50 protein-coding genes are annotated in these 49,929 nt (G+C 68.3%); 23 read left to right on the top strand and 27 right to left on the bottom strand.

Annotated features, from left to right (window positions below; genetic code table 11):
- Positions 1-129 precede the first annotated feature (129 nt).
- Both IAE41_RS09190 and IAE41_RS09185 read right to left on the bottom strand, forming a co-directional pair.
- A complete protein-coding gene (locus IAE41_RS09190; RefSeq protein WP_200732902.1) occupies positions 130-3,714 on the bottom strand; it encodes an ABC transporter permease subunit in 3,585 nt (1,194 codons plus the stop codon).
- A gap of 12 nt (positions 3,715-3,726) precedes the next feature.
- Positions 3,727-4,629 (bottom strand): ABC transporter ATP-binding protein, encoded by a 903-nt coding sequence (locus IAE41_RS09185; RefSeq protein WP_200732901.1) that lies wholly within the window; start codon positions 4,627-4,629, stop codon positions 3,727-3,729.
- 194 nt (positions 4,630-4,823) lie between these two features.
- Between IAE41_RS09185 and IAE41_RS09180 the strand changes: the two genes are divergently transcribed.
- From IAE41_RS09180 to IAE41_RS09170, 3 genes are all read left to right on the top strand, one after another.
- Positions 4,824-6,320, top strand: a complete 1,497-nt coding sequence (locus IAE41_RS09180; protein WP_200732904.1) for an ATPase domain-containing protein — start codon at positions 4,824-4,826, stop codon at positions 6,318-6,320.
- Complete coding sequence (locus IAE41_RS09175) at positions 6,310-8,367, top strand: PAS domain-containing sensor histidine kinase (protein WP_200732900.1); 2,058 nt, start codon at positions 6,310-6,312, stop codon at positions 8,365-8,367. The genes IAE41_RS09180 and IAE41_RS09175 overlap by 11 nt, the downstream gene beginning before the upstream one ends.
- A 91-nt stretch (positions 8,368-8,458) precedes the next feature.
- Positions 8,459-8,836, top strand: a complete 378-nt coding sequence (locus IAE41_RS09170; RefSeq protein ID WP_200732899.1) for a hypothetical protein — start codon at positions 8,459-8,461, stop codon at positions 8,834-8,836.
- A 98-nt stretch (positions 8,837-8,934) separates the two neighbouring features.
- Here IAE41_RS09170 and IAE41_RS09165 read toward each other — a convergent pair whose 3' ends face one another.
- Positions 8,935-9,966, bottom strand: coding sequence for a LacI family DNA-binding transcriptional regulator (locus tag IAE41_RS09165; protein WP_200732898.1), 1,032 nt, complete (start codon positions 9,964-9,966; stop codon positions 8,935-8,937).
- Positions 9,967-10,341: 375 nt separating this feature from the next.
- On the opposite strand from IAE41_RS09165, the gene IAE41_RS09160 reads away from it, so the two are divergent.
- On the top strand, positions 10,342-10,923 hold the full coding sequence (locus IAE41_RS09160) for a single-stranded DNA-binding protein (RefSeq protein ID WP_200732897.1): 582 nt from the start codon (positions 10,342-10,344) through the stop codon (positions 10,921-10,923).
- Between the two features lie 80 nt (positions 10,924-11,003).
- On the opposite strand, the gene IAE41_RS09155 is transcribed toward IAE41_RS09160, so the two are convergent.
- Positions 11,004-11,753: an SDR family oxidoreductase gene (locus IAE41_RS09155; protein WP_200732896.1), complete on the bottom strand. Its 750-nt coding sequence runs from the start codon at positions 11,751-11,753 to the stop codon at positions 11,004-11,006.
- Between the two features lie 61 nt (positions 11,754-11,814).
- Here IAE41_RS09155 and IAE41_RS09150 point away from each other — a divergent pair, with 61 nt between their 5' ends.
- The 5 genes from IAE41_RS09150 to IAE41_RS09130 all read left to right on the top strand — a co-directional run bounded on the left by IAE41_RS09150 (position 11,815) and on the right by IAE41_RS09130 (position 16,829).
- A complete protein-coding gene (locus IAE41_RS09150) occupies positions 11,815-12,747 on the top strand; it encodes an AraC family transcriptional regulator (RefSeq protein ID WP_200732895.1) in 933 nt (310 codons plus the stop codon).
- Between the two features lie 148 nt (positions 12,748-12,895).
- Positions 12,896-13,792, top strand: a complete 897-nt coding sequence (locus IAE41_RS09145; protein ID WP_200732894.1) for a TIM barrel protein — start codon at positions 12,896-12,898, stop codon at positions 13,790-13,792.
- A gap of 27 nt (positions 13,793-13,819) precedes the next feature.
- A complete protein-coding gene (locus IAE41_RS09140; protein ID WP_200732893.1) occupies positions 13,820-15,505 on the top strand; it encodes a GMC family oxidoreductase in 1,686 nt (561 codons plus the stop codon).
- Positions 15,505-16,080, top strand: coding sequence for a gluconate 2-dehydrogenase subunit 3 family protein (locus IAE41_RS09135; protein WP_200732892.1), 576 nt, complete (start codon positions 15,505-15,507; stop codon positions 16,078-16,080). The genes IAE41_RS09140 and IAE41_RS09135 overlap by 1 nt, the downstream gene beginning before the upstream one ends.
- Entirely contained in the window at positions 16,080-16,829 is a 750-nt protein-coding gene (locus tag IAE41_RS09130; protein WP_200732891.1) for a DUF1080 domain-containing protein, read from the top strand. The genes IAE41_RS09135 and IAE41_RS09130 overlap by 1 nt, the downstream gene beginning before the upstream one ends.
- Before the next feature lie 9 nt (positions 16,830-16,838).
- Here IAE41_RS09130 and IAE41_RS09125 read toward each other — a convergent pair whose 3' ends face one another.
- The 5 genes from IAE41_RS09125 to IAE41_RS09105 are packed head-to-tail and all read right to left on the bottom strand — an operon-like array spanning position 16,839 to position 21,471.
- The gene (locus tag IAE41_RS09125; RefSeq protein WP_174214105.1) at positions 16,839-17,135 is read right to left on the bottom strand and encodes a cytochrome c; all 297 of its coding nucleotides are present in this window, start codon (positions 17,133-17,135) and stop codon (positions 16,839-16,841) included.
- A gap of 18 nt (positions 17,136-17,153) precedes the next feature.
- On the bottom strand, positions 17,154-18,017 hold the full coding sequence (locus tag IAE41_RS09120) for a sugar phosphate isomerase/epimerase (protein ID WP_200732890.1): 864 nt from the start codon (positions 18,015-18,017) through the stop codon (positions 17,154-17,156).
- A 19-nt stretch (positions 18,018-18,036) separates the two neighbouring features.
- Complete coding sequence (locus IAE41_RS09115) at positions 18,037-19,161, bottom strand: Gfo/Idh/MocA family oxidoreductase (protein ID WP_200732889.1); 1,125 nt, start codon at positions 19,159-19,161, stop codon at positions 18,037-18,039.
- 12 nt (positions 19,162-19,173) lie between these two features.
- Positions 19,174-20,391, bottom strand: coding sequence for a nucleoside permease (locus IAE41_RS09110; RefSeq protein WP_200732888.1), 1,218 nt, complete (start codon positions 20,389-20,391; stop codon positions 19,174-19,176).
- A gap of 27 nt (positions 20,392-20,418) precedes the next feature.
- Entirely contained in the window at positions 20,419-21,471 is a 1,053-nt protein-coding gene (locus tag IAE41_RS09105; protein WP_200732887.1) for a sugar phosphate isomerase/epimerase family protein, read from the bottom strand.
- 95 nt (positions 21,472-21,566) lie between these two features.
- Between IAE41_RS09105 and IAE41_RS09100 the strand changes: the two genes are divergently transcribed.
- Complete coding sequence (locus IAE41_RS09100; protein WP_200732886.1) at positions 21,567-22,574, top strand: LacI family DNA-binding transcriptional regulator; 1,008 nt, start codon at positions 21,567-21,569, stop codon at positions 22,572-22,574.
- A gap of 27 nt (positions 22,575-22,601) precedes the next feature.
- Here the strand turns inward: IAE41_RS09100 and IAE41_RS09095 are convergent, their stop codons facing one another.
- Positions 22,602-23,015 (bottom strand): hypothetical protein, encoded by a 414-nt coding sequence (locus IAE41_RS09095; protein WP_200732885.1) that lies wholly within the window; start codon positions 23,013-23,015, stop codon positions 22,602-22,604.
- Between the two features lie 139 nt (positions 23,016-23,154).
- On the opposite strand from IAE41_RS09095, the gene IAE41_RS09090 reads away from it, so the two are divergent.
- The gene (locus IAE41_RS09090; protein WP_200732884.1) at positions 23,155-24,180 is read left to right on the top strand and encodes an AI-2E family transporter; all 1,026 of its coding nucleotides are present in this window, start codon (positions 23,155-23,157) and stop codon (positions 24,178-24,180) included.
- A 138-nt stretch (positions 24,181-24,318) separates the two neighbouring features.
- Positions 24,319-24,750: a pyridoxamine 5'-phosphate oxidase family protein gene (locus IAE41_RS09085; protein WP_079221002.1), complete on the top strand. Its 432-nt coding sequence runs from the start codon at positions 24,319-24,321 to the stop codon at positions 24,748-24,750.
- Positions 24,751-24,784: 34 nt separating this feature from the next.
- Here the strand turns inward: IAE41_RS09085 and IAE41_RS09080 are convergent, their stop codons facing one another.
- Both IAE41_RS09080 and IAE41_RS09075 read right to left on the bottom strand, forming a co-directional pair.
- Positions 24,785-26,176, bottom strand: coding sequence for a DUF2867 domain-containing protein (locus IAE41_RS09080; protein ID WP_200732883.1), 1,392 nt, complete (start codon positions 26,174-26,176; stop codon positions 24,785-24,787).
- A 14-nt stretch (positions 26,177-26,190) separates the two neighbouring features.
- Positions 26,191-26,502 (bottom strand): metalloregulator ArsR/SmtB family transcription factor, encoded by a 312-nt coding sequence (locus IAE41_RS09075; RefSeq protein ID WP_079221004.1) that lies wholly within the window; start codon positions 26,500-26,502, stop codon positions 26,191-26,193.
- Between the two features lie 246 nt (positions 26,503-26,748).
- On the opposite strand from IAE41_RS09075, the gene IAE41_RS09070 reads away from it, so the two are divergent.
- The 4 genes from IAE41_RS09070 (at position 26,749) to IAE41_RS09055 (ending at position 30,308) form a co-directional block, all read left to right on the top strand.
- Positions 26,749-27,216, top strand: coding sequence for a DUF2975 domain-containing protein (locus tag IAE41_RS09070; RefSeq protein ID WP_200732903.1), 468 nt, complete (start codon positions 26,749-26,751; stop codon positions 27,214-27,216).
- Positions 27,217-27,229: 13 nt separating this feature from the next.
- The gene (locus tag IAE41_RS09065) at positions 27,230-27,454 is read left to right on the top strand and encodes a helix-turn-helix transcriptional regulator (protein WP_079221005.1); all 225 of its coding nucleotides are present in this window, start codon (positions 27,230-27,232) and stop codon (positions 27,452-27,454) included.
- Positions 27,455-27,496: 42 nt separating this feature from the next.
- A complete protein-coding gene (locus tag IAE41_RS09060) occupies positions 27,497-29,035 on the top strand; it encodes a TerC family protein (protein ID WP_079221006.1) in 1,539 nt (512 codons plus the stop codon).
- 115 nt (positions 29,036-29,150) lie between these two features.
- Entirely contained in the window at positions 29,151-30,308 is a 1,158-nt protein-coding gene (locus IAE41_RS09055) for a metallophosphoesterase (protein ID WP_200732882.1), read from the top strand.
- A 120-nt stretch (positions 30,309-30,428) separates the two neighbouring features.
- Here the strand turns inward: IAE41_RS09055 and IAE41_RS09050 are convergent, their stop codons facing one another.
- The 5 genes from IAE41_RS09050 to IAE41_RS09030 form a co-directional block, all read right to left on the bottom strand.
- Entirely contained in the window at positions 30,429-31,064 is a 636-nt protein-coding gene (locus IAE41_RS09050) for a ferric reductase-like transmembrane domain-containing protein (protein ID WP_200732881.1), read from the bottom strand.
- Between the two features lie 2 nt (positions 31,065-31,066).
- Positions 31,067-31,849, bottom strand: coding sequence for a putative DNA-binding domain-containing protein (locus tag IAE41_RS09045; protein WP_200732880.1), 783 nt, complete (start codon positions 31,847-31,849; stop codon positions 31,067-31,069).
- Positions 31,842-32,687 carry a DUF692 domain-containing protein gene (locus IAE41_RS09040; RefSeq protein ID WP_200732879.1) on the bottom strand — a complete coding sequence of 282 codons (846 nt, stop codon included), beginning with the start codon at positions 32,685-32,687 and terminating at the stop codon, positions 31,842-31,844. Before IAE41_RS09040 ends, IAE41_RS09045 begins: the two co-directional genes overlap by 8 nt.
- A 57-nt stretch (positions 32,688-32,744) precedes the next feature.
- The gene (locus tag IAE41_RS09035; protein ID WP_200732878.1) at positions 32,745-33,221 is read right to left on the bottom strand and encodes an EF-hand domain-containing protein; all 477 of its coding nucleotides are present in this window, start codon (positions 33,219-33,221) and stop codon (positions 32,745-32,747) included.
- Between the two features lie 90 nt (positions 33,222-33,311).
- Positions 33,312-33,956: a DoxX family protein gene (locus tag IAE41_RS09030; RefSeq protein ID WP_200732877.1), complete on the bottom strand. Its 645-nt coding sequence runs from the start codon at positions 33,954-33,956 to the stop codon at positions 33,312-33,314.
- A gap of 451 nt (positions 33,957-34,407) precedes the next feature.
- Between IAE41_RS09030 and IAE41_RS09025 the strand changes: the two genes are divergently transcribed.
- The 5 genes from IAE41_RS09025 to IAE41_RS09005 all read left to right on the top strand — a co-directional run bounded on the left by IAE41_RS09025 (position 34,408) and on the right by IAE41_RS09005 (position 39,287).
- Positions 34,408-35,202 carry an alpha/beta hydrolase gene (locus IAE41_RS09025; protein ID WP_108760185.1) on the top strand — a complete coding sequence of 265 codons (795 nt, stop codon included), beginning with the start codon at positions 34,408-34,410 and terminating at the stop codon, positions 35,200-35,202.
- Positions 35,203-35,205: 3 nt separating this feature from the next.
- The gene (locus tag IAE41_RS09020; protein WP_200732876.1) at positions 35,206-35,751 is read left to right on the top strand and encodes a redoxin family protein; all 546 of its coding nucleotides are present in this window, start codon (positions 35,206-35,208) and stop codon (positions 35,749-35,751) included.
- 60 nt (positions 35,752-35,811) lie between these two features.
- On the top strand, positions 35,812-36,552 hold the full coding sequence (locus IAE41_RS09015) for a response regulator transcription factor (RefSeq protein WP_079225131.1): 741 nt from the start codon (positions 35,812-35,814) through the stop codon (positions 36,550-36,552).
- Entirely contained in the window at positions 36,549-37,862 is a 1,314-nt protein-coding gene (locus tag IAE41_RS09010) for a HAMP domain-containing sensor histidine kinase (protein ID WP_200732875.1), read from the top strand. Before IAE41_RS09015 ends, IAE41_RS09010 begins: the two co-directional genes overlap by 4 nt.
- Before the next feature lie 165 nt (positions 37,863-38,027).
- A complete protein-coding gene (locus IAE41_RS09005) occupies positions 38,028-39,287 on the top strand; it encodes an MFS transporter (protein ID WP_079221016.1) in 1,260 nt (419 codons plus the stop codon).
- A gap of 4 nt (positions 39,288-39,291) precedes the next feature.
- On the opposite strand, the gene IAE41_RS09000 is transcribed toward IAE41_RS09005, so the two are convergent.
- A complete protein-coding gene (locus IAE41_RS09000) occupies positions 39,292-40,239 on the bottom strand; it encodes a nucleoside hydrolase (protein ID WP_200732874.1) in 948 nt (315 codons plus the stop codon).
- 154 nt (positions 40,240-40,393) lie between these two features.
- Between IAE41_RS09000 and IAE41_RS08995 the strand changes: the two genes are divergently transcribed.
- Positions 40,394-40,852, top strand: a complete 459-nt coding sequence (locus IAE41_RS08995; RefSeq protein ID WP_200732873.1) for a hypothetical protein — start codon at positions 40,394-40,396, stop codon at positions 40,850-40,852.
- 31 nt (positions 40,853-40,883) lie between these two features.
- A complete protein-coding gene (locus IAE41_RS08990) occupies positions 40,884-41,207 on the top strand; it encodes a hypothetical protein (RefSeq protein WP_200732872.1) in 324 nt (107 codons plus the stop codon).
- 107 nt (positions 41,208-41,314) lie between these two features.
- Here the strand turns inward: IAE41_RS08990 and IAE41_RS08985 are convergent, their stop codons facing one another.
- The 9 genes from IAE41_RS08985 to mdcA form a co-directional block, all read right to left on the bottom strand.
- Complete coding sequence (locus IAE41_RS08985; RefSeq protein ID WP_079221020.1) at positions 41,315-42,034, bottom strand: GntR family transcriptional regulator; 720 nt, start codon at positions 42,032-42,034, stop codon at positions 41,315-41,317.
- 193 nt (positions 42,035-42,227) lie between these two features.
- Positions 42,228-43,595 (bottom strand): SLC13 family permease, encoded by a 1,368-nt coding sequence (locus IAE41_RS08980; protein ID WP_200732871.1) that lies wholly within the window; start codon positions 43,593-43,595, stop codon positions 42,228-42,230.
- A gap of 104 nt (positions 43,596-43,699) precedes the next feature.
- Positions 43,700-44,620, bottom strand: a complete 921-nt coding sequence (gene mdcH, locus IAE41_RS08975; protein ID WP_200732870.1) for a malonate decarboxylase subunit epsilon — start codon at positions 44,618-44,620, stop codon at positions 43,700-43,702.
- Positions 44,617-45,474 carry a triphosphoribosyl-dephospho-CoA synthase MdcB gene (gene mdcB / locus IAE41_RS08970; protein WP_200732869.1) on the bottom strand — a complete coding sequence of 286 codons (858 nt, stop codon included), beginning with the start codon at positions 45,472-45,474 and terminating at the stop codon, positions 44,617-44,619. The genes mdcH and mdcB overlap by 4 nt, the downstream gene beginning before the upstream one ends.
- A complete protein-coding gene (gene mdcG, locus IAE41_RS08965; protein WP_200732868.1) occupies positions 45,471-46,112 on the bottom strand; it encodes a malonate decarboxylase holo-[acyl-carrier-protein] synthase in 642 nt (213 codons plus the stop codon). The genes mdcB and mdcG overlap by 4 nt, the downstream gene beginning before the upstream one ends.
- Complete coding sequence (gene mdcE, locus IAE41_RS08960) at positions 46,105-46,815, bottom strand: biotin-independent malonate decarboxylase subunit gamma (RefSeq protein ID WP_200732867.1); 711 nt, start codon at positions 46,813-46,815, stop codon at positions 46,105-46,107. Before mdcE ends, mdcG begins: the two co-directional genes overlap by 8 nt.
- Positions 46,812-47,720, bottom strand: coding sequence for a biotin-independent malonate decarboxylase subunit beta (locus IAE41_RS08955; RefSeq protein WP_200732866.1), 909 nt, complete (start codon positions 47,718-47,720; stop codon positions 46,812-46,814). The genes mdcE and IAE41_RS08955 overlap by 4 nt, the downstream gene beginning before the upstream one ends.
- On the bottom strand, positions 47,717-48,037 hold the full coding sequence (mdcC, locus tag IAE41_RS08950; protein WP_200732865.1) for a malonate decarboxylase acyl carrier protein: 321 nt from the start codon (positions 48,035-48,037) through the stop codon (positions 47,717-47,719). The genes IAE41_RS08955 and mdcC overlap by 4 nt, the downstream gene beginning before the upstream one ends.
- Positions 48,038-48,047: 10 nt before the next feature.
- Positions 48,048-49,691, bottom strand: a complete 1,644-nt coding sequence (mdcA, locus tag IAE41_RS08945; protein ID WP_200732864.1) for a malonate decarboxylase subunit alpha — start codon at positions 49,689-49,691, stop codon at positions 48,048-48,050.
- Positions 49,692-49,929 lie beyond the last annotated feature (238 nt).

Genomic DNA, 49,929 nt, shown 5'->3' with positions numbered 1-49,929 from the left:
GTCCCTGATCCGGTAGCGGCGGGGCCAGCCCCCCGCGCGCCGCGGGGGGGGGCGCCCCCCCCCCCCCCCCCCCCCCTGGGGGGGGGGGGGGGGGGGCCCCCCCCCCCCCCCCCCCCCCCACCGCCAGCATCACATCGAAACCTTCTTGCGGTTGTCGTCGCTGACGCGGTCGATCAGCTTGTTGTATGGATCAAACCCGGCCTCGTCCGGCTTGCTGTCCACCGTCACCGTAATGGTGGGCTCGGCCGTGGTCACGTGGTGGCGTTGCAGGTACAGCACCTTCTGGTCGCGTTCCTTGCCCGACGGCCCGTTGGCGAACACGCCGATCTCGATCCAGTCATCCATGCTGCCGTCGCTCTCCTGGCCCTTGCCGTCGGCGTACTGCTTGGCCGCGTGCAGGACCAGTGTCACGTCGTAGCGACCATCCTCGCGCTTGCGCGCGCTCGCGGACATCACCCGGTTGTCGTAGAAGCTGATCTTCTCGAACAGGTCGGTGACCAGCGCCTGGCGATCTGCCGGCGTTTCGGCGCGGATGTAGTCGAGCAGTTCGCGCGAGGTCGTGTACGGCGGCTGCTGGTAACCCTTGTCCTGCAGGAAGCGCTTCAATGCACGGTTCAGGGCCTGCTCGCCGATCTCCTCGCGCAGCCGGTAGAACACCAGCGATCCCTTCTGGTAGTGGATGTACTGCTGGTTCTCCACGCGCACCAGCGGCTGTTCCTCGATGGCCTCGCCGCCGCGCCCGGACAGGTAGCCATCCAGCTCGCGCTTGAGGAACTGGCGCATGTGCTGGCGGCCGTATTCCTGCTCCATCACCATCAATGCCGAGTACTGCGACAGCGACTCGGACAGCACCGTGGCGCCCTGCACGTTGGCACCGATCACCTGGTGCGCCCACCACTGGTGGGCAACCTCATGGGCGGTCACGTAGAACACGTAGTCCACCTTGTCCGGATCACGCAGGTCGGCGATGAAGCCGATGGCCTCGGAATAGGGAATGGTGTTGGCGAAGGACTGCGCGAAGCGGGCATAGCCGGGGAATTCGATGATGCGCACCTGGCGATGCTGGTACGGCGTGAAGTTCGCTTCGTAGTAGGCCAGCGACTTCTGCACGGCTTCAATCATCCGGTCCACGTTGTAGCCGTGCGCCGGGTCGAAGTAGACCTCGATCGGGATGTCCCTGTACTTCGCCCTGCGCACTTCCCAGCGTGCCGACAGGTAGGCATAGAAGTTCAGCATCGGCCGGTCCATGGCATAGCTGAAGCAGCGGCGGCCATTGACCGTGGTTTCGTGCTGCAGGTAGCCCGGGGCCAGCGCCACCTGGTCCGGCGCGGTGCAGACCGTGGTGCGGAAGTCCAGCCAGTCGGCATCGTTGGACACATAGTTGTTGGCGCGCGCGGCCTCGTCTTCCAGCTTGGGCATGCGCCGTGGTTCACCCAGACCGCGCTTGCGCCGCTCATTGCGGTCGCTGATCTCGGCACCTTCGTTGTAGCCGAAGGAAGGCAGCACGCGGCTGTTGAAGAACGTGCCGTTGTCCACGATGTTGCTCGGCGCCTGGCCGGCGGTGATGCCGTCGGGCTTCTGCATCACCCGGAAGTGCACGTCGCGGGTTTCACCCGGTTGCAGCGGCGCCTGCAGGCGGTAGATGCGGTAGCCAAGATCGGCGTCGTGCATCGCCAGGGTCTGCCCACCCAGATCGACGGCGAGCAGTTGCTTGTCATCCCCCATCGTGACGTGCACGTCCTGGATCGGGACGGCATGGGTGTTGCGCACCTTCCAGTGGGCCTCGATCACCATGGACTGCGATTCGGGGAACAGGTCCACGCGGTTGTCCACCGCCACGATGCGCGGCTGCGGCAGCGTGCGGTACCTGGACAGCTCGCGCTCGTAGCGGGCCTGAAGATCCAGCTGCTGGTCGGGGGAAATGAACTCGTTGCGGATGTTGGTGCTCCAGTACAACCCGCCACCCACGACGACGAACGCCAGCGCGGCCACCGCGGCGAAGGCACCGGTCGGACCGCGCAGGCGACGGCCGGCCAGGGCCAGACGCTGGCGCAGGCCCTGGCTGACACCGCGCACCCAGAAGGCCGAGGCCAGGCACATCAACGCAAGCAGGAACAGCGCCCAGTAGCCCTGGAACGCCAGCTGCCCGGCCAGGAAGTGGCCATAGCCGTTCATGTCCGAATAGGGGGCATTGGGCCAGCTGCCGAAGTTGTAGATGTTCTGCGTGTAGTCCAGCATGCCCAGCACGCCCTGGCCGATCATCACGATGATCAGCAGTGCATAGCCGACGAACTTGTTGTTGGTGAGAACCTGCAGCACCAGCGCCAGGCCACCCATCAGGATGTAGACCACCGAATCCAGTGCCAGGCTGCGCAGGTACAGCAGTGGCTCCAGGTGGGTGTAGCCCTTGGCCAGCTGCACGCCCATCGCCGCCAGCGCGCCAGCAGCCTGGAAACAGGCGATCACTGCCAGCAGCGCGGTGAACTTGGCCAGCAGCGGTACCCAGTTCGGCACGGGCATGGCGTCAGTCACTTCATTGATGCGTGCGCCGCGTTCCTTCCAGACCAGCTCGCCGGCGAAGAACAGCACGATGATCACCAGCAGCCAGCTGAAGGCGCCCTGCAGGGCCATGACCATCTGCGAGGTGACCGGCCAGATCGAAGTGCCGTACAGCGTCTGCCGGAACAAGGCGCTGGGCAGGAAGTTGGCCAGGCCCAGCACCAGCAGCACGATGAACGGCACGCTGCGCAGCACGCCGCGCGTGTCGAAGCGGACCTGGCGCAGGAACTGCTGCCACGCCGTGCCCGCGGTGAACACCGGTACCACCCGCGGCAGGGGCGCGCGGGTGGGGCGGACGGCACCCGCATCGGCGGCCGGCAGCGCCTGCCTGCGGCCCCAGCGGCGGCCGCCGCTGCCACTGCGTTCGGTACGGAACAGGGCAAACGTGGCGGCGAACAGTGCTGCCGCCACGCCCAGCCACAGGGCGCGGTTGGCCAGCAGGTAGCCGGCCAGTTCGGGGATGCCGCTGTTGCGCTCGGCGGTGGACCAGTAGCGGATGGTACGGCCCAGCGCACGCATGCCCAGCGGCTCGCTCAGCACCGCGATCCAGGTGTTGTCGATGTCACGCAGCAGGGCGGCGCTGGCACCGTACAGCACCAGGTAGGCCACCAGGCCGATGTACACCCAGAGGATCGAGCGGGTCAGCGCCGCCAGCAGCGACAGCAGTGCGGTGGTGAACAGCAGGTTCGGAATGACGATGACCGCGAACGCCCAGGCATAGCCCTGCCAGCTGATCGGGCCCATGCGCTCGGGATCGACCCATGGCATGAACGGTGCCAGCCACACGCCGAACGCAATGATGATGTAGACCAGCAGCCCGGCCGCGAGGGCCGCGGCGATGCGGCCGGCCAGGTAGTCGCGACGCTTCACCGGGCTGGCGAAGATCAGTTCGGCAGTGCCCAGTTCGAAGTCACGCAGCAACGCGTTGCTGACGAATAGCGCGTTCACCAGCATCCCCAGCAGGGTGAAGATGCCGAGCATCTGCGCGATCACCGTCGGCGCATTGCTGTGCACGTTGCCGCTGCCACCACCGATCTGCACCGCATCGCTGGAGGCGGCGGCGAAGGCGAGCAGGGCGAACAGCCCGGCCAGCAGCCACAGCAGGGGAGAACGCAGCTGCTCGCGCAGCTCGAAGCGGAAGAAATTGAGGATCATGGCGTGCTCCGCTCAGGCTGCCGCGCGGCCACGCGCCTGCAGGCGCAGGCGCTGGAAGTAGACGTCCTCGAGATCGGGGGCCACGGCGCGGAAGCCATCGCCGGGATCGCTGGCACTGTGGATATGGATGACCGGGCGGCCACCGACCAGGCGCGTGGACAGCACCACGTAGCGCGCCTCATGGTCGGCCAGTTCGGACGGGTCCACCTGCTTGCGCCAGACCTGCTGCTGCAGGGCCTCGATGGCATCGGTGGGGCGGCCGGTCAGCAGCACCTGGCCCTTGTTCATGATGGCCATGCTCGGGCACAGGTCGGTCACGTCCTCCACGATGTGGGTGGACAGGATCACCGCGACGTTCTCGCCGATGGCTGCCAGCAGGTTGAGGAAGCGGTTGCGTTCCTCCGGGTCGAGGCCGGCGGTGGGCTCATCGACGATGACCAGGCGCGGATCGCCCAGCAGGGCCTGGGCGATGCCGAAGCGCTGGCGCATGCCGCCGGAATACGTGCCCAGCTTGCGCTTGCGCGCGTCCCACAGGTTCACCTGCTGCAGCAGGCCGTCCACCACTTCACGGCGCTGCGCGCGCTGTGTGAGGCCCTTGAGCACGGCGAAGTGCTCCAGCAGGTCGAGCGCGCTGACCTTGGGGTAGACCCCGAAATCCTGCGGCAGGTAGCCCAGGCGGCGGCGCACGGCATCCTTGTCGCGCAGCACGTCGATCGGCGATTCGCCGGGAATGGTCAGCACGGCCGTGCCGCTGTCGGCTTCCTGCAGCGTGGCCAGGGTGCGCATCAGCGACGATTTGCCGGCGCCGTTGGGGCCGAGCAGGCCGAACATGCCGCGCGGGATGTCCAGGGTGACCCCGTTCAACGCGTGGACGCCGTTGGCGTAGGTCTTGGACAGCGAGTCGATCTGCAGCATCCGCGTACACCCCTTCCCTGTATGAATGGCCGTTTATCGCGCTGAATACGGCGGCGGTCAATGCCAATGGTCATGCTTTCCGACGGAAGTGCCGCTGGAGGGAGTGAAATCCACCTTGATGGGGAACCGGACCGGCCCTGGATCACACAATGCCTCTACAGCGGCCTCGCTAGGCTTTGACCATATTCAAAGCCATGCAGGCGCACATGCAGATCGCAACCGGGGTACAGGGGCTGGACACGATTCTGGGCGGTGGCCTGCCGCAGGCCCGCCTGTATCTGCTGGAAGGCCCGCCGGGCTCGGGCAAGACCACCCTGTCGCTGCAGTTCCTGCTGGAGGGCCTCAGCAAGGGCGAGCAATGCCTCTACATCACCCTGTCCGAGACGGCCGAGGAACTGTGCGAGGTCGCCAGCGCGCACGGCTGGTCGCTGGAGGGCCTGCACCTGTTCGAACTCGGCTCGGCCGAAAGCGCGATGGGCAACGGCCGCCTGCAGTCGGTGCTGCACTCCTGGGAAATGGAGCTGGACGAAACGGTCAACATGATCATGTCCAAGGTGGACAGCATCGGGCCGACCCGGGTGGTGTTCGATTCGCTGTCCGAGCTGCGCCTGCTGGCCCAGGATTCGCTGCGCTACCGCCGGCAGATCCTCGCGCTCAAGCAGTTCTTCGGCCCCAAGAGCGCCACCGTCATCCTGGTCGACGACCTGACCTCCACCGGCGAGGAGCGCGACGGCCAGCTGCACAGCCTGTGCCACGGCGTGATCTCGCTGGAGCGGCTGACCCTGGATTTCGGCCCCGCGCGCCGCCGCATGCAGGTGCAGAAGCTTCGTGGCGTCGAGTTCATCGCCGGCTACCACGACATGGTCATCCGCCACGGTGGCCTGGACATCTTCCCGCGCCTGATCGCCTCCGATCACCATGGGCATTTCGTTGGCACGCCGGTCAGCAGTGGCGTGGAGGAGATCGACCGGCTGCTCGGCGGTGGACCGCTGCGTGGCACGTCCACCCTGCTGACCGGCCCGGCCGGCAGCGGCAAGACCAACGTGGCCCTGCAGTACGTGTGGGCGGCCTGCGAGCGCGGTGAGCGCAGCTGCGTCTTCGAGTTCGACGAGCGTGTGGGCACCCTGCTGGCCCGCTCGGCCGAGCTGGGCATCGACCTGCGCAAGCACCTGGACTCGGGCCTGCTGGAGATCATGCAGATGGACCCGGCCGAGATATCGCCCGGCGAATTTGCCTGGAACCTGCGCAAGGCCGTGGAGGAGCGCGACTGCAGCGTGCTGGTGATCGACAGTCTCAACGGCTACGTGGCCGCCATGCCGCAGGAGAAGCAGCTGATGCTGCAGCTCCACGAAATGCTGTCCTACCTCAACCAGGTTGGCGTGGTGACCTTCCTCATCAACCCGCAGCATGGCCTGGTCGGCACCATGTCCGCCGGCAACCTGGATGTGTCCTACATTGCCGATGCCGTGGTGCTGTTCCGGTTCTTCGAAGCCAAGGGCCGCATCCGCAAGGCCATCTCGGTCATCAAGAACCGCGGTGGCGCGCACGAGGACACCATCCGTGAACTGAAGATCGACCGACGCGGCGTCACCGTCAGCGCACCGCTGGCCGACTTCCAGGGCATCCTCACCGGGACCCCGGAATTCGTTGGCGATGATGGGGCGCTGCTCGGCCAGACTGATGGCCGATAAGGGCGAAGGCCGGCAGGTGGTACGCATCGTCGCGCCGTTCGGGCGCGACGCCGAAAGCATCGCGGGCGTGCTGGCTGCTGCAGGCCTGGTCACGCTGATCTGCCCGCACCTGGACGCGCTGGCCGAGGCGCTGGACGATGACACCGGCCTGGTGGTGGTGACCCAGGAAGCGGTGGCGCGCGGTGGCGACGTGCTGCTGCCTGCCCTGCAGCGCCAGCCGGCATGGTCGGACCTTCCCTTCATCCTGCTGCGCTCGGCGCGCTCCTACCGCCACTCCACCCGAGAGCCGCTGCTGCCGGCATCGATCAACGTGGTGGAAATGGATCGGCCGCTGGGCAGTGTCTCCTTGCTCAGCGCGGTGCAGGGCGCACTGCGCGCACGCGGCAAGCAGTTCCTGGTGCGCGACCAGCTGCAGGCGCTGGCGGATGGCCGGGCTGCACTGGCACGCAGCGAATCGGAGCTGCGCGTGATCGCCGACACGATGCCGGTGCTGATCGCTTTCGTCGATACGACGATGTGCTTCCGTTTCGCCAACACCGCCTATGAAGACTGGTTCGGCCTGGCCACCGGCGAAGTGATCGGCCGCCACGTGCGCGAGGTCATCAGTGAACCGGTCTGGCAGCAGCGCCGTCCGGTGATGGAGGCGGCCCTGCAGGGGCAGGGCGCGGTGTTCGAGATCGAATGGCCACACCGCCTGCGCGGTCGCCGCGACTGCGAAGTGCGTTATGCGCCTCGCCGCGATGCGCAGGGCCACGTCGATGGCTTCCATGTGTTCGTCACCGATATCACCACCGCCAAGCTGGCCCTGGCCAGCAGCCAGCAGCACGCCCAGGCTCTGGAAGCGAAGGTGGCCGAGCGTACCCGCGAGCTGGAAATGCAGATGGCCGCGCGCGAGGCCAGCGAGGCGGCTCTGCGCCAGGCGCAGAAGATGGAGGCGATCGGCCAGCTGACCGGTGGCATCGCCCACGACTTCAACAACATGCTGACCGGCATCCTGTCGGCACTGGATATCGTGCGGATGCGTCTGGAAATGGGCCGGGTGGATGACCTGGATCGCTTCCTCGACACGGCGACCGCATCGGGCCAGCGCGCGGCAGCACTGACCCAGCGGCTGCTGGCGTTCTCCCGCCGGCAATCGCTGGACGCACGACCGGTGGAGATCAACGCACTGCTGGAATCGGTGCAGCATCTGCTGCGCAGCACCCTGGGCGAATCGGTGCGGATCGTCGCCGAACCCAGTGCCGGTGAACTGCACGCCACCCTGGACGCCAACCAGTTCGAGAGTGCGATCCTCAACCTGGCCATCAACGCCCGTGACGCGATGCCCCATGGCGGCCAGCTGACCCTGCGCACCGCCTCCGCCAGCGTGCGCGAGGGGCAGTACCCGGCCGTGCCGGCCGGGCGCTACGTGCAGGTGGTGGTGGCCGACACCGGGGCGGGCATGGCGCCGGCGGTGGTCGAACGCGTATTCGAGCCCTTCTTCACCACCAAGCCCATCGGCAAGGGCACCGGCCTGGGCATGTCGATGGTCTACGGCTTCATGCAGCAGTCCGGTGGCCATATCGCCATCGAATCGCAGGTGGGCGAGGGCACGGTGGTGTCGCTGTTCATTCCGATGGACGAGGCGCCCGGGGCCAGCGCGCCGGCAGCGGCCACGCAGGCGATCCGCCGCGGTGCTGGCCAGTCGATCCTGGTGGTGGAGGACGATGCCCAGGTACGCATGCTGGTGACCGTGGTGCTGGAAGACCTTGGCTACCACACCCAGGTGGTGGGCGATGCCGATGCCGCGATTCCGATCCTGGCCTCGGCGCAGGCCATCGACCTGCTGGTGACCGACGTCGGCCTGCCCGGCATGAACGGCCGGCAGCTGGCCGAGATCGCCCGGCAGTCACGCCCGTCGCTGCCGGTGCTGTTCATGACCGGCTACGCGGAAAAAGCCCAGGAGCGCGCATCGTTCCTCGACGAAGGCATGGCGATGATCGCCAAGCCGTTCCTGCTGGATGAATTCAGCGCCGCAGTGCGCACCGCCATGCCGGGAGCGCGGTAGACTCGAGCTTGCTCGACTGCCTCGCCTGTCGATTCCCGGCGGTGCACTGATCGGTCATCATCGAGCGCTATCCACGGAAGGTGAGCAGGGCATGGGCGGGTATCTGTTGCTGAAGGACGATTTCGAAGCGCGCATCCGCCTGCTGGCACCTGAAGAAGGCGGCCGCCGCCAACCCGCATACAACGGCATCCGCTGGGACTTCGCCTATGCCGATGCGTCGGGCGAGCTCGAGCTGTTCATGATCTTCCCGGAGTTCCTTGGCGAGGACGGCCAACCGCTGGCCGATGACATCGCGCTGCCGGTCGGCCCCTGGCTGAGGGCGAGGATGCGGATCGTGAACCGGGAACTGCGGCAGACCCTGCACCGTGACCGGATTGCCGAGGGTGTCCGGTTCCACTGCCATGAGGGTCCGCACGTGTCCGCGGTAGGGGAAGTCACGCGGATTACCGGCCTGCACCTGGCCCTGTAACGCCGACCGATGCTCGGTTGATTTGCTGGTTTCTGTAGAGCCGAGCCCATGCTCGGCTGTTTTGCTGGGAACAAAGGCAGCCGAGCATGGGCTCGGCTCTACATCCGCAGCGACGACTCGCGCACCACCAGCTTCACGGGAATGCTCAGGCTCTCCACCGGCTGCCGGCCGATCAGCGCCAGCAGCTTCTCCACCAGCAACTGGCCCGCCTGCTTGGTGTCCTGCTGCACCGTGGTCAGCGCCGGCGACACCGAGGCCGCCAGCGGAATATCGTCGAAGCCGGTGACCGCCACGTCCTGCGGCACGCGCAGGCCGGCCTCGCGCAATGCGCGCATCGCACCGATGGCGATCAGGTCGCTGGCCGCGCAGATCGCATCGATGCGCTCGCCGCGCGCGAGCAGCGCCATGCACGCTTCCTGCCCGGAGGCCTCGGTGGTGATCGCATCGTGCTGCAGTGCCGGGTCGGCGGCCAGGCCGTGCGTGCGCAGCGCTTCGACATGGCCACGGTAGCGTTCCTCGAACTCCGGGTAATGGCTGGACGCATGGCCGAGGAAGGCGATGCGGCGGCAACCCTGCTGCAGCAGGTGGGTGGTGATGTCATGCCCGCCCTGGAAGTTGTCGCTGCCGATCGACACGCCCGGCTGGCCGGGCAGGGCTGCACCCCAGCGCACGAAATGCGTGCCCTGTTCGACCAGCCGCTGCAGGCGGTCGCGTGACTGGTGGTAGTCGCCGTAGCCGAGCAGGATGATGCCGTCGGCCTTGTTGCTGTCCTCGTAATCGGCCTGCCAGTCGGTGGAGAGCTGCTGGAAGGACACCAGCAGGTCCTGCCCGTGCAGCGCGCAGGCGCGGGTGATCGAGCCCAGCATCGAGTGGAAGAACGGGTTGATCAGCGAATCGTCGTTGGTCGGGTCTTCGAAGAACAGCAGCGCCAGCGTGCCGGCATTGCGCAGGCGCAGGCTGGAGGCGTTCTTGTCGACCTTGTAGTTCAGCTCGCGGGCGATGCGCAGGATGCGCTCGCGGGTCTCGGCATTGACCATGGGGCTGCCGCGCAGGGCACGCGACACCGTGGGCTGGGAGACCCCGGCCAGGTGGGCGATGTCCAGGGACGTGGCTTTGCCTTTGATGGTCATGGGCGGTGCAGGCGGGGGGATTCACGGATGATGCCACGGGTGGCTGCTGCTGGCCCTGCCGATGTCCCGCCGGGGAGACGGATCGGACAGCGCTTGGCTGTGACGCGACCGGACCCGCACGGTGCGGACCGGGCCAGGTCATCCCCGCTGCCGGCTGCATTGAAAGGCCTCCAGAGCCTGACGGGGCAAGGGCTCGGGGCGCATTCCGGCCGCCGCCGGGGGCTTCCCTGACCGGGCGCACGGCGGCGGCGATGATAAGATGGGACATTCTTGAATTCCCCCAAATGCATCGGGGGCGGCCCCGGGCCACTGCCTCCTGCCAGGAGGACGTGCTATCACTGGTGGTCTGCCCCTGTACAACGGACGAACACACCTATGGCGCGTGGCATCAACAAAGTCATCCTGGTCGGCAACCTCGGCAACGACCCGGACGTGAAGTACACCCAGGGCGGCATGGCGATCACCCGTATCAGCCTGGCCACCACCAGCGTCCGCAAGGACAGGGACGGCAACCAGCAGGAGCGCACCGAGTGGCACCGCGTGGTGTTCTTCGGCAAGCTCGGAGAAATCGCCGGCGAATACCTGCGCAAGGGCAGCTCGGTCTACGTCGAAGGCAGCCTGCGCTACGACAAGTACACCGGCCAGGATGGCGTGGAGAAGTACTCCACCGACATCATCGCCGACGAAATGCAGATGCTGGGCGGCCGCGGTGAAGGCGGTGGCGGCGGCGGCGGCGGTGGCAACTTCGGCGGCGACCGTCCGCAGCGCCAGCAGGCCCCGCGCCAGGAGTACGGCGGCGGTGGCGGCGGCCAGCGTGGCGGCCAGGGCGGTGGTTACGGCAACCAGGGCGGCGGCAACCAGGGGGGCGGTTATGGCAACCAGGGTGGCAACCAGCGCCCGCAGCCGCAGCAGGCCCCGCCGATGGACGACTTCGCTGACGACGATATTCCGTTCTGACGCGCGCCTGGCATCAGCCAGCAGAAAACCCCGGCAAGGCCCTGCGCCTGCCGGGGTTTTTCATGAGCATTGTTCTTGGATTAACCCGCAGCGCTCATCCACTCCACCGCGTCATCGCCCCCGGGAATACGCATCGGCGCGTTCTCGTCGGTCACCGCGCGCCACACCGCTTCTGCCACAGCCTGCGGCGTGGTCACCGGGCCGCTGCTGTCGCGGAAACCGGCCAGCACGCCCTGCACCAGCGGCCCATAGGCCGGGTGCTCCATGCCGCCCAGATGCGGGAACGCGTTCTCGCCGAACCGCGTGGTCGGCGAGCGCCCGGGCAACACCAGGCGAACGCGCACGCCCAGCGGCGCGACTTCAATGGCCAGCGATTCGGTGAAGGCATTCACCGCCGCTTTGCTGGCGCTGTAGACGCCCACCAGCGGCAGCGCCTTCACCGTCACCGTGGAGGTCACGTTGATGATCACGCCGTTGCCGCGTTCGCGCATCTGCGGCAGCACGGCCTGGGTCATCGCCAGCGTGCCCAGCGTGTTGGTGTCGAACAGGGCGCGGGCGGTTTCCATCGGGGTCAGTTCCACCGGCACCGGTGCGCCGAACCCCGCATTGTTGACCAGCACGTCGATCGGGCCGGCCTCGGCGATGGCCCGCGCGATGCTGGCCGGGTCGGTGATGTCCAGGGCGAGCACGCGCAGGTGCGCGGAGGCGGGCAGCAGATCGGTGCGCGGGGTGCGCATGGTGGCGATGACCTTCCAGCCACGGTCGAGGAACAGGCGGGCGGTTTCCAGCCCGAAACCGGAGGAACAGCCGGTGATCAGTACGGTTTGCATCGTGTACGCCTTCAGCAGGAACGAGTGACCATGGTCGGCCCCGCCGGATGGACGCGCTACAATGAAACGTCCATATTTCCTCGTCGAGCGTCCAGTGTCGTCCGATCCGCTGTCCGACGTCGTGGACCTGCTGCAGCCCACGGCACGCTTCTCCAAGCGCGTCGAGGCCGCTGGCGAGTGGTGTGTGCGCCGCGAAGGCGAAGGCGAGCCGTTCTACATGGCGGTGCTGCACGGGCAATGCTGGCTGTCGGTGGAGGGTGGCGCGCCGATCACCCTGCAGGCCGGCGATTTCGTGCTGGTGCCGGCCCTGCGCGAGCTGGTCAATACCAGCATGCAGGCGCCGGCGGACATCACGCCGAGCCTGCCAGTGCGTATCGCCGAGGGCCACTTCCGGGTAGGCAGCCTCGATGGCCCCGTGACGCTGTGCGCGCAGATCGGCCACTGCGGGTTCGCCTCGCCCGATGCGGCCCTGCTGGTTTCGCTGCTGCCGCGGCTGCTGCATGTACGCGGTGAGCCGCGCCTGGCCACGTTGGTGCAGATGGTGGGCGAGGAAGCGCGTGCGCAGCGACCGGCGCGCGATGTCGTGTTGGAACGCCTGCTGGAACTGCTGCTGATCGAGGCGCTGCGCAGCGGCATGGACAGCGTGGGGGGCAGTGGGCTGGTCCGCGGGCTGGGCGATGAGCGGCTCGCTGCCGCATTGCGTGCCCTGCATGCGCGGCCACAGCACGCGTGGACGGTGGAGGCGCTGGCCGGGCAGGCGACGATGTCGCGCTCGGGTTTCGCCGCGCGTTTCATGCAGGTGGTGGGTGTGGCTCCCATGGAATACCTGCTGCACTGGCGCATGGCACTGGCCAAGCGCCTGCTCAACGATCGCTCGCTGAGCCTGGAACAGGTCGCCGAGCGGGTCGGCTATGCCAGCGCAGTCACCTTCGGCGCGGCGTTCGCGCGGTTGGTGGGCATGCCACCGGCGCGTTTCGCGCGCATGCGTGGTTGATCACCTGCGGCTTCACTGTCGTTGTGCCCCGCAGCATCAATTTTCGTGCACCGCGTCTTGCAAAAAAAATAATTCCTCCCTTATGGTGCAATCGATTGCATCGCGGTGAATCATCAATGTTTGCACCGGTTGGGAGGCCGGGAAGTGGATGTCGATCCATTCCATCGAACCGGCACCGGTGCCGGGGCTCACGCGGCGCGAGGCGCTGCGCATGGCGCTCACCGGCAGCCTGGGCCTGGCGGCCGCAGGCATCCTGCCCGCCATCGCCGCTGCTGCGCCCCTGAAGGGCAGGCTGAAGCATTCCGTCGCCCGCTGGACCTTCCCGCAGTTGTCGGTCGCCCAGCTCTGCCAGACCGTGAAGGGCCTCGGCTTTGCCGCCATCGACCTGGTCGGCCCGGAGGACTGGCCGACGCTGAAGGCCCATGGCGTAGACAGCTCGATGTGCAACGGCGCGGAACTGAGCCTGACCAAGGGCTTCGCCGGCAGCGAGTTCCACGATGAACTGGTAACCCGCTACACGCGGCACATCGATCGGGTGGCCGATGCCGGCTATCGAAACCTCATCTGCTTCTCCGGCAACCGCAACGGCATGGACCCGCAGCAGGGCATGGCCAATGCCGAAGCCGGGCTCAAGCGCATCCTCGGCCATGCCGAGAAGCGCGGCGTGGTCCTGGTGATGGAGCTGCTGAACTCGCGCGTCGACCATCTTGACTATCTGTGCGACCACTCCGCGTGGGGCGTGGAGCTGTGCCAGCGGCTCGGCTCGGACAACTTCGGCCTGCTCTACGACATCTACCACATGCAGATCATGGAGGGCGACATCATCGCCACCATCGGTCGGCACCACGCGTGCTTCAAGCACTACCACACCGCAGGCGTGCCTGGCCGGCACGAGATCGGGGACCAGCAGGAACTGAACTATCCGGCCATCTGTCGCGCGATCCGCGACACCGGTTTTGATGGGTATCTGGCGCAGGAATTCATGCCTGCAGCGCCCGATCCCGTTGGCTCATTGCGCGAGGCGATCCGTCTCTGCGACGTCTGAAACGATATCCACCCAGGTGATAGACCCATGGCAGATAATCATTACGACGCCATCGTTGTTGGCTCGGGAATCAGTGGCGGTTGGGCGGCGAAGGAACTGACCGAAAAAGGTCTAAAGGTCCTGATGCTGGAACGCGGGCGCAACATCGAACACGTGAAGGACTACGTCAATGCGATGAAGGAACCGTGGGACTTCCCGCATCGCAACCGGCCGACCCAGGCGATGAAGGCGGCGTTCCCGGTGCTGATGCGCGACTACGCGCTGGCCGAGAATCTTGAAGGCATGTGGGCCGACGAACAGGACTCGCCCTATATCGAGACCAAACGGTTCGACTGGTTCCGCGGCTACCACGTCGGTGGGCGTTCGCTGATGTGGGGCCGGCAGAGCTACCGCTTCTCCGACCTGGATTTCGAAGCGAACCTCAAGGACGGCATCGCCACCGACTGGCCGATCCGCTATGCCGACATCGCGCCGTGGTACGACCACGTGGAGAAATTCGCCGGCATCGCCGGCACGCGCGAAGGGCTGGACGTGCTGCCTGATGGCGAGTTCCTGCCGCCGATCCCGCTGAACATCGTCGAGAAGGACGTCGCTGCGCGGATCCAGAAGGCCTTTGGTGGCACGCGCCATATGATCCACTCGCGCACGGCCAACATCACCAAGCCGATGCCGGAGCAGGGCCGGGTCAACTGCCAGTACCGCAACAAGTGCATCCTCGGCTGCCCGTTCGGTGCGTATTTCTCGACCCAGGCAGCAACCCTGCCGGCGGCGATGAAGACCGGCAACCTGACGCTGCGGCCGTTCTCGATCGTCAAGGAAGTGCTCTACGACAAGGACCGCAAGCGCGCGCGCGGGGTGGAAGTCCTCGACGCCGAGACCGGCCAGACCTACGAGTACACGGCCAATGTCATCTTCCTCAATGCGTCGTCCTTCAACTCGACCTGGCTGCTGATGAACTCGGCCACCGATGTCTGGGACGGCGGGCTGGGCTCGTCGTCCGGCGAGCTGGGGCACAACGTGATGGACCATCACTTCGGCGCGGGTGCGTCCGGCCGGGTGGAAGGCTACGACGACAAGTACTACTTCGGCCGTCGTCCCTGCGGTTTCTATATCCCGCGCTTCCGCAACGTGGCGGCCGACAAGCGCGGCTATCTGCGCGGCTTCGGCTACCAGGGCGGTGCCAGCCGCAACGGCTGGTCACGCGAGATCGCCGAACTGAACATCGGTGCGGACCTGAAGGACGCGCTGAGCCTGCCCGGTGACTGGCGCATCGGCATGACCGGCTTCGGCGAAATGCTGCCCCACCACGACAACACCATCCGCCTGGACCACGCGCGCAAGGACAAGTGGGGGCTGCCGGTGCTGGCCATGGACGTTGCCATGCGCGAGAACGAGAAAGCGATGCGCAAGGACATGGCGGCCGACGCGGCGGAGATGCTGGAAGCGGCCGGCGTCAAGGATGTGGAGATGCACGACAACGACTATGCGCCGGGCAAGGGCATCCACGAAATGGGCACCGCGCGCATGGGGCGTGATCGGAAGACCTCGGTGCTGAACCAGCACAACCAGGTCTGGGACGCGCCCAACGTCTATGTCACCGACGGTGCGTGCATGACCTCCAGCGCCTGCGTGAATCCGTCGCTGACCTACATGGCGCTGACTGCGCGGGCCGCCGACCATGCCGTGCGCGAACTGAAAGCGGGGAATCTCTGATGGACCGCCGTGAACTGCTGAAGATGATCTTCGCCGCCACCGGCGCGGCGATGATCGGCCTGCCGACGCTGGCCGGCGCCAAGCTGCCGGCACCGGCGGCGAGCGCTGGCTTTTCCGAGGCCGAGATCGCCACGCTTGATGAAATCGCCGAGACCGTCCTGCCGCGCACCCGTACCCCCGGCGCGAAGGACGCGGCCACCGGCGCCTTCATGGCGCGGTTCGTGACCGACTGCTACACCGCCCGGCAGCAGGCGACGTTCCGTGCCGGCCTGGCCGACATCGACACGCGCGCCGGCGGAAGCTTCGTGGCTCTTGCGCCCGAGGCGCGCACCACGCTGCTGCGCACGCTGGATGCCGAGGCCCGCAAGCGTGCGGTGGAGGTGAGCGAGACCGGCACCGGGGAAACCGCGAAGGCGATGCCGCATCCGTTCACCATGATCAAGCAGTTGGCCATCTTCGGCTTCTTCACCTCGAAACAGGGCGCGACCGAAGTGCTGAAGTACGTCGCCGTGCCCGGACGCTACGATGGCGACATGGCCTATGCGCCAGGTACGCCGGCCTGGGCCACCAGCTGATGGAGTACGACAGGATGATCAGACCTTTCTTGATGGCCGCGGGCGTGCTGGCGGCAGTGCCGGCGTTCGCGCAGGCCGGTGCGGAGCGTGATCCGGCAAAGACCGAGGTATGGGCGCCGGTGGCGGAAGTCGCCACGCCGACCGGCGCGGCACCGTCCGATGCCATCGTGCTGTTCGATGGCAAGGACGTATCCGCGTGGGAGGCCGAGCAGGGCGGGCGCGTGCCGTGGACGGTGGCCGACGGGGCGATGACCGTGGTGCCGGGCAGCAAGGGCATCCGCACCCGCCAGCGTTTCTGCGACATGCAGCTGCATGTCGAGTGGCGCACGCCCACCGATACCAAGGGCTTCGACGGCCAGAACCGTGGCAACAGTGGCATCTTCCTGCAGGAGCTCTACGAACTGCAGGTACTGGACAGCCACGGCAACCCGACCTACGCCAACGGCCAGGCCGGTTCGATCTACAAGCAGGCCATGCCGCTGGTGAATGCCTCGCGTGCGCCCGGCCAATGGCAGGCCTACGACATCATCTGGAAGGCACCGCGTTTCTCGGCCGGCGGCGGGCTCACCTCGCCGGCGCGCATCACCGTGCTGCACAACGGTGTGCTGGTGCAGGACGACACGGTACTGGCCGGCCGGACCGAGTACATCGGCGCACCGTCGTACTCGCCGCATGGCTGCGCGCCGCTGTATCTGCAGGAGCACGCATCCAAGGTCAGCTACCGCAACATCTGGGTGCGCGAGCTGTAAGGCTCGCGTCTACTTCGCCAGGAAACTGGCGAGGTCATCGATCTCCTGCTGGGACAGCTGGGAGAAGGGCGGCATCAGCCCGCCGCCCTTGCTGATCTTTTCCTTGATCTGCGCAGGCTGCAGACGCTTGCTGATGTCGGTGAGCGCAGGGAACGCGCCTGGCATGCCCGCACGGTCCGCGCCGTGGCAGGCCACGCAGTTCGTCGCGTACAGCTTGGCGCCGGCAGCAGGATCTTCCTTGCACCACGCCGGCAGCGCATGCGTCGCCGCGCAGAGGGTCAGGGCCAGGGTCAGGACGGTTTTCAAGCAAGGCTCCTTTGCGGGCTAGCGCGATGCGCGGGCGGGCAGGCTGACGGTGAGGTGTTTGCGCAGGTAGTCGGCGCCGGTCTGGATCACCTTGGCCGGATCGCGCGGCTGGTCGTGCTCGACGATGTACCACTTCACGCCTGCACTGGCGGCAGCCGGCAGGATCGCGTTCCAGTCGAGCACGCCCTGGCCGACGGCGGCGAATCCGCCTTCGTCCTCGGCCTCGCCCTTGGGCGCGTTGTCCTTGGCATGCACCGCGAACAGGCGGCCGCGGAACTTGCCCAGCATCACCACCGGGTCGTGCCCGGAGCGGGCCACCCAGGCCAGGTCCAGCTCGGTCTGCAGGTCGGGGCCGGCGGCTTCGAACAGCAGCTCCAGTGCGGTGCGGCCATCGAAATCGACCAGCTCGAAGTCATGGTTGTGGTAGGCCAGGCGCATGCCCTTGGCGCGCACGCGTTCGGAGATGCGGCCCAGTTCCTTGCCCAGCGCGGCCCAGCCGGCGGCATCGGTCGGCCGGTCCTTGCTGTCCAGGTAGGGCACCACCAGCGTGGTGTTGCCGATGGCGCGGTTGAAGGCCACCACCTTGTCGAGGTCATTGCGCAGGTCGGCCAGCGCGGTGTGCGAGGAAATCGCCTTGATCCCGTACTTGTCGAGCAGTTGCTTGAGTTCGGCCGCACTGACGTTCTGCGTGCCGACTGTTTCCACCGCGTGCACACCCGCGTTGTGGACGATCTTCAACTGCTGGTCGAGCGTGCCGGCGTTGCGCAGCGTGTACATCTGCACCGCGATGGGCTTTTCTGCACCGCCGGTTTCCGCAGCGAAGGCGGGCAGGGCGGCGAGCAGCAGTGCAAGGGTGGCGATCCTGCGTGTTGGAGCCTTCATCCGTACATCCTCCAGGGATTCATTCGATGGTGGTCCAGGCGCGCGACCTGGCCGATGCGATGACGCGGTCGACGATCCGCGCCGAACGCACGCCGTCCTCGAAGGTAGGCAGGCCCTGCGGCCGCTCGCCGTCGATGGCGTGATAGGTGTCGGCGACGAAGGCCTCGAAGCATTGCGCGTAACCCTGCGCATGCCCGGGGGGCAGGGCCGACAGCCGGCGCTGTTCAGCACTGCCGGCGCCCGGCCCGCGCACGAAGGTTTCCTCGCGCTGGTCGGGCCGGCCGATCCACAGCCGCTCGGGGTCTTCCTGGTTGAAGGCGACGCTGGCCTTGGCACCGTCGATCTCGAACCAGAGCCGGTTGTGGCGCCCTGCCGAGACCTGACTGACTGTCAGCGACGCCAGCGTCCCTGCGCCGGTGCGGAACATCGCTGTGGCCACGTCCTCACTGGAAACCGCCTGCGTCGCGCCGCCTGCGGCGGGTGTGCTGAAACTCTGCGCGCCTTCGGCGCTGCGCTCGGCGATCACCGTGGCGAAGGCGGCGCTGACCTCGGTGAAGCGCTCGCCGCTGACCCATTCCACCAGGTCGCACCAGTGCGAACCGATGTCGGCGAACACACGCGAGGTGCCGCCCAGCACCGGATCGACGCGCCAGTTGTTGCTGGCCGGGTCCAGCAACCAGTCCTGCAGGTAGCTGCCGTGGATGAGGTGCAGCGGGCCGATGTCGCCTGCGGCGATGCGCGCACGTGCTTCGCGCACCACCGGGTGGTAGCGGTAGACGAAGGGCACCGTGGCGACCAGGCCGCTGGACGCGGCCCGCGTGGCCAGGTCCTGCGCGTCGCCCAGCGTGGTGGCCAGCGGCTTTTCGCAGATCACGTGCTTGCCGGCGGCCAGTGCGGCCTGCGCCATGGGCCGGTGCAGGTGGTTGGGCGTGCACACATGCACGACCTGCACCTGCGGGTCGGCGACCACGTCTTCGATATCGCGGTAGGCGCGCGGAACATTCCATGCCTGCGCCACCTCCTGCGCGCGCTGCGGCGTGGACGCGGCCACGCCGCGCACCTCGGCACCGGCCAGCAGGGCGGCGCGGCGATGTACCGCACCGATCATGCCAGTACCGACGATGGCGATTCCAAGCTTGGGCATCGATTGCGGTCCTCAGTGCGTGGTGGAAGCGGCCGCAACGGCGGGGCGGTCGCGGAACAGCAGCAGGAAGGCAATCAGCACGACCAGCGCGACGCCGGCGGGGAACAGCCAGATCTGCTGCCAGTCCGGCCCTGCGGCCGTGGTGTAGTGCTCCACCACCGCGCCGGACAGGAACGTGCCGATCAGCATGCCGACGCCGTAGGTGGCCAGGGTGATGAAGCCCTGCGCACTGCTGCGCGCGTCCGGGCCAGCATGTGCATCGGTGTAGATCTGCCCGGTGACGAAGAAGAAGTCGTAGCAGATGCCGTGCAGCACGATGCCGATGACCAGAAGCGAGAAGCCGCCGCCGGCATCGCCGAAGGCGAACATGGCATAGCGCACCACCCACGCGGCCATGCCCACCGCCAGCATGGTCTTCACCCCCAGCCGCACGAACAGGAACGGCATGGCCAGCATCAGCAGCACTTCGGAGACCTGCCCCAGCGACTGCAGGCCGGCGGCACCGCGCACGCCCAGGTCGTTGAGATAGGGGTTGGTGAAGTTGTAGTAGAACGACAGCGGGATGCAGATGGCGATGGAGGCGAGGAAGAACACCAGGTAGGCGCGCGACTTCAGCAGGCGCAGCGAATCCAGGCCGAGGATCTGCCCGAGGCCGGCGTCGCGCTGCTTGGCCAGCGGCGGCGTGTGCGGCAGGGTGAACGCGTACAGGCCCAGCAACAGGGAGGCCACCGCGGCCATCCGGAAGGTCAGTTCCAGCCGGTGTGCCTGTTCCCAGCCCAGCCAGCCGATCAGCACGCCGGCGATGATCCAGCCGATGCTGCCGGCCACGCGCACCAGCGGGAACTGCTTCTCGGGCGACTGCATGTGGCGCATCGCCACGCTGTTGGCCAGTGCCAGGGTCGGCATGAACAGCAGCATGTAGCCCATCACGCAGGCGGAGAACACGCTGAAGCTGCTGGCCGTGGAAGCCAGCCACATGAGGACCGCGCCGGCCAAGTGCAGCACGGCCAGGATGCGCTGCGCCGCGAAGTAGCGATCGGCGATCAGGCCGACCAGGAAGGGGGCGACGATCGCACCGATGGACTGGCTGAGGAAGGCCGTGGCCACCTGGCTTGCGCTGGCCTGCAACGGGCCCTGCACCAGGTAGGTGCCAAGGGTCACGAACCACGCGCCCCAGATGAAGAACTGCAGAAACATCATCGCGCCCAAGCGCGACATGGCGTGCGTCATGGCTTGCCCTCCCGGGGCGTTGTCAGCTCAGATTCCCAGCATGCGGTGCAGTGATGCGGCATCCGTTCCGCTGTCGGCAAAGTCGTCGAAGGCGCGCTCGGTCACGCGGATGATGTGGTCGCGGATGAAGGCGGCGCCCTCCCGTGCGCCGTCCTCGGGGTGCTTCAGGCAGCACTCCCATTCCAGTACCGCCCAGCCGGGGAAGTCGTACTGGGCGAACTTCGAGAAGATCGCCTTGAAGTCGACCTGGCCGTCGCCGAGCGAGCGGAAGCGGCCCGGGCGGTCGATCCAGTCCTGGTAGCCGCCGTACACGCCGCTGCGGGCACTGGCGTGGTATTCGGCATCCTTGACGTGGAAGATGCCGATGCGCGGATGGTAGCGGTCGATGAAGCCGAGGTAGTCCATCTGCTGCAGCAGCAGATGGCTGGGGTCGTACAGGATCTTGGCACGGGGATGCTGGTCGACCACGTCGAGGAAGCGCTCGAAGGTCGCGCCATCGTGCAGGTCTTCACCGGGGTGGATCTCGAAGCACAGGTCCACGCCGCACGCGTCGAACGCATCCAGGATCGGGCGCCAGCGGCGGCCCAGTTCGGCGAATGCTTCGTCCACCAGGCCGGGTGGACGCTGCGGCCAGGGATACATGTACGGCCACGCCAGCGCGCCGGAGAAGGTGGCATGCGCGGTCAGGCCCAGGCGCTGGCTGGCCTTTGCCGCCAGCATCAGCTGATCCACGGCCCAGGCCTGGCGGGCGGCAGGATCGCCGCGCTTGTCTGCCGGGGCGAAACCGTCAAACAGGCTGTCATAGGCCGGGTGCACCGCGACCAGCTGTCCCTGCAGGTGCGTCGACAGTTCGGTGATCTGCACGCCGTGCCCGGCCAGCATCCCGGCAACGTCGTCACAGTAGGACTGGCTGCGTGCCGCCTCCGCCAGATCGAACAGATGGGGCGCAGTGGTGGGCACTTGTACGCCAGAATAGCCCAGGCCCGCGGCCCATCCGGCCAGCGTGTCGAGCCGATCAAAAGGAGCTTTGTCGCCGATGAACTGCGCCAGGAACAGCGCCGGACCCTTGAGCGTCTTCAAGGTGATTCGCCCTAGATGCAATCGATTGCATTACCCTAGCATGGGCCTCCCGCAGAACCGTTGTGCAGTGCACAGCGGCAACCAGAGCTGAAACCATGGCAACCATCTACGACATCGCAAAGCACGTGGGCGTCTCCGCCGGCACGGTGTCGCGGGCCTTGTCGCGGCCGGAAAAAGTACTGCCCGCCACGCGTGCGCGCATCGAACAGGCCGCCGCCGCGCTGGGCTACGTGCCCAACACGGTGGCCCGAACGCTCAAGACCCAGCGCAGCGGCAAGATCCTGGTCACTGTACCGGACATCGCCAATCCCTTCTTCGCGCAGATCCTGCAGGGCGCCGAAGATGCGGCGCAGGCCGCGGGCTACGCCGTGCTGCTGGGCGATACCCAGCATCAGCCTGATCGCGAGGAGCGCTACGCGCAGATGCTCCGGCGCAACGAGGCCGATGGCCTGATCGTGCTCGGCCATCGCCTGCCGCCGACCGCGCGCGAGATCGTGCAGGCGCTGGGCGCCACCGCGCCGGTGGTCAATGGCTGCGAATTCGATCCCGCGCTGGGCATTCCCAGCGTGCACATCGACAACGCCGCCGCTGCCCGCGCGGTGATGGAACATCTGTATGCACTGGGGCACGAACGCATCGCCGTGGTTGGCGGGCCGCCCGACAATCCGCTGCACCAGCAGCGGCTGGAAGGCGTGCGCAGTGCCGGCAAGGCACGCGGCCGGCTGCGCAGCCTGAGCGTGGTACCCGGTGATTTTTCGCTGGAATCCGGCCATGCCGCTGCGAAGGCGCTGCTGGCAGGCGCGCAGCCGCCGACCGCGGTGTTCTGCTTCAGCGACCAGATGGCGCTGGGCGCGCTGGCGGCCTGCCGCGACCTGGGCGTGCGCGTGCCCGACCAGCTGTCCATCGTCGGCTTCGATGATCTGGCCTCGTCCAGCTTCCTGACGCCGCCGCTGACCACCGTCCGCCAGCCGATGCGGGAGATCGGTGCGCGTGCGGTCAGCCTGCTGCTGGCGATCATCGAGCGCGTCGATGTGCCGCTGCAGCAGACGCTGGACTTCAGCCTGATGCTGCGTGGCTCGACGGCCGCGCCCGCAGCGGGGTGAGCGGCGGACGCCACCCCGCGCGTGGCGTCATTGCAGATGCGCCTTGGCGCAGGCCAGCACGTGGTTGTAGTCGCTGGACATGCACTGGTAGAAATCGCGCTTGGCGTCAGTCGCGCCTTCGCAGTCGGCATCGGTGATCTGCGGCAGCAGGCCGCGCATCGGCGTGGCCATGGCCTCGAACTTCGCGGCATCCAGGTAGCCGCCGGCCACGTTCTTCGCGCCCACTTCGAGCATGGTTTCCAGCCCGTAGCGCGCGTTCTCGACGGCCTTGGGGCAGGACAGCTCGACATTGGTGCGCTGCACCTTCAGCAGCGAGGCGGCGATGGCTTCGGCATCGGCCTTGACCTGCGGCGGCAGCGGCGTGGTGTCGTCGCTGCTCATGGCCAGTGTCGGCAGCGGCAACAGCATCAGTGCCAGGGCGGCGGACAAGAGGCGGGGCATCGGGCATCCATGCGGCGGGTGGGGCGCCAGTGTGCGCTGGCGTGGGCGCGGCCGCCAGAGGGCTGAACGGAACGCCGGCACTGCCCCGGAACCGCCATGGCAATCCACTACCATGGGCCACCCCAGTGGATGCCCTGCCATGACCGACGTGACCCTCCTCCTGCCCAAGCCGCCTGCCGCGCGCATTGCCGCCTGGCTGCTGATGCTGCTGGGCATGTGGCTGGCCCTGAAGCTGGGCCTGGTGGTCACGCTGCTGTCGGGCCTGCTGGTGTTCCAGCTGACCCACGTGCTGGCCAACAGCGTGGAAGGCAAGCTGCCGCCGGGCCGCGCACGCGCGGTGGCGGTCATCGTGCTGTCGGCGGTCATCATCGGCGCGCTGGTGCTGGCCGGTATCGGCGTGGCGTCGTTCTTCCGCAACGAGACCGGTGGCCCCGACGTGCTGCTGGCGCGGTTGATGGACATCCTCAACACCTCGCGGCACCAGGTGCCTGCGCTGCTGCAGCCTTACATTCCCGAAGACCTGACGCGGCTGCGCGAGGCGCTGAACGAATGGGCGGCCGAGCACCAGCGGCAACTGGGCGTGGCCGGCACCTCGGTGGTGCAGGTGGGCGTGCGCATCCTCATCGGCATGGTGCTCGGCGCGATGATCGCCCTCTACGACGAACTGCCACTGCCGAAGATGGGCCCGCTGGCGCAGGAGCTGGTCGGCCGCACGACGCGCCTGGCCGTGGCCTTCCGCCAGGTGGTGTTCGCCCAGGTGAAGATCTCGCTGCTCAATACGGTGTTCACCGCGGTGTTCCTGCTGGGCGTGCTGCCGCTGTTCGGCGTGCACCTGCCGCTGTCGAAGACGCTGGTGCTGATCACCTTCCTGGCAGGCCTGCTGCCGGTGGTGGGCAACATCATCTCCAACACCATCATCACCATCGTCGCGCTGTCGGTGTCGTTCTACGTGGCTGTGGCAGCGCTGCTGTACCTGATCGTGATCCACAAGCTCGAGTACTTCCTCAACGCGCGCATCGTCGGCGGCGAGATCCAGGCGCGCGCGTGGGAGCTGCTGCTGGCCATGCTGGTGATGGAAGCGGCGTTCGGCCTGGCCGGGCTGGTGGCGGCCCCGGTGTTCTACGCGTACCTGAAGCGTGAGCTGGTCGACCAGGGCTGGATCTGATTCCGGCCAGGTGTCCCTGATCCGGTAGCGCCGGGCCATGCCCGGCGAATGCGCGTGAAGGCGGCGCCAGCGCCACTGCACGCGCCGGTCACCGCGCGCGGGGGAGGCTGGGCTTCCCTTTCCGCCCGGACCCTGCGCATGACCACGCTCACCCTGCCCGAACTGGCGAAAAAGATGGCCGGCATCGATTTCGCGATGCTGCAGACCCATGCGGGCGGCGAGATCGACGGCCGTCCGATGAGCAACAACGGCGACGTCGACTACGACGGTGACAGTTGGTTCTTCGCCCTGCAGAGCACCGACATGGTGCAGCAGATCGAAGCCGATCCGCGGGTCGCGCTGGGCTTCACCGGCAGCAAGTCGCTGCTGGGCAAGCCACCGCTGTTCGTCCATGTCAAAGGCAGGGCGACGATCATCCGCGAACGCGGCGTGTTGGCCCAGCACTGGGTCAAGGACCTGGAACGCTGGTTCGAGCAGGGCGTGGATACGCCGGGGCTGGTGCTGATCCATGTGCACGCGCAGCGCATCCATTACTGGGATGGCGAGGACCAGGGCGAGCTGATCGTCTGATCATCCGCGGTCGCGCCGGGCCATGCCCGGCGGCTCAACCCGCTGCAGCCACGCCCTCATCCACCCAGTCGGCCAGCTCCGGCGCCAGCGCATGTTCCACCGCACGCCGCAGCAGCGCCGGGGCGATGTAGTGGCGATGCACGGCATCGATCAGCGCCATGTACAGGCCGCCGAACCGGTTGTGGGTCTGTACGCGCGACCCCAGGCTGATCTGCACGCGGCCGTCGTCGTCGAACTGCACGCGCACGCTGCTGCGGAAGCGCAGGTGGCGGTCATCGGCGCCCAGCAGTACTTCGGCACTGCGGTCGTCGGCATCCACGCGTGCGTCCAGCACCGGAAAGCGCCCGGCGAACAGGCGGCTGCGATCCGCCGACAACAGCGACGATACCGGGCAGCCCAGTGGCGAGGTGCGCAGGCGCAACGGTGCCACCAGGCGGTTGCGCAGGGCCATCAAGCGGCCCACGCCGCCCGGCGGATTGCGCAGGAAGCCTTCCAGCACATCCGCCAGCAGGGCAGACGCCGAGCGCTGCGTGCAGTGCCCGCTGCGCAGGGTCAGCACGGTCAGGTCGTGGTAGTGGCTGCGTGGCAGCGCACCGGCCAGCAGGCCCTGCGCGTCGGGCCGCCCGCTGTGTACCGGGTAGCGCGGTGTGCTGCGTTCGACGAACCCGCGCAGGGGCCGCAGCTTGATCCGCCGCAGCGGGCCGAGCATCGAGCGGGTCTGCGCGCACAGGCGCGCGCTCAGGCTGGGCGGCGCGGCCTGCAATGACAGCTGCAGCAGCGGCGCAGTGGCCAGCGTGGCCGCGCTCGGCCAGTGCTGCTGCGCCAGCACCTCGGTCAGGCTGGGGATGTCGGCACTGTTGGCCTTCACCCGTGCGCGGGTGGCCTCGCTCATCGCCCCGGCCAGTTCATTGCTGTGGCACGACAACGCGAACAGGGCAGGGTGGGCGGGATGGTTCGATGCGAACTGGTGCCAGGTGCCGCCGCCGAAGCGCACGGTGAACAGGCAGTCCGGCGGAATGCGGATACGGCGCAGGCTGCGCAGGAACGCGGACGGATCCCCCGCAAGCTGCGCATCGGTGGCGGTGGCGAAACGCAGTTCGGCGCCGGCACTGCCGGCGATGGCGGTGAACATGCGCGGCCCGGCATGGCGACGGAACGGGTGGCCGCCGCCTTCCACCACGAAACTGTACAACGAGGAGGCATCGCCGTGCTGCACGTGCATGCCGCCCAGGCGCGCGGAGGGTTCATCCAGCGCATCGATGAAGGCCGGATGGTGGCGCTGGCGCTCGCCCGCATCGTTCACCAGCGCATCGCCGGCACCGATGCCGAGCTGAGCGATGAGGGTGACTTCGATGGGACCGGCGCCATCCTGCGCGGGCAGCTGGACACCTGGAAACGAACGGCTGTTGCGGGTCGAACCAGGCATCGTCGTGCTCCTTGTCAGCGGGCAGGGGACTTGCGGCGGGCGCGGGCTTCGCGCTTGAGCGGGCCACCCACCGGACATACTTCGGCGGCCCAGGAAAACAGCGTGTTGGCCAGGCGCTCGGGCACCTGGCGGAAATACACGAACTGGCCGCGCTTCTCGCGTTCGATCAGGCCGGCCTCTTCCAGGATGCGCAGGTGGCTGGACAGCGCCGGCTTGCTGAAGTCGAAGCGCTCGGCCAGCTCGCCCGCGCTCAGTTCACCGGCGCTGAGGTAGGCCAGGATCTGCCGGCGGGCGCCGGAGGCGAGGGCTTCGAAGATGCGGTCCATGGGTCGTTAATTAACTAATTCGTTAATTGATGATCCTGCGCGGCCGGGCGCGTGTCAAGCCGCTCCCGCCCGGTGGGGGCGATTCATCCATCCGCTCTGGATGTGGTATATCGTTTATCGATAAATCCATCCCGGGCGGCGAGGCCGCCCCATGCCGGAGGCTGCTTGACCGCTCGTCCCGCCCGCGCCGAACCTGCGCGCGGCTTGTTCACCCTGGCCCAGACCGCCGTGCAGGCCGTGCGGGCGATGTGCTGGCTGGGCATCCTGGCCGCGCTGCTGGCCATTCCCCTGGTTGCCTACGACCAGCGCTGGCTGCTGGCCAGCGTGCACGACGCGCACGCCGCCGCCGTGCACGGCAGCGACCTGTTCCTGCACTTCTGCATCGGCCTGGGCACCATCGTCGCCCTGCTGGTGCTGTGCCTGGTGTTCCTGCGGCACCTGGCGCGCCTGCTGCGCTCGGCCGCCGGCGCGCGCCCGTTCACCCATGCCAACGCGCAGCGCCTGCAGCGCATGGCGTGGCTGATGCTGGCGATGGAAGTGCTGTCGATCATCATCGGCGTGTACGCCTCCTGGATGGGTCCGGACTTCGCGTGGATGGAGGTGGGCGGTGGCATGTCCATCACCGGCCTGATCGCGGTGCTCATGCTGTTCGTGCTGGCGCGCGTGTTCGCCGTCGGTGCGGCCATGCGTGATGACCTGGACGGTCTGATCTGATGGGCATGGACTGATGGCGATCGTCATCACGCTCGACCGCATGCTGCAGGCGCGGGGCATGACCCTGTCCGAGCTGGCCGGGCGCATCGACATCACCCTGGCCAACCTGTCCATCCTCAAGACCGGCAAGGCACGCGCCATCCGCTTTTCCACCCTGGATGCGATCTGCCGCGAGCTGCAGTGCACGCCGGGCGACCTGCTCGGGCACGACCCGCTGCAGGCGCAGGACGACGACTGAATACCCCCTCTTTCCCTTACCTCATGAAGAAACGGACCCGAAATGGAATGGTTGGCTGACCCCTCGATCTGGATGGGCCTTGCGACCCTGATCGTGCTTGAGATCGTGCTTGGCATCGACAACCTGGTGTTCATCGCGATCCTGGCCGACAAGCTGCCGCCGCACCAGCGTGACCGCGCGCGGGTGATCGGCCTGAGCCTGGCCCTGCTGATGCGCCTGGTGCTGCTGGCCGCCCTGGCCTGGATCATGAAACTGACCGAGCCGCTGCTGACGCTGTTCGATCACAGCTTCTCCGGGCGTGACCTGATCCTGCTGGGCGGCGGCCTGTTCCTGCTGTTCAAGGGCACCATGGAACTGCACGAACGGCTGGAAGGCCGCCAGCACCATGAAGACGGCAAGAAGGTCTATGCCAGCTTCGCGATGGTGGTGGCGCAGATCGTGGTGCTCGACGCGGTGTTCTCGCTGGACTCGGTGATCACCGCCGTGGGCATGGTCGACAACCTGGGCGTGATGTACGCCGCGGTGACCATCGCCATGGTGCTGATGCTGCTGGCGAGCAAGCCGCTGACCCGCTTCGTCAACAAGCATCCCACCGTGGTGGTGCTGTGCCTGGGCTTCCTGCTGATGATCGGCTTCAGCCTGGTGGCCGAGGGCCTGGGCTACAAGATCCCGAAGGGCTACCTGTACGCGGCCATCGCGTTCTCGATCCTGGTGGAAGCGTTCAACCAGTGGGTGCGCTTCAACCGCGAGCGCAACGAACGCCGCCAGCCGTTCCGCCAGCGCACGGCCGATGCAGTGCTGCGCATGCTGGGTGCACGCCCGGCCAATGGCCACGATGACGCGGGCGAAGAGGACCACGGCGATGCGGAGGAGCGCCTGCAGCCGGCCGAGCACGAGATGATCCGCAGCGTGCTGGGCCTGGCCGACCGGCCGGTGTCGAGTGTGATGACGGTGCGTGCCGACGTGCAGTGGATCGATCTGGCGCGTGGCCAGGACGACGTGGTGGCACGCCTGGTGGCCTCGCCGCATACGCGCCTGCTGGTGGGCGAGGGTGACCTGGACAGCCTGCGTGGCGTGGTGCAGAGCCGCGACCTGCTGGCCGACCTGCTGCAGGGCCAGCCGCTGCAGCTGGAAGCCAACCTGCGCCAGCCGCAGTACGTGCTGTCCAGCGCCAGCGCGCTGCAGGCCCTGGAACTGATCCGCCTGCACCCGGTGCCGCTGGCGGTGGCGGTGGACGAGTACGGCAGCGTGGAAGGCCTGGTGACGGCCAACGACCTGCTGGCGGCCATCGCCGGCGATCTGGCCGACACCCAGGACGACCGCTATGGCGTGGTGGCGCAGGGGGAGGACCACTGGGAAGCCGATGGTGCGTTGACCCTCGATGACCTGCAGCGTCTGGCGGGCGTATCGCTGCCGCGCAGCAGCGACTACATGACCATTTCCGGGCTGGTGCTGGACCAGCTGGGGCGCCTGCCCGATGAGGGCGATGCCGTGGACGTGGCGGACGTGCGCATCACCGTGCTGGCGATGGAGAAGCGCCGCATCGCCCGCCTGCGCGTGCAGCGGCTGGTCGGCACCTGACGTAGAGTCGAGCTTGCTCGACTGCTTCCATAGCAGCCGAGCATGGGCTCGGCTCTACACGGGATGCAGCCGAGCCCACGCTCGGCGCTACCCTTTGCAACCTTTGCCCGTCACCATGGCGGGCCCCACGTTCCGGAATGTCGCAGTGCTGAGTACGATTGGTTTGTTGATGGGCCTCTACGTGGCCTGGCGCCTGTTCTGGCCGCTGCGCCTGCCGGTGTGGGCCAAGGCGGTGGTGTCACTGCTGCTGGTGGGGCTGGCCGTGCAGCTGCGCATCGTCGCCACGTTCTGGGGCACGATGGCCTCGCCGGAAATCCCGAAGATGGCCATCGCCGTGCTGGCCACCGGCTCCACCGCCGTGCTGTTGCTGGCGCTGGCCATGCTGCTGTTCGATGCCGGCCTGCTGGCGGCGCGCGTGCTGCGCCTGCCGCGCGCGGTGTCGGCGCTGCGGGCGCCGCTGTTGCGCCCGTCGGCGGCCGCCGTTGCCCTGCTGCTCAGTGGCTACGGTGTCAGCCAGGGCATGGCCGTGCCCCAGCCGCGCCAGGTCGAAGTGGCGATCAAGGACCTGCCGGCCGCGTTCGATGGCTACCGCATGCTGCAGCTCACCGACATCCACGCCAGCCGCCTGCTCACCGGCGACTGGGTGCGCCAGGTGGTGGCCGAGAGCAATGCGCTGAAGCCGGACCTGATCGTCATCACCGGTGACCTGATCGATGGCACGGTGGACGCGCGCCGCGATGACTTCCGCCCGCTGGGAGACCTGCAGGCGCCGGACGGGGTGATCGCCATCACCGGCAACCACGAGTACTACGCCCAGTACAGCGACTGGATGCAGGCCTTCCGCGCGCTGCGCATGCAGGTGCTGGAAAACAGCCACACCCAGGTGCGCCGTGGCGATGCCGCGCTGACCATTGCCGGTGTCACCGATCCGGTGGCCGCGCGCTATGGCCTGCCGCTGCCCGACCTGCAGGCGGCCCTGGCCGGTGCCGATCCGGCCGCGCCGGTGATCCTGCTCGACCATCGCCCGCGCAATGCCGTTGATGCGGCCGCACGCGGGGTGAAGCTGCAGTTGTCTGGCCATACCCACGGCGGACAGATCATCGGCATGGACCAGCTGGTGAAGCGGGCCAACGGCGGTTTTGTGTCTGGCCGCTACGAGGTGGATGGCATGACGCTCTACGTCAGCAACGGTGCCGGCCTGTGGGCGGGCTTCCCGGCGCGCATCGGCGTGCCTTCGGAAATCACCCTGTTCACCCTGCGCCGCGCGCCCTGAACTCTGATGGGGTCGGATCCCTTTGCCACCGGCAAAGGGCTCTGACCCCGCAATCGCCCACTTTGGGGGGCAGAGCCCATTCCCTGCGGGAATGGGATCCGACCCCGAGCCCCTGGGTCATCACGCCGCCCGCAGCGGCCGCGCATGCAGGTGACGCTTCAGCGACTGCGCGCGCTTGGCGATGGCGCGTACTACGAAGGCCGTGAACAGCAGCGCCGAAGGCACCGCGTACCAGAAGTTGCCGGGCACGCGCTTGAAGTACGAGTAGGTGAACACCGCGGCGATGATCCACATGCCGGTGACGTGCAGGCGCCGCCATGCGGTGGGCCCCATGCGCCGTGCAATGGCGCGGTGCGACGTGATTGCCAGCGCCAGAATGGCCACGTAGCCAACCGTGCCGGGCAGGTTGGCCAGGGCCGAGCGTGCCGGCCAGAACGCCGGGTTGAGGATGCCGAACGCGGTGATGGCGATGGCATGCAGCAGGTGCGAGAACGCAAACGACAGGCCGATGGTCCGGCGTTCGCGCAGCAGGAAGCGGGTGGTCGGCCCGGGCAGCAGGCTGGCGAACGATGAAGCGGTGAAGGCCGCCAGGAACAGCAGGAACGAGGTGCGCGCAGTCACCCGGATCGCCGCGCGGCTGCCTTCGGCCACGTCGGCCTGCAGGGCGAATGCAGCCAGCGCGCAGGCGATCAGCACCACGGCAATGGCCACGAACAGGCGCCAGCCGGACAGGAGGGGAGTATTGGAAACAGCCATGATCAAACCTCGGAAGGGAAGTGGGTAGTGCCAGCCGCTGGCCGGCAACTCTGGAAACCGGCCAACGCAACCAGCACGCCGGCGGCACACAGCTCGGCCAGCAGCGGCGCGCAGGCCACGCGCAGCTCCTCCATGAGCACGCCATGCGCATCGGCCAACGCCTGCAGGGCGTCATCGACGCGTACACCGTCATGGCCGAAGACCGACAGAAGGGCATACGCGAGCGGTGCCAGCGTCTCGACCTGCAGGCGGTAATCGGCCTGGCGGCGCAGCAGCAGGAGCGTGGCTGTCGTGGCCGGTGCATCGTCCAGCACCACGTCTTCGTGCACCGGCCACTGGTAGCCCAGCACACGCACCAGCGGCGACACCGCCAGCAGGTCACTGCCCACCGGCACGTGGTGCAATGTCTGCCCGGCATCGCGCGCTTCGATGTGCAGCGCCTGCTGCGTGCTTTCGTAGTGCGCCAGCTCGGCTGCCCACGCTGGCAGCGCCAGGCTGTCCTGCAGCGCCAACCACGCGGCGAACTCGCTGGCGATCTGCGGGAACAACGGGGTATGGCAGGCATGGCGCGCGTAGTAGTGCTCGACCACACCGCGCCAGCGCGCTGCGCCCAGCTGCTGCTGCAGACTTGGCAGGGAGCCGGCCAGCAGGCTGTCCAGGCTGTCGATGCAGAGGCGGCGATACACCGCCAGCCGGCGCGCATCGACGCCCTCGGGTGCGGGCCGGGATGGATCACGCACATGGTCGGCCCAGCGCTGCTGCAGGGCGGCGAGCGACTCAGCCATGGGCCACCTCGGGCAGTCGCACGTCGGCCTGGGCCTGGCGGATCTGCGCGACCTCGGCCAGCAGCTCGGCCAGCGGCGGAAAATTGAAATCACGCTCCAGCAGGGTGGGGCGCACGCCGACGCGCGCATACGCTTCACGCAGCAGCGCCCAGACCATACCGTTCACCGGCGCGCCGTGGGTGTCGATCTTGAAGCCATCGTCCTCGTCGAAATGGCCGGCGACGTGCAGCGATGCAACGCGATGGGCCGGGACGCGGGCGAGGAAATCGAAGGCGTCGTAGTGGTTGTTGCAGGCGTTGACGAAGACATTGTTGACGTCCAGCAGCAGGTCGCAGTCCGCTTCGGCCAGCACGGCGTTGATGAAGTCGATCTCGCTCATGTCCGCGCCGGGCACGGCGTAGTAGGAAATGTTCTCCACCGCGATGCGCCGGCCCAGCATGTCCTGCACCTGGGCGATGCGCCCGGCGACGTGGTGCACGGCTTCACTGGTGAACGGCAGCGGCAGCAGGTCGTAGACGTGGCCACCGGCAGCGCAGTAGCTCAGGTGCTCGCTGTACAGCTGCACCTGGTGCAGGTCGAGGAAGGCGCGGGTCTGTGCCAGCAGGGCGCGGTCCAGCGGGTCCGGGCCGCCCAGCGACAGCGACAGGCCGTGGCAGGTCAGGCGATGGCGCTCGCTCAGCTGGCGCAGCGCGGCACCGTGGGCACCGCCGACGCCGATCCAGTTGTCGGGCGAGACTTCGAGGAAGTCGATGGCATCGGCCGGCATCGCCAGCAGTTCGTCGATCAGGCCGCGGCGCAGGCCGAGACCAGCGCTGGCGGAGGGCAGGGGCAGGGACATGCGCGGTACTCCAGGGCAATGGCGCCGCCACGGGGGGCGGCGCCGGAGGGTGGGCCATCAGTCGTTGACGCGGGAGAACAAGCCCTTCGGCATCGGCTTGCCGTTGGCGGTGTAGACGCTGCGCAGGTAGTCGTGCGCTTCCTGTTCGCTGATGTAGCCGTCGTGGTCGGTGTCGATGCGGTCGAACTCGGCGGCACGCTTGGCGGCCACGGCGTTGAACTCGGCACGCGAGACCCGGCCGTCGTGGTCACGGTCGGTGCGGGCAAACGAGGCGTCGCCGCACTTGCCTTCGCCGCACTGGCCTTCGGCCACCTTGGCCCTGCCGGCGGGCTTGCTGCTGGCGGCCTTGTTGGCGCCGCACTTGCCTTCACCACACTTGCCTTCAGCGGCGGCGCTCATGGCCACGGCACTGATCGCCAACGGCTGGATCGCGGCGGCCTGGCCGGCCAGCAGCAGGCCCCCGGCCAGGGCGATGCCGATGGCACCGATGCGCGGCAGGCGGGAGGTGGCGGTGTTCTTGGTCGAGACGGACATGGGATGACTCCTTGGGATTGCACGCAAGGCGTGCGGGATGGACGCCGCTGCAAGGCGACGGAAAAGAGGCGTGGACAGGGATGGAGCGGATCAGGCGCTGCGGCGACGGCGCAGCACGTAGGCCAGCAGCAGGGCAGCGCCGAGCAGGGCACCACCGAAGCCGATGCCGGGCAGCAGCGCGGCAATGGGCAGCAGCAGCGCGATCAGGCTGACGCCCCAGCCGAGGCCGTCATCGCCGGCGATGGCGCGTTGCGGGCCGGCCAGCAGGCGGTCCAGGCTGAGTGCGCCGCCACCGTTGAGGATCAGCGGCAGCAGCATGGCCAGGAACAGCAGCGGCAGCTTGAAGTTGCCGTAGCCCTGGTCGGTGATCGCATAGCCCTGCCAGAGTTCGCCCAGGCCGTTCCACTGGTCGGGCCAGTGCACGGCGGCGATGGCAACCACCGTCAGCACCCAGAAGATGTAGGCCACCGAGCGCGTGGCCAGGCCCAGCAGCAGCATCACCGCGCCCACCAGTTCCAGCCACGTGGCCAGCTGCCAGTTGAGCGAAGCGGGCAGGGTCGAGAAAGGAAACGGGAAGCGCCCTTCCAGATCGGCGAACCAGTTCTGCCCGCCCAGCTTCTCGCGGCCGGATTCAAAGAACTCCCAGGCCAGCAGCGTGCGCAGGGCCAGCGGCGAGAGCCAGCGGCCGACGGCATCCAGGCGCGGGGTGTAGAGGGAGGAGGCGGTGCTGATCATGGAGGTGTCCTGCGGGCCAGTGGTCGATGGAGGCCATTTCAGGCGGCGCAGGTATCGGCAACGTGTGCCGTTGCCCGGGGTTTTGTCAGCGACTGTCGCCGCGGCAGGGGTTTCGTACAGTCGGATACAAAGACGCTGCGGCGGGGCGTTGGCCCCGGCGGGGCCCCCCCGCCCCGCGGGGGGGCCCCCCCCCCGGGCGGGCGGGGGGGGGGGGGGGCGCGGGGGCCGGGCCCCCCCGCTACCGGGGAGGGCCACGCGCCAGGATCCTCTTGCGCCCGCGTGCGGGGAACGATATCCACCCGATGGCGCCCGGCCATGCCCGGCGGCCGAATGTATCCCACTGTAGGAACCCGCCGTCGTCCTACAGTCCGGTACAACTCGGCGCCACGGCGAAACAGCCGCGATACACCCACCGGCGGAAATGGCCACTCCCAACACCGGAGTGCCACCCATGATCCGTACCACCCTGCTTGCCGCCGCCCTGGCCCTGGCCGGCGCCGCCACCCCCGCCTTCGCTGCGCAGGCCGATGCCGGTGCGCCGCCCACGGTCATCCTGGTGCACGGCGCCTTTGCCGATGGCTCCAGCTGGAACAAGGTCATCACCACCCTGCACGACTGGAAGCTGCCGGCGGTGGCCGTGCAGAACCCGCTCACCTCGCTGGCGGACGACGTGGCCGCCACCCGCCGCGCCATTGCAGCTGCACCGGGCAAGGTGGTGCTGGTCGGCCACAGCTGGGGCGGTACGGTCATCACCGAAGCGGGCAACGATCCCAAGGTGCAGGCGCTGGTCTACGTGGCCGCGTTCGCACCGGATGCTGGCCAGTCCTCGGCGCAGCAGGGCGAAGGTTTCCCGGTCGGCCCCGGACTGACCCGCCTGCAGGAGAAGGACGGTTACCTGACCCTGCCGGCCGATGCCATCGCGCAGGATTTCGCGCCCGACGTGATGAAGAAGACCGCAGCCCTGCTGTACAGCACGCAGGTGCCGTTGAAGGCCAGCGCGCTGGGTGAGGCCGTGACCACGGCGGCGTGGCGCAGCAAGCCGAGCTGGTATGTGGTCAGCCGCGATGACCGCATGCTGTCGCCGCAGCTGCAGGTTGCCACCGCGCATCGCATCGGCGCGCAGCTGCAGTCCATCGGCAGCAGCCATGTGTCGCTGCTTTCGCACCCGGCGCAGGTGGCCGACAGCATCCTGGAAGCGGCCGGGGTGAAGCCGGCCGAGCTGCCGCTGGCCGAACAGGGAGGCTGAGCGATGGCCACGCTTCGCGCCTATACCGTGCCGCTGCTGCTGGCCCTGCTTGGCGGTGCTGCGCTGCTGCTGGCCTGGCCCAGCCCCGAAGCCGGCGCACAGACCGCCGAGGCCGCACCCGCTATGGGCTTCAACGGCGGCGGGCCGTGGCACAACAGCCCGCCGCTGGCCCTGGACCAGCTGCGCGGGCAGGTGGTGCTGGTCGAGTTCTGGACCTATGGCTGCAGCAACTGCCTCAATGTCGCGCCGTACGTGCACCAGTGGCATGCCCGTTACGCACCGAAGGGCCTGCGCGTGATCGGCGTGCACACCCCCGAATTCGCCTATGAGGGACTGCAGGGAAACGTGCGCCACGCGATCCGCCGCCTCGATGTCACCTGGCCGGTGGTGCAGGACAACCAGTACCGCATCTGGAATGCCTGGGGTAACCGGTTCTGGCCGGCGCTGTACCTGGTCGACCGGCAGGGCAGGGTGGTCTACCGCCATTACGGCGAAGGCGACTATGCACGTACCGAAAGCGAGATCCAGCGCCTGCTGGCCAGCCCGTGAGCCGCGCTACCATGGCCGCGCCGCGCGGCCTTGTCCTCCGCCGCCATCATCGAGAACGCAATGAACCACGTACCGCACATCCTTGTCGTCGATGATGACAGCGACATCCGCCAGATGCTGGCCGACTACCTGCAGCGCAACGGCCTGCGCGTCAGCCAGGCCGATGGCGGCCGCGCGATGCGCGCGCTGATGGACACCCACGCCGTGGACCTGGTGGTACTGGACGTGATGATGCCCGGCGAGGATGGCCTGAGCCTGTGCCGCAACCTGCGGGCCGGCAAGCACCGCGCCGTGCCGGTGGTGCTGCTGACCGCGCGCGACGACGAGACTGATCGCATCATCGGCCTGGAAATGGGCGCCGATGACTACGTGACCAAGCCGTTCTCCTCGCGCGAACTGCTGGCGCGCATCAACGCGGTGATCCGCCGCACGCAGATGCTGCCGCCCAACCTGCAGGTGAGCGAGGCCGGCCGCCAGCTGGCCTTCGGCGACTGGCGCCTGGATACCACCGCCCGCCACCTGCTGGATGCGCAGGACACCGCCTATCCGCTCAGCGGTGCCGAGTTCCGCCTGCTGCGCGTGTTCCTCGACCACGCCAACCGCGTGCTCAGCCGCGACCAGCTGCTCAGCCTCACCCAGGGCCGCGATGCGGAACTGTTCGATCGCTCGATCGACCTGCTGGTCAGCCGCGTGCGCCAGCGCCTGGGCGATGATGCGCGCGAGCCGACCTACATCAAGACCGTGCGCAGCGAAGGCTATGTGTTCAGCGTGCCGGTGCAGCTGCTGGGGCCGGAGGAATGAACGCCGCCGCGCGCCGCCTGCCATGGCCGCGCACGCTGTCCGCGCGCCTGCTGCTGTTGCTGCTGGGCGGGCTGACCCTGGCCCACGCACTGTCGTTCGGCCTGCTGTTCTTCGAGCGCTACCAGGCCACGCGCAGCATGATGCTGCGCAACCTGGACGAGGACGTGGCGGTGAGCGTGGCCCTGCTGGAACACCTGCCAGCGGATCAGCGCCAGGCCTGGGTGCCGCGGCTTGAGCGCCGCACCTATCGCTACCTGCTGCGTCCGGCTGCGTCTGGGCCGGCACTGGAAACCGGGCGCGCGCGCCAGGTCACCGCCATCATCGATGACAGCCTGGAGCATCGCTATCCGCTGCTGGCACGCCAGGTCGCGCGCCTGCCCGAACGTTTCGAGGTGGAGCTGCGGCTGCACGATGGTTCACCGCTGACCATCGAAGTGACCCCGTCCGGCCTGCCGCTGGCGCGCTGGCTGCCGGCCGTGCTGCTGGTGCAGCTGGCGTTGCTGCTGCTGTGCGCGTGGCTGGCGGTGCGGCTGGCGCTGCGCCCGCTGCAGCAGTTGTCGCACGCGGTCGAGCACCTGCAGCCGGGCAAGGACGCAGCGGTGCTGCCCGAGGATGGCCCTGCCGAAGTAGGCGCGGCTGCGGCCGCACTCAACGCGCTGCAGGCACGCATCCGCGGCCATGTCAGCGAGCGCCTGCAGATCCTGGCCGCCATTTCGCACGACCTGCAGACACCGATCACGCGGATGAAGCTGCGCGTGGAAACCCTGCCCGAAGATGCCACCCAGCAGCGCCTGCTGGATGACCTGGACCACCTCGGCCAGCTGGTGCGCGAAGGCGTGGCCTATGCCCGCAGCAGCCATGTGGCCAGTGGTGCACCGGTGGCGATGGACCTTGCCGCGTTCCTGGCCAGCGTGGTCGGAGATTACGAAGACATGGGCAAGCCGGTGTCCGGCGGTGCGCCGGCGGGACTGACCGTACAGACCTGGCCGCAGCCATTGCGCCGGGTGGTCGGCAACCTGGTGGACAACGCGCTGCGCTATGCCGGCAGCGCCGAAATCGATGCCGGTCGTGATGCTGCCGGCAAGCCATGGATCAGCGTGTCTGATCGGGGCCCGGGCATTCCCGAGGACCAGCTGCAGGCGGTGCTGGCGCCCTTCCACCGGCTGGAGAGCTCGCGCAACCGCGATACCGGCGGTACCGGCCTGGGCCTGGCCATTGCCGTGCAGCTGGCACAGTCGCTGGGGGGTTCGCTGCAGCTGCGCAACCGGGACGGCGGTGGCCTGCAGGCCGTGCTGCAGTTGCCGGGCTGATGGGTGGGGTCGGATCCCTTTGCCAACGGCAAAGGGCTCTGACCCCGCAACCGCCTGCCTGGGGTCAGAGCCCATTCCCTGCGGGAACGGGATCCGACCCCTCGCCCGGCCTGCAGGTGCACCGCGCCATCACCCGGCGCGTGACACCCTCCGCCCATGACTGAAATGACCGCGGCGCGGCAGCGCTCGATGTGGGTGGCAGGCCTGTCCACCGTGGTGGAGTGGTACGACTTCACCCTCTACCTGTACTTCGCGACCGTGCTGTCGCGGGTGTTCTTCGGTGGCGGCGAGCAGGCCATGCTGGTCACCCTGGCCGGGTTCGCGGTGTCCTACCTGATGCGTCCGCTGGGCGCGCTGTGCTTCGGCCACCTCGGTGATCGCCTCGGCCGGCGCTGGATGCTGCTGGCCTCGATGGCGCTGATGGCGGCGGCGATGCTGGCCACGGCGCTGTTGCCGACCGCAGCGACGGCGGGCACCACGGCCGGCATCCTGCTGCTGGTCCTGCGCTGCGTGATGGCCTTTTCGGTAGGCGGTGAATACACCGGGGTGGTGGCCTACCTGCTGGAAAGCGCACCGGCGCGGCGACGCGGCCTGGTCACTTCGCTGGCCTCGGCCGCCAGCGAAGTGGGCGCGTTGCTGGCGGTGGCGATCTCCGCGGTGACGGTGGCGACGCTCACGCCCGCGCAGCTGGATGGCTGGGGCTGGCGCATCCCGTTCTTCGTCGGTGCCGCGCTGGCGCTGGTGATCCTCATCGCACGGTCGGGCATGCATGAGTCGCCCGAGTTCGAGCGCCAGCGCCGCGAGGGCAGCATTCCGGCCACGCCGCTGCGCCACGTGCTGCGCAACCATCCCGGCGCGGTGGCGCGCACGTTCGCGATTTCCGCGCTGGGCTCGATCACCTACTACGTGGGCATCACCTACGTGCCGGCCTTCCTGCACGCACAGGGGCACGACGAAGGCGATGCGCTGTGGCTGTCCACGGTGGCCGCGGTGGCGGTCATCGCGATCACGCCGCTGTGCGGCATGTTGTCTGATCGCTTCGGGCGGCGTCCGCTGTTGCTGGGCCTGACCGTACTGGCGGCACTGCTGCCGTTGTCGATGTTCGGCTGGATGGCCGAGGCGGCGCCGCTGGGCATCGCGCTGGCGGCGGTGGTGCTGGCCTGCGTGGCGGGTGGTGTAAGCGCGGTGGCCGCACCTGCCACGGCCGAGCAGTTCCCGGGCGAAGGCCGGGTGAGCGGGCTGGCACTGGGCGTGACCATGGCCACGGCGGTGTTCGGCGGGGCGACACCGTGGCTGGCGCAATGGTGGGTGGAACGCAGCGGCTGGGCAGCGGCACCGGGCGCGATGATCGCGCTGGTGGCGGTGCTGGTGCTGCCGGTGCTGTGGACCCTGCCCGAGACGACCCCGGGCAGGGCCAAGCGCTAGGCGATCAGACCGCCAGGGTCTGCTCGATGTCGGCCAGCACGGCCGGGGCATCCACGCCGATGGCGATCGACTGCAGCACGTGGCCATCCCACACGCTGGGGCCGAAGGCCAGGCCTTCCGGCTTGGGAATGGTCATGCCGCGGGCCACGCCATCGGTGGCCACGCGCACGCTGGCGCGTTCGAACTGGAACAGCTCCGGGCGGGTCAGGGCGATGCAGGCGCAGCAGTCGTGCACGACCATGCCCTTGTGCCCGGCCTGCAGGTAGAAGTCCACGTAGTCCTGCGAAAGCGCGCGCACCAGCTCGGCGTCGGCACCGCCGATGGCAGCCAGCTTGTCCAGGCCGTCACGGTCCATCTCCACGCGGGTGGTGACGTCCAGGCCGATGGCGGTGACCGGCCACTGTGCGGTGAACACGATGTCGGCCGCTTCGGCGTCGCCCCAGATGTTGGCCTCGGCGGCCGGGGTGATGTTGCCGTTGACGTGGAAGGCGCCGCCCATGAGGACCACGCCGCGCACCAGGCCGGCAATGTCCGGGGCGTTCTGCAGGGCCAGGGCCAGGTTGGTCATGCGGCCGACTGCCACCAGGGTCACTTCGCCCGGGTGGGCGCGGACCAGGTCGATGATCAGCTGGTGGGCCGGGCGCGCATCGGCGGCCACGTCCAGCGCGGTCGGCACCGGGTGGTTGCCCAGGCCGTTGTGGCCATGGATGTGCACCGGCCAGGCTTCCGGCGTGGCTTCGGGCTGCAGCGGGCCGGCGGCGCCGCGCGCGACCGGGGCGGCAAAGCCCCAGGCCTGCTTCAGGTACAGCGCGTTGTGGGTGGTCGAATCCACCGAGGCGTTGCCGAAGGTGGTGGTGACGCCGACCAGGTCGATCTGCGCGTGCTTGTGCAGGTACAGCAGGGCCAGGGCGTCGTCGACGCCCGGGTCGGTATCGAAAATGACTTTCAGCATGTTGTTGTTCTTCTTCTTCCGTGTGGTGCAAGGGGGCCGGCGGGCCCCTGGGGACCGGGCCGGCGCGCCCTACATTGTCCCATCTTCATGACAGGCAGGGCGAACCGCCGCGGCGGTGCTATCGTCAGGGGGTATCCAGGGAGGGAGCACCGCCATGAAGACATCCGCGATCCTGCTGGCCGGGCTGCTGTGCCTGGGCGCCGTCGCGCCTGCATTGGCCACCTCGGTGGCGCCGAAACCGCTGGCGGAAATGGTGGCGGAAGCCGACCAGATCGTCCGCGCCAAGGTGGTCGACGTGGAGATGGTCGATGGCAAGGGACGGCCGCTGACCGATCCCGGATCGCGCACCGGGCCAGGCCTGGACAACGAGATCCGCCTGGTCCTGCAGGTGCAGGAAGTGCTGCGGCCGCGGGAGGGCAGGGTGCCGGCGACGATCCGGGTGCCGCTGTGGACGATGTGGCATTACACCTTGGGCCATATCCGCGAGGCCACGCTGGGCAGCGAAAGCCTGTTCCTGCTCAAGGGCGAGCGCCATGCACCGGTCTACCCGGTGGATTTCCAGCGGCCGCTGGATGAGCGCGCGCAGATCCAGTCATTGATGGTGGCGCCATGACCGCGCCGGTTCGCTGCTGCGGAGGCACACCATGCTGGTGGTGACCCTGGTCCTGATCGCCCTGGTGCTGGGCCTGAACCTCGTCGCCACGTTCGTGGTGGTGCGGCGCGATGACGTGTCGGTGGGAGGGCGGGCGGTGCAGCTGCTGCTGGTCTGGCTGTTGCCGCTGGTGGGCGCGATCCTGTGCATGGCGATCGCCACCGCCGATGGCTCGGTCAGCCGTAGCGATGGCAGCTTCGCGGGCAGCTACGATTCCTCGGGCAGTTACTCCAGTGACAGCCACAACAGCCACAGCTACAGCGGCTCGGACTGCAGCAGCGACAGTGGTGGTGGCGATGGCAGCTGCAGCGATTGAGGCCATGTAGAGTCGAGCTTGCTCGACTGCCTCTGAAAAGCAGTCGAGCAAGCTCGACTCTACGAAACAGCGGTCGGCCGGCGTTGTTCGTGCCGTGCCGTACCCGCTCAGCCGCCGCCTTCGGTCGGCAACGGTGCGGGCACGTTCAACAACCCCCCATCGGCCACGTAGGCGGCCAGCGCCTGGCCCTGGCTCAGCAGGTGGCGTTCCATCGTGCGTTCGGCCGCCTGCGCGTCACGACGGCGGAAGCAGTCCATCAGCTCGCGGTGCTCGGCCAGCGACTGCGCGGTGCGGCCCGGTGCCAGCAGCTGGCGGCCACGGTGCATCTTCAGGATGCGGTGCAGGTCGTGGGTGATGCGGATCAGCCACGGGTTGCCGGCGTAGTGCTGCACGGTTTCGTGGATCAGGTAGTTGTTGCGGTAGTACTCGGCGATGTTGCCGTTGGCGGCGGCCGCTTCCATGGCCGCGTGCAGATCCTCCAGCTGCTGCACGCCGGCATCGTCGATGTGCCTGACCGCCTCATGCGCGCAGCGGCCTTCCAGCATCGCCATCACCGGGAACAGCTGGTTGAGGTCTTCCAGCGTGAGCCGGGTGACCCGCGCGCCGCGGCCAGCATCGATCTGCACCAGCCCTTCGGCAGCCAGGAGCTTCAGCGCCTCGCGCAACGGCGTGCGGCTGATGCCCAGTTCCTCGCACAGTGCCGGCTCGTCGATCCATTCGCCCGGCGGCAGCCGGTAGTCGTAGATGCGCTCGCGCACATGCTCGGCCACCTCTTCGTACAGAGGCGCGCGCTTCTTCGGTGAACGCGGGGCGGGAGCAATGGCCATGGTGGAAAGTGTACTGCCTCCCTGCGTGGAACCTGTAACGGGGTGGGGAAATACGGCTTGGTAGAGTCGACCGTTGGTCGACTGCCCTTCGCATGGATCCCGAAGATCCCGCGCTGCGCGCGATAGTCGACCAACGGTGGACTCTACCCCCCCGATTCGAAGGGGGCCGGAATCCTCCGGCGCCCCTGCAAAATCACATCCAGCCCGGCACCACGAACACCAGCCAAGCCAGCAGCGGGCCGAACGCGACTACCAGGCCGCTGTAGACCAGGAAGCGGCGGAACAGCGTCTCGCGCTCTTCCTTCGCTGCCGAGGCCACCACCAGTGCGCCGTTGGTCGAGAACGGGCTGACGTCGACGATGGTGGACGACACCGCCAGCGCGCAGATCACGCCGGCGGCCCCCAGGTGGCCCTGCATCAGGAACGGCACCGCCAGCGGGATGGTCGCGCCCAGCACGGCGGCAGACGAGGCGAACGCGGAGACGATGCCGCCGACGTAGCAGACCAGCAGCGCACCCAGCAGCGGGATGCCGATGCTGGAAACACCATGGCCGATGAAGTCCACCGCGCCGGCATGTTCGAGCACGCCGATGTAGGTCACCACGCCGCAGATCAGCAGCACGGTCGACCAGCTGATGCCATCGACCGCACCCTTCTGGCTCTGCGGCGAGAGCAGGGCCAGCACCACCGCGACGGTGATCGAGACCAGACCGACGTTGAGGTTGTAGATCAGTGCGGCCACGCCCAGGCCGAGCAGGCCGATCAGGGTGAACAGACGCTCGCGGGTGAAGCCCACTGCATCCAGTGCGGCCGGATCGTTCGACAGCGTGCCGCCACCGGCGGCCACCAGCGCGCCGTGGCCTTCGATGGCGAACTGCCGCGACGACGCCTGCGGGCCACCGGCCATGGCCAGGTCAGCACCGCCCACGGTGCCGGCAGCAGTGATCGAACCACGACGCATCAGGGCGATACCGCCGAAGGCCAGGAAGCAGATGATCGCCATCATGAAGTTGAAGCCGAGGCTGGTCAGGAACACCGCCATCTCGGTCACTTCCAGGCCGGCCTTCTGCACCACGCCATTGGTGATGCTGCCGTACACGCTGATGGGCGAGAAGCCACCGGCCTGCGCACCATGGATCACCAGCAGGCCCATCATCAGCGGGTTGATGTTGTACTGCTTGGCGAAGCGCAGCGCGACCGGGCCGATGATGGCCACGGCGGCCGGGCCCAGCGCGCCGAAGGCCGTCAGCACGGCGGTGATGACGAACATTACCCACGGGATGGCCACGATGTGGCCGCGCACGGCTTTCACCGCCCAGTGCACCAGCAGGTCGATGGTGCCGTTCTTCTGCGCGATGGCGAACAGATAGGTGATGCCGACCAGGGTCAGGAACAGGTCGCCCGGGAAGCCGGCGAGCACTTCCTTGCCCCCCATGCCGACCCAGACGCCGCCGACGATGAAGGCCAGGGCGAAGGCCACCGCACCCATGTTGATGGGCATCGCGGTAGCGACGATGAACATGATCACCAGGCCGATGATCGTTGCGATTTGTGGACTCATGCGCCCTCCCAGACACGTGACTCGCGTACAGCTCGGATGGAGACCCGCCATCCCGGGGTAAGGCGTCGTACAACGTGATGCGTGATGCGTACTGCTCGAACCCGTTACTGCAGCCGCTCCAGCGCGCTGCGGACCCATGCCGCGGCGCCGTCCAGGCTCTGGAACTCTTCCACCGCGCGCACCTCGCAGCACGGGTAGGACGGCGCGACCATGCGCGCCAATGCGTTGCCCGGGCCCAGCTGCAGGAACACCCGCGCGCCGCGCTCGAAGGCCTGGCGCATCACCTGCGCCCATTCAATGGTCTGTGCCAGCTGCGCCGACAGCGTGTGCACCGCTGCCGCGCGATCACGCACCGGGCGCGCATCGATGCCGGCCAGCAGCGGCAGGCGCGGCGCCAGCAGCGGCGAAGCATCCAGCGCGGCCGCAAACGGTGCGACGGCGGCCTGCAGCAGCGGGGTATGTGCAGGCACGTGCACCGGCAACGGGCGGACCTCCGCACCCTGTGTACGTGCTGCATCGGCCAGCGCCTGCAGTGATGCCTGCGTGCCGCCGACGATGAAATGATCCTGCCCGTTGGCAATCGCCACATGGGCGCCGTGTGCATCGCACAGTGGCTGCAGGGTGTGGCGCTGCAGCCCCAACACCGCCTGCATGCCCGCATCGGCGGGGCTGGCGGCATCCATCAGCCGCGCGCGCTGTGCGGCCAGGGCCAGGCAGGTTGCGGTGTCGACGCTGCCGGCAACCGCATGTGCGGCCAGTTCACCGATGCTGTAACCCGCCACGACCACCGGCGCCGGCAGGCCGTCGCGCAGCACCTGCCAGTGCGCCAGCGTGGCCGCGCACAGCAGCGGTTGCGCCAGCGCATTGTCGAAGCGCGCGTCATCGGCAGCGGCGGCGAAGACATCACGATCAAGTACAGCGCCCGCGGCGTGCAGGACATCGCGGGCCGCAGGCAGCTCGCGCACGCGGTCGAACATCGCCGCATGCTGCGCACCCTGGCCGGGGCAGAGCAGGGCCAGGCTCATGCGCCCTCCTGCTGCAGCAGGAACCAGGCGCAGGCCAGCAGGTCGGCGCTGCCACCGGGGCTCAGGCGACGGGCCACGAAGCCCTCGCCGAGGGCATGCAGGCGTGCCTGCCAGCCGGCTGTGAAGGCACCGCCGCCTGCGAGGAAGCTGCGTGCCTGCTGCTGGGCCCAGGCCAGCCCGTCAGCGCCACCACGGTGCAGCAGGTTCAGGTCATCCACCTGCGCAACCAGCTGCATCAGGGTCTGGCACAGGGCCGCGTCGCGCGGCAGGCCGCTGTGCAGGGCATGGCGCAGGGTCGGTACAGCCAGGTCGCGCAGCACGGGGTAACCGGCGGCGGCCTGTTCGCGCACGCCCGGCACGCCATGGTGCAGGCGCGCGCGCTGGCCGGGGCTGGACGCATCCAGCGGCGCAGCGGCGAAGTCATCGGCCCAGTGCTGCACGGCCAGGCAGACCTGCGCGGCGGGCGCGGCGTGGCCCTGCTGGCGGCGGCAGCGTGCGGCGGCGGCCACCAGCAGGCCCAGGCTGAAGATGGCACCGCGATGGGTGTTGATGCCGCCGGTGGCGCGCAGCATCGCGTGCTCGGCGGCAAGGCCGTGCGCGCGCAGGGCAGCGAACGGCGCATCGTCGGCACCGGCGCTGGCAATTGCGGTGAAGTAGTGGCGCAGCGCGAACAGGCTGCGCAGGAACGTGCCGGCGTCCATGTCGTCATGGCTGCCGCTGTCGAACGGGGTCACCAGGCCCGGCTTCGGCGCGCAGGCCAGTTCGGCATGCAGGCTGGCGATGGCCAGTCGGCCCAGGCGCGCGCTGTCGACGCGGCGCGCGATGTGCGGGTTGGCATGCGCGAGGGTGTTCATGCGGCCACTCCGGTGGCGACGAACAGGCGTTCGCGGGCTTCCAGCGCGGCGCCTTCCAGGCGCTTCACCAGCACCTGGCGGCTGCCACCGGCGTATTCGCGCCAGTTCACCGCGCCGCCATCGCCCAGGCACAGTTCGCCATCCACGCGACGGCCATGCTCGCGTTCCCACTCCTGCAGGCGCGCGACCACCGCGTCGGCCTGCGCGGCGGCATCCACCTGCCACAGCAGGTCGATATCCGAAGCGGCATGCACGTAGGGCAGGCCACTGAGATGCTGCCAGGCGAAGGCACCAAACACGCGTGCAGGCGCAATGTGCGCCAATGCGTGCAGCGCCAGTTGCCAGTCATGGGCAACTCCGGTGGCGAGGATCGCTTCCAGCGTCGGCGGCGGCTGCTGGCGCAGTACATCGTGCAGCGGTACGCGCAGGGCGATGCGCTGCTTGCCTTCGCTCGGCGGCAGCGGCACGCCCAGGCGAAGGCGCGGGTCGGGATCATCCACGGCGCGCCGCGCCACCATCGCTGGCAGCCCCTGCGCAAACCACGCCGCCAGGCGCGGTTCGTGCGCGGCCACGTCGGCCCGCCAGTCGGCATTGGCCGACAGCCAGGCCAGCGTGTGGCGGGCGGGCCGGTCAGGCATCGCCGCGGGCCACCGCAGTGCAGACTTCGGCTGCCAGCGCACGGCCGCCGCGCTCTGCGCCGCGTGCGGCACGCAGGTCGCCGTCGCTGGGTGCGCGCAGTGCCTGCAGCAGGTGCTGGGCCAGGTCGCCGTCCCACAGCGAATCGACCGCACCCATCGACACGTAGTTGGCCACGCCCGGCGCGAACACCGGCGAACTCTGGCTGAGTGCCTGCAGCTTCTCCAGCGGTTGCTTGGTCACCCGCGCCATCGCGCGCAGATCCATCACCCGCACCTGCGCGTCGGGCAGGGCGTGGATGTGGTCGGCCATCAGGCCGAAGGACAGGAAACCACCGCTCACCGATTCACCGTAGACCAGGGTGACCAGCCGCGCGCCACGGCGGCGGGCCAGGTCGAGGGTCTGCGCAAGATGGGCGAAGTAGCCGTTGATGCCCAGCAGTTCATCGCGGCGGGCCAGGCGCTGGCCAGCGGTGTCGGCCAGCATCACGATGGGTCGCTGCGGATGCGCAGCGGTGCTGGCCAGTACGGTGTCGGCCAGGGCCAATGCATGGTCCACGCCGACCTCGATGCGGTCGGTGGTGCCGATCACCGTCACCTCGCCATCCTCGGTGGTGGCCGTGCCGGTCAGCACCGAATCCTGCACGTCGATGCGGTGCCCGCGCGGGAACAGGGCGTCGAGCAGGGTCTGCAGCGGGGCGCTCATGGCAGGCTCCGGTCGGCGGTGGCGGCAAGGAAGGCGTCGGTGTCCAGCAACGGCAGGCGCTCGGGTTCGGCGATGCCCTGGCGTGCCCAGATCTGCAATCCATCGCGGCAGTCGCCCCAGGCCTGCACGCGTGCCTTCAGTGCGGCATGGCGGGCCTGCAGGGCATCCAGTGCGGTGTCGGTATCGCCGCTGGCGGCGTCGGCCTGCAGCGCATCCACGGCGGCACGTGCAAACGCTTCGATGGCGTCGGGCACCAGCATCTGCGCCTGGTCGATCAGGTAGCGGTGCTTGCCGCCGGTCACGCGCCATACCAGGGCGCGGTCGCGCGAGTCGAATTCTTCCACGCCGCGCACGGTCTCGATCACTTCCGGCCCGGACAGCGACAGCCGGCCTTCCTCGGACATGATGACGGTGGTGCAGCAGCGGGCGACGATGCCCATGCCGCCAAACGCACCATTACCGCTGCCGATCAGGGCGACCACCGGCACGCCAGCGGCGCGTGCGCCCAGGGTGGCGCGCATGATTTCGGAAATGGCGATCAGCCCCGCATTGGCTTCGTGCAGGCGCACGCCGCCGGTGTCGAGCAGCAGCAGCACGCCGTCGGGGCGTGTCTGCGCCGCGCGGCGCAGCAGGCCGGTCAGCTTGGCGCCGTGGACCTCGCCAACGCCACCGCCCATGAATTCACCCTGCTGCGCGGCCAGCAGCACACGCCTGCCCTGCAGCGTGGCTTCGCCGACGACGATGCCATCGTCGAATGCGGCCGGCTGGTCGAGCTGGGCCAGGTGCGGGCTCATCACCCGTCGCGCCGGGCCGAGGAACTCGCGGAACGAACCGGCATCGACCAGCCCGGCAATGCGTTCGCGTGCATCGGCTTCGTAATAGCTGTGGCGTTGTACGTGGCTCATGGCGTGCCTCCGGCCAGCAGGGTTTCCACGGCCTGGTCCAGGCGCAGGCTGACCACGGCCGGGGTCGCGCCGGCATCGTTGATCGATATGCGCACGTCGCGCAGCGGATAGCGTTGCGCGAAATCGGCGATGACCGCCTGCCAGATGGTGCCGAAGCCCTGCGCGGCGGTGATGATCCGCACCGTCATCGCACCGTCCTGCGCGGCGGGCTCCAGCAGGATTTCCAGGTTGCCCGAGGCGAGCACGCCCACCAGCACCGCATCGCGCGGGAACTGCACCGGGGTGCGGCCGTCGAATCGATAGTCGAGGGTTTCCATGCTCTGTCCCTTACCAGTTGCGGAAGCGCTTGGGCGGGTCGTACAGGCCACCGGACCAGCGCACCAGGTCCTTCACCGAACGCGCAGCCAGCAGGTCGCGGCTGGCATCGCGCGGCGAGATGCCGAGATCTTCGGGGCGGCGGATCACGCCGCGGTCGCGCAGGTTTTCCACCATCGCGCGGTCGCGCCCGAGGCCCACGGCGGTGTAACCGGACACGCCACGGATCGCCTGTTCGCGCTCCTCCGGCGTGCGGCACAGCAGCAGGTTGGCGATGCCTTCCTCGGTCAGCACGTGGCTGACGTCGTCGCCGTAGATCATCACCGGCGGCAGCGGCATGTCCGCGCGCTCGGCCAATTCCCAGGCATCCAGTCGTTCAACGAAGGCCGGTGCCATGTGCTCGCGGAAGGTTTCCACCATCTGCACGACCAGCTTGCGCCCGCGCGGCATTTCACCCGGTCGCGCGGCCTGCTGCCCGGCCTTGATCCAGGCATCGCTGGCGTGGCGTCGGCCGCGTGCATCGGAGCCCATGTTGGGCGCGCCACCGAAGCCGGCGATGCGGTCGCGGGTGGCGGTGGAACTGTTGCCCTGCAGGTCGATCTGCAGGGTGGAGCCGATGAACATGTCGCAGGCATACAGGCCGGCGGTCTGCGAGAACGCGCGGTTGGAGCGCATCGACCCGTCGGCGCCGGTGAAGAACACATCGCCACGGGCGGCGATGTACTTCTCCATGCCCAGTTCCGAACCGAACGAATGCACGGATTTGACGAAGCCCGATTCGATCGCCGGAATCAGTGCCGGGTGCGGGTTCAACGCCCAGTGCTGGCAGATTTTTCCCTTCAGCCCCAGCGACTCTGCGTAGGTGGGCAGCAGCAGTTCGATGGCCGCGGTGTCGAAGCCGATGCCATGGTTGAGGCGGTTGACGCCGTACTCGGCGTAGATGCCCTTGATGGCCATCATCGCCATCAGCACCTGGATCTCGGAGATCTGCGCCGGGTCACGGGTGAACAGCGGTTCGATGTGGTTCGGGCGCGGCGCCTGCACCACGAAGTTGACCCAGTCAGCGGGGATATCGACGCGGGGGAGGGTGTCGACGATTTCGTTGACCTGGGCGATGACGATGCCGCCGCCAAAGGCAGTGGCTTCGACGATCACCGGGGTGTCTTCGGTGTTCGGGCCGGTGTAGAGGTTGCCGTGGCGATCGGCAGCCTGTGCGGCGACCAGCGCCACGCGCGGGGTGAGATCGATGAAGTAGCGGCCGAACAGTTCCAGGTAGGTGTGGATGGCGCCGATCTGGATGCGCCCTTCGGCCACCAGGTTGGCCAGCCGCACCGACTGCGGACCGGAGAAGGAAAAATCCAGCTTGGAGGCGATGCCGCGCTCGAACACGTCCAGGTGCGAGGGCAGCGACAGCACCGACTGCACCATGTGCAGGTCGTGCACCCGTGCCGGGTCCAGGTCGGCCAGGGCCTGGGCAAGGAAATCGGCCTGCTTCTGGTTGTTGCCCTCCAGGCAGACCTTGTCGCCCGGTTCGAGGAGGGCGTGCAGCAGTTCGGCCACATCCGCGGCGGCGACTTCGCGGCCCCTGGCCCATGGCGCGGCGCGTTCCAGGCGGGCCTGGCGGCTGCGTTCCAACGTGTCCCAGCTCGGGTTCATCGACCGGCTTCCGATTGGTGTTGGAATAATTACGGCATAATTATGGCGGGGTGTGCAACCCGCAGCGCAGCAAAAAGAAGGGCCCGCGCGAAGGCGGGCCCATTCAGGGTTGAGAGGTATGCCGACCAACGGTCGGCACCCACCGGGATTGCGCAGTAGATCCACGCCATGCGTGGATGGAGGCCCTGTGTGGGGTCAGAGCCCTTTCCGTGGAAAGGGATCCGACCCCGGGCATGAC

Source organism: Stenotrophomonas sp. S39 (assembly GCF_016624665.1).
Taxonomy (GTDB): Bacteria; Pseudomonadota; Gammaproteobacteria; order Xanthomonadales; family Xanthomonadaceae; genus Stenotrophomonas.
Note: the sequence above shows the minus strand (reverse complement) of the source record. Positions and strands in the feature narration are given on the sequence as shown.

Bases quoted from the DNA above. Each gene is read 5' to 3' on its own strand.
- IAE41_RS09190 (WP_200732902.1), bottom strand. From the start codon at position 3,714: ATGATCCTCAATTTCTTCCGCTTCGAGCTGCGCGAGCAGCTGCGTTCT.
- IAE41_RS09185 (WP_200732901.1), bottom strand. From the start codon at position 4,629: ATGCTGCAGATCGACTCGCTGTCCAAGACCTACGCCAACGGCGTCCAC.
- IAE41_RS09180 (WP_200732904.1), top strand. From the start codon at position 4,824: ATGCAGGCGCACATGCAGATCGCAACCGGGGTACAGGGGCTGGACACG.
- IAE41_RS09175 (WP_200732900.1), top strand. From the start codon at position 6,310: ATGGCCGATAAGGGCGAAGGCCGGCAGGTGGTACGCATCGTCGCGCCG.
- IAE41_RS09170 (WP_200732899.1), top strand. From the start codon at position 8,459: ATGGGCGGGTATCTGTTGCTGAAGGACGATTTCGAAGCGCGCATCCGC.
- IAE41_RS09165 (WP_200732898.1), bottom strand. From the start codon at position 9,966: ATGACCATCAAAGGCAAAGCCACGTCCCTGGACATCGCCCACCTGGCC.
- IAE41_RS09160 (WP_200732897.1), top strand. From the start codon at position 10,342: ATGGCGCGTGGCATCAACAAAGTCATCCTGGTCGGCAACCTCGGCAAC.
- IAE41_RS09155 (WP_200732896.1), bottom strand. From the start codon at position 11,753: ATGCAAACCGTACTGATCACCGGCTGTTCCTCCGGTTTCGGGCTGGAA.
- IAE41_RS09150 (WP_200732895.1), top strand. From the start codon at position 11,815: ATGAAACGTCCATATTTCCTCGTCGAGCGTCCAGTGTCGTCCGATCCG.
- IAE41_RS09145 (WP_200732894.1), top strand. From the start codon at position 12,896: ATGTCGATCCATTCCATCGAACCGGCACCGGTGCCGGGGCTCACGCGG.
- IAE41_RS09140 (WP_200732893.1), top strand. From the start codon at position 13,820: ATGGCAGATAATCATTACGACGCCATCGTTGTTGGCTCGGGAATCAGT.
- IAE41_RS09135 (WP_200732892.1), top strand. From the start codon at position 15,505: ATGGACCGCCGTGAACTGCTGAAGATGATCTTCGCCGCCACCGGCGCG.
- IAE41_RS09130 (WP_200732891.1), top strand. From the start codon at position 16,080: ATGGAGTACGACAGGATGATCAGACCTTTCTTGATGGCCGCGGGCGTG.
- IAE41_RS09120 (WP_200732890.1), bottom strand. From the start codon at position 18,017: ATGAAGGCTCCAACACGCAGGATCGCCACCCTTGCACTGCTGCTCGCC.
- IAE41_RS09115 (WP_200732889.1), bottom strand. From the start codon at position 19,161: ATGCCCAAGCTTGGAATCGCCATCGTCGGTACTGGCATGATCGGTGCG.
- IAE41_RS09110 (WP_200732888.1), bottom strand. From the start codon at position 20,391: ATGACGCACGCCATGTCGCGCTTGGGCGCGATGATGTTTCTGCAGTTC.
- IAE41_RS09100 (WP_200732886.1), top strand. From the start codon at position 21,567: ATGGCAACCATCTACGACATCGCAAAGCACGTGGGCGTCTCCGCCGGC.
- IAE41_RS09095 (WP_200732885.1), bottom strand. From the start codon at position 23,015: ATGCCCCGCCTCTTGTCCGCCGCCCTGGCACTGATGCTGTTGCCGCTG.
- IAE41_RS09090 (WP_200732884.1), top strand. From the start codon at position 23,155: ATGACCGACGTGACCCTCCTCCTGCCCAAGCCGCCTGCCGCGCGCATT.
- IAE41_RS09085 (WP_079221002.1), top strand. From the start codon at position 24,319: ATGACCACGCTCACCCTGCCCGAACTGGCGAAAAAGATGGCCGGCATC.
- IAE41_RS09080 (WP_200732883.1), bottom strand. From the start codon at position 26,176: ATGCCTGGTTCGACCCGCAACAGCCGTTCGTTTCCAGGTGTCCAGCTG.
- IAE41_RS09075 (WP_079221004.1), bottom strand. From the start codon at position 26,502: ATGGACCGCATCTTCGAAGCCCTCGCCTCCGGCGCCCGCCGGCAGATC.
- IAE41_RS09070 (WP_200732903.1), top strand. From the start codon at position 26,749: ATGTGCTGGCTGGGCATCCTGGCCGCGCTGCTGGCCATTCCCCTGGTT.
- IAE41_RS09065 (WP_079221005.1), top strand. From the start codon at position 27,230: ATGGCGATCGTCATCACGCTCGACCGCATGCTGCAGGCGCGGGGCATG.
- IAE41_RS09060 (WP_079221006.1), top strand. From the start codon at position 27,497: ATGGAATGGTTGGCTGACCCCTCGATCTGGATGGGCCTTGCGACCCTG.
- IAE41_RS09055 (WP_200732882.1), top strand. From the start codon at position 29,151: ATGGCGGGCCCCACGTTCCGGAATGTCGCAGTGCTGAGTACGATTGGT.
- IAE41_RS09050 (WP_200732881.1), bottom strand. From the start codon at position 31,064: ATGGCTGTTTCCAATACTCCCCTCCTGTCCGGCTGGCGCCTGTTCGTG.
- IAE41_RS09045 (WP_200732880.1), bottom strand. From the start codon at position 31,849: ATGGCTGAGTCGCTCGCCGCCCTGCAGCAGCGCTGGGCCGACCATGTG.
- IAE41_RS09040 (WP_200732879.1), bottom strand. From the start codon at position 32,687: ATGTCCCTGCCCCTGCCCTCCGCCAGCGCTGGTCTCGGCCTGCGCCGC.
- IAE41_RS09035 (WP_200732878.1), bottom strand. From the start codon at position 33,221: ATGTCCGTCTCGACCAAGAACACCGCCACCTCCCGCCTGCCGCGCATC.
- IAE41_RS09030 (WP_200732877.1), bottom strand. From the start codon at position 33,956: ATGATCAGCACCGCCTCCTCCCTCTACACCCCGCGCCTGGATGCCGTC.
- IAE41_RS09025 (WP_108760185.1), top strand. From the start codon at position 34,408: ATGATCCGTACCACCCTGCTTGCCGCCGCCCTGGCCCTGGCCGGCGCC.
- IAE41_RS09020 (WP_200732876.1), top strand. From the start codon at position 35,206: ATGGCCACGCTTCGCGCCTATACCGTGCCGCTGCTGCTGGCCCTGCTT.
- IAE41_RS09015 (WP_079225131.1), top strand. From the start codon at position 35,812: ATGAACCACGTACCGCACATCCTTGTCGTCGATGATGACAGCGACATC.
- IAE41_RS09010 (WP_200732875.1), top strand. From the start codon at position 36,549: ATGAACGCCGCCGCGCGCCGCCTGCCATGGCCGCGCACGCTGTCCGCG.
- IAE41_RS09005 (WP_079221016.1), top strand. From the start codon at position 38,028: ATGACCGCGGCGCGGCAGCGCTCGATGTGGGTGGCAGGCCTGTCCACC.
- IAE41_RS09000 (WP_200732874.1), bottom strand. From the start codon at position 40,239: ATGCTGAAAGTCATTTTCGATACCGACCCGGGCGTCGACGACGCCCTG.
- IAE41_RS08995 (WP_200732873.1), top strand. From the start codon at position 40,394: ATGAAGACATCCGCGATCCTGCTGGCCGGGCTGCTGTGCCTGGGCGCC.
- IAE41_RS08990 (WP_200732872.1), top strand. From the start codon at position 40,884: ATGCTGGTGGTGACCCTGGTCCTGATCGCCCTGGTGCTGGGCCTGAAC.
- IAE41_RS08985 (WP_079221020.1), bottom strand. From the start codon at position 42,034: ATGGCCATTGCTCCCGCCCCGCGTTCACCGAAGAAGCGCGCGCCTCTG.
- IAE41_RS08980 (WP_200732871.1), bottom strand. From the start codon at position 43,595: ATGAGTCCACAAATCGCAACGATCATCGGCCTGGTGATCATGTTCATC.
- mdcH (WP_200732870.1), bottom strand. From the start codon at position 44,620: ATGAGCCTGGCCCTGCTCTGCCCCGGCCAGGGTGCGCAGCATGCGGCG.
- mdcB (WP_200732869.1), bottom strand. From the start codon at position 45,474: ATGAACACCCTCGCGCATGCCAACCCGCACATCGCGCGCCGCGTCGAC.
- mdcG (WP_200732868.1), bottom strand. From the start codon at position 46,112: ATGCCTGACCGGCCCGCCCGCCACACGCTGGCCTGGCTGTCGGCCAAT.
- mdcE (WP_200732867.1), bottom strand. From the start codon at position 46,815: ATGAGCGCCCCGCTGCAGACCCTGCTCGACGCCCTGTTCCCGCGCGGG.
- IAE41_RS08955 (WP_200732866.1), bottom strand. From the start codon at position 47,720: ATGAGCCACGTACAACGCCACAGCTATTACGAAGCCGATGCACGCGAA.
- mdcC (WP_200732865.1), bottom strand. From the start codon at position 48,037: ATGGAAACCCTCGACTATCGATTCGACGGCCGCACCCCGGTGCAGTTC.
- mdcA (WP_200732864.1), bottom strand. From the start codon at position 49,691: ATGAACCCGAGCTGGGACACGTTGGAACGCAGCCGCCAGGCCCGCCTG.